Raw genomic sequence first — 57,671 nt, 5'->3', positions numbered from 1 at the left:
TGTTTCATGATCTTGCCTTAGTTATTAGTCAAGTAGCCAATGTAATGCAATTGCAGCTGTCCACGAGAAATCTTTACCACCACAGCCTGCACCTGTTTCTGGGTTAAAATATTCGTAGTAGCCTGACTTAACAACTAGGTTGCGAGTGTCATCTTGAATTTTGTCAGCCGTTGTTGCAAAGCCTGCTTCTTTAAGGCCTATGGCTATCATCCAGTTGATGTGTAACCAAATCGGGCCACGCCAGTAGCGTTGTGGCTCGTATTTTTCCTCTTTAGGGTGAGTAGAAGCCACACTAAACTGGCTTGACTCAATAAAATCTTCGGTGGCTGTATTAATTATTTTAGTTTGCTCATCGCTTGTTAAACCTGCATATACAGTTAATAGCGCGGCTGATGTTTTAACTTTAGCCAAGCTGTTAGTTAATACATCTCTGCAGTAAAAGTACTGGCTTTGTTCACACCATAAAGTATTTATGGCTTGCTCTGTTATTTGTAAACGCTGTGCTAAGTAATCAGTGCGAGCATCGTTTAAGCCAAGCTGTTCACCCATTTTGAGTAAATCTTTGGTTGCACGGTGCAAAATAGCAATAATACCTAGGTCATTCATTTTGTACGGACAGGTTTCGTAGATTACTTTGCTGTCAAAGTTGTTACGTTTGAAAAAGTCTACAAGGTATAAAAATCGGTCGTATTCACTTTTATGTGGACGCTGAGAAGAATCTACATGACTTGTATCACGGCGCGTATATTCCCAATCTACACATGGCACAGCATGAAGAGCGTCATCCCACGATGGGCTGTTATCCATGCCCGATTCCCACGGGTGGTAGGTTACTACTAAACCTGTTTTTTCAGGATCTCGGTCGTTGTACCACCATAAATGATAATCAACTACTTGTGAAAATAACGCTTTAACTTTTTGTTCTGCAAGTGCTTTATCTTTCGCGCTGGCAAGCATTTCTTTCATTACGGTGGCGACTACTGGCGGCTGTGAAATAGATGTACTTTTAATTTTTTTATCCGAACCCCATACGTCAGGACCAGGAAAATAAGTATTAGAATCTTTATGAAACAAGATGTGCGGCACCATGCCATCATCCCATTGGCCTGAAAATAACACATCAATTTCTTGCCATGCGCGGCTTTCGTCTGATTTCATCCAGCCTAGCGCTGTAATGGCTGAATCCCAGTTCCACTGAAACGGGTATAGGCCATGTGTTGGTACTGTATAGCCACCTAAGTCGTTTGCTATAAGTGTTTTAGTAGCAAGGTCTGCAAGCGATGAAGCCGTTGCTGAGTCAATTTTACCGCTGTTTATAGTAGTCATATTGGGTGCTCTTTGTGTGTTATTTCCGATTTGGATAATATTAAAGCACTCATTATGGGTTGTAAATGTTTTTTTTCTGTGCTTAAATCCTGTTCGAAGTAACAAAAAACTAACATGTTTACTTGATTATTTCGGCTTTGCTTAGCCACACTCTAAGTAAATACACACAGACAACTAGCACAATTGGAGAATACCCGTGAATAAAACAACGATCGCCTCTATTGTATCTTTATGCCTCGCACAGGGCGCTTATGCAGCAGAAGAAGCTGCACCAGATACAGCAAAAAAAGCTAACAACGTTGAGCGTATTATCGTCTCTGGTACCAGTAAAGGGCGTGTTATTTCAGACACTCCACAATCAGTAACATCTATTAGTGAAGACGAGCTGGTAAAGCTGTCTTCAAGTAGCCAAGCGGATGTGCTTCGCTATATTCCGGGTATTAAAGTAGAAGGCGGTGGCGGTGAAGTCGCTACTAACCTACAAGTAAGAGGCTTACCTTCATCGGGTCAGTTTCAGTTTACGCCACTGTCGTACGACGGTTCACCTAGTTTGAGTGTTTTTGGTTTAAACTCATCGGCGTTTGATGTGTATTACCGTAATGATTTGGGTATTGAGCGCGTAGAGTTTGTGCGTGGTGGTGTATCTAATTTATTTGGCCAAGGTTCTGTGGCCGGCATTATTAACTATATTTCTAAAACGGGCAGTGATGATCCGCAAAGTACCGTACAAATGGAGCTTTCTGACCAAGGGCGTACTCGCTTAGATTTTGCAACGAGCGGTCCACTTAACGAAGACGGCTTATATTATGCGCTTTCTGGTTTTTACCGTTACGACGAGGGCCCTTTAGATACAGGCCTTGAGACTAAAGGTACACAGTTGCGTGGTAATATTCGTAAAGAATTTAATGATGGCTCTGGCTCATTTACTGTTTACGGACAGTACATTGACGACCAAGCTCAGTTTTACTTACCTATTCCACTTGATGGCGACAGCCGCGAGCGCTTAATTGGTAACGATGGTCGTGAAGTCGAATCACTGCAAACGGCGCAAGTATCTAACTTAACGTACGATACAGCAAATGGTCGTTATGAATCGCCAATCAGCGATGGTGTAGTTACTAAAGGTGGCTCTATTTCAGTAGTGTTTGAAAAAGAACTCGCTAACGATTTTGCCATTAATATGCGCAGTAAATACGCTAAATACCAACACGAATTTAATTTATTTTTAGACGGCGACGGTATTATTAATGTACCTGAAAGCCAAGACGACTTCTTAGCTAACAGAGGGCTAGGTGATGCAAGCGGTGCTGAGTTTTCTTATGTTAATTCAGGTGTCGCACTTGCAAGTGATGACTTACTATTTGCTAACCGTATTTTAGACCGCGACCGCCCAGCTGAAGATTTTTCTGCAGAATTTAATATCATCAAAAGTATTTTTGTAGGTGATTTTAGCCACGATATTACAGTCGGTACATTTTTCTCGCACAGTGAAGCCGACGACGATAACGTTATTACAACTTACTTAGGTGAGTTTAATAACAACCCTCGCTTAATCGACTTAACGTATACCGATGTTAATGGCGATGAGGTTCAGTACACTCAAAATGGTATTAGTGGCCCAGGCATTTCTTATACTAACCAAACCATTAGCGCTACCCGCAGAGCATTGTACGTAGCGGATCAAATGGAAAGTGACGATTGGATTTTTGACTTTGGTGTTCGCTACGAAGAAATTGAAGGAAAAATTAGTCGTGAAGGCAGCCAAGTAGTTCAAATTTCTGATGATCCAACGCTTGCACCTAACTTACAAGTTAACACTACGGGCAGTGGTGTAATGACTTACGGCGAAGTCGACACGTCTGAATTTGCTGTATCAGGAGCGGCGTTATATCGCTTAACTGATAATTTAAATGTATATGCCAATGCATCTCGCGGGTTTTTCTTCCCAGAAATTAGAGGTATTCAGTTTAATGATTTAGGCGAGCCTGCCAGCTACGAAGCTGAAATTGTTGAGCAAGGCGAGCTAGGTGTTAAGTTTTTTGATAACGACTTTAGCGGCAGCATTGCGTTATTTAGAACTGACTTAAAAGACAGACGCAGCGTAGACTTTGTAAATGATGGTAATGGGGGCGTATTAGAGCTGCCAGTTATGCAATCAACTAAAGCAACGGGTGTTGAGCTTACCGGTCGTTACGATATTACCGATGAGTGGGCTGTTGATGCCAACATGACCTATACCGATCACGAATTTACTGAATTTGACTCAGACCCTTCTATTATTGGTAACGAATTACGTCGTAAACCAAAAATACTATTTAACTCATCTATTAGCTACACCGCAGATAACTGGGATGCATCGATTTACCATAACTTTACCGGTAAAAACTTTGCAAATGACTCAAACTCGGTAGAACTTGATTCATTCCACTTATTTAGATTTGATGCAGGCTATAACTGGCAAGTTGCACCAGAGCAAACAGTACGCTTAAGCGTTGGGGTATTTAACCTGTTTGATTCTGACGGTGTTACTGAAGGTTCGCCTCGTCTAGGTAACAGCCAAACGGCAGATAACCCATACTTTGTAGGTCGCCCAATTCTCCCACGACGCGTTACTTTAAGAGTTAAATACGACTTTTAAATAAATGCTTTATGCCTATTAACTCACTTTGGGGTTAATAGGCTTTTTGCATTGTGATGCATTTTTCAGCTAAGTTAGCTACAGGTTTATCTTTTTGACTAGGCTCGTTTATTCAAAAAGGTAAGGGCAGGTAGCCGTTTGGTATTTTAATTTTGAAAAGGCGCAGTGTTTTCATATTGTGAATACGCGAATAAATTATGAATATATTAGATTTTTCAATAGTTGCTCTTTATCTTGGTGCCTTATTGGTAATGGGATTTATGCTACGCGAACAAACCAATAAAAGTGATTACTTTTTAGGGGGTAAAAGCTTAGGTTGGAAACCTTTGGCTTTGTCGGTAATGGCCACTCAGCTTTCGGCTATTAGCTTTATTTCGGCTCCTGCATTTGTTGGTTTGCGTGAAGGCGGTGGTATGCAATGGCTCTCGTATGAGTTGGGTGTTCCGCTGGCGATGATTTTAATTTTAGCGACTATTTTACCCAAGCTTTATAAAAGCGGCATTGTCAGTATTTACGATTATTTAGAAATGCGCTTTGGCCGCTCAACCCGTGTGCTTATTAGTGTGGTGTTTCAATTTAGCCGTGCGTTTGCCACCGGCATTATGATTTACGCGGTATCGCTTATTTTACAAGGCACCATGGGAATAGAAGCATGGCAAGCTATTGTATTAACTGGTGTTATAACCGTTTTGTATTCACTGCAAGGTGGGATGAAAGCTGTAGTGTACGGTGATGCAATTCAAATGATCATCATTGTACTGGGTACTATTGCTTGTATTGGATTTGGACTATATCACTTAGGTGGGGTTGATACCTTTATTGCCAATGTTGATTCGAGCCGATTAGAAGCGATTAAGTTTGATTCATTTGGTTTTAGTGGTGATGGCTTTGGCTTTTTACCGATGATTTTTGGTGGTGTGGTACTTTACGCTTCTTACTATGGGTGTGACCAAACGCAAGCGCAACGTGCGCTCAGTGCAAAAGATCCTAAAAACCTACGCTACATGATTTTAGCAAATGGTGTAGTGCGCTTCCCTATTACTATTTTATATTGCGTGTCGGGTTTAATTGTTGGCACTCTGGCAATGAGTAACCCTGAATTTTTAGCAAAAATTCCAGCAGATAACCCTGATTGGATGATGCCTATATTTATTTTAGATTACCTACCGCATGGCTTAATTGGTTTATTGGTTGTCGCTATTTTGTCGGCAGCGATGTCGTCACTTAGCTCTGCAATTAATTCACTTTCGGCGGTAAGTATTGAAGATTACAGCCGTATATCTAATAAAGAGCTAGACCAACCATCTTACTTAAAGTTAGCTAAATACTTAGGTTTAGCATGGGGCGCAATTACCTTAGTACTATCACTTTTTGCCGGTGACATTGCGCCGACCATTATTGAAGCTATTAACAAAGTCGGCTCGTTATTTTATGGCCCAATACTGGCGGTATTTTTAGTTGCTGTATTAAGTAAACGCAGTGCTGCATTGCATGCCAATATTGGCTTAATTAGTGGTGTATTAATTAATTTGTTGGTGTCGGTATTTGCGCCAGATATTTTTTGGTTTTGGTGGAACTTTATTGGTTTTGTAAGCGCTGCGGTGATTATTTATGTTACGAGTCGTTTAATTCCAAGAGAAGTAAACGAAGTCACAAAAGTACAAAATGCCGAGACCGTATCAAACTCAATTTTAACTGGCAAAGATATCGTTATGCTACTTAGCATGTTTATTGTGATGATATTAATTTGTTTAGCTATTCCTTCAATTTTTTCGTGAGCTGTGACTAATGGATTCTAAAAAGTCGTTTTTAATTGATTTATTTACCACTGCGGTAAATGCCTGTAAACCAAGTGCTTGCATGAGTAAGTATTTAGAAAATATAGATGCAAGCAAAGGTTTGTGTGTAGTAGGGGCGGGTAAAGCCGCCGCTGAAATGGCCGCCGAAGTTAATCGCTTTTATGGTGATAAATGTTTTGGCGCAGTGGTAACGCGTTATGGCTACGAAAGTAGCGGCGATACTGGGCGAATTAAAGTGCTTAGTGCAAACCACCCAACACCAGACGATAACAGCTTAGCAGCTGGCAAAGAGTTATTGGAGCTTGTAAAAAATAATCCGGCTGATATTCCTATTTTGTTTATTATTTCGGGAGGCGGCTCGTCGTTGATGTGCCTACCTGTTGATGATGTGCCTTTTTCACAAAAGCAAAAGCTTAATCAGTTTTTACTTAGAAGTGGTGCAAGCGTTGATGAAATAAATGTAGTGCGTAAGCAGTTGTCACTTGTTAAAGGCGGTAAGTTAGCGCAGGCCGCTAAGTCGGATTACGTTACGCTCATTATTTCAGATGTAGTAGGGGACAAACCAAGTGATATAGCATCAGGCCCTACTATTAGCGATGGCAGTACCAAAGCCGATGCACTGGCTATTTTACAAAAGTACAATTGGCCGGTAATAGCAGAGGTTGAAGCGCATTTATTAAAACCAGAGCAAGAACGAGTTGCTGACACCGTGGGGGAGTACTTTATTGTTGCAAATGCGCAGCATGCTATTGATAGCGCAATAGGTGTTGCACAGCATCAAGGCTGGGAAACTCAGGTACTAGGGTATGATATTCAAGGCGAGGCTAAAGAGGTTGCAAAGCAACATGCGGCTATCGCTCTTGATCAAAAAGCCCAAGGCAAGCGCGTTATGTTGTTCTCTGGTGGCGAGCTTACCGTAACCGTTGCTGATATTTATGGCGATGGCGGGCCGAATCAAGAATACTTAATGGCGTTGGCTGAGGCACTTAATGGCGAAGCGGGTATTTACGCACTTGCTTGTGATACCGATGGTGTAGATGGTAGTAAAGATGTAGCGGGTGCGTATATAAATAGCAGTACAATTGCTCGCGCACAAGACGCTGGCGAAAACTTACACGCACAGTTAGAAGGTCATAATAGCCATCAGTTTTTTAAAGCCATTGATGATTTAATTATTACTGGGCCAACTAACACAAATGTGAATGATTTTAGAGTGATAGTGATTAAGTAGGCGCAGTTTGCCCACTTGTTCTTTATAATGGTTTCACGTAATCTTGTGCTCCAATTTTGTTAGGGTTAATACCTATGTTTTCGTTAAACAACAGTAACTTATTACGCTCTGGTTTTGAGCTTGGAAAAGGCGAAAAGCTATTTCAAGATATTGAGCGCGATATTATAAAAGTGGTGTTTTGGGAAAAGTGCGTAACCCAAAGTCATATTGTGAGCGCAACTCGTATTCCACAGCAAACTGTGTCGCGTTTACTTAAGTCGTTAACCCAACACGGTGTAATTGTACAAACTGATACGCTAATTCCTAATAAAAAAGGTAAGCCTGGGTTTGGCATTGCCCTTAATCCCGATTACGGATTTACCTTTGGCTTAGCTATTTTGCTTGATGCTATTTCGCTTGCTGTAATGGATTTTACGGGAAAGGTGGTTTACACCCATATGCAGCTAATGTCGGATATGAGCATTAATAATGTGCTTAAATGTGCACAAAAGCTGGTAGAAGATATAAGCGCTGAGCGTGACATTCCAAGTGAAAAAGTACTGGGAATGGGCGTGGGTATCTCTGGCTTTTTTAGCTCAATGGATGGGAAAATGAATACCCACCATATGCTAGAAGAGTGGTCGCAGGTTGATATTATCGATATTGTGTCGCAGCATTTTCAACTCCCTACTTGGGTTGTTAACGATGCTACAGGTGCAGCCGCAGGTGAAGGTGTTGCTGGTATTGGACGCGAGTATAAAAACTTTGTTTATATGTTTGTGTCGGCCGCATTTGGTGGTGGTATTGTAAATAATGGCGACGTACTGCGCGGTACATACGGAAACGCAGGTGAGCTTGGCGACATGCTACCGCCTAAATTATATGCCCACCCCAATCTTGAATTACTAAAACGTATTTTGAAAAAAAATGGCGTAGCGGTTACTTCTATTTACGACCTGCATGACAACTTTGACCCCGATTGGCCTGGCGTTGAAGAGTGGTTGTTTAAAGTTCAAGACTCATTTGATTTAGTGGCAACCTGTTGCTCTGCATTATTAGATGCTGAAGCGATTATTATTGGTGGCCATATTCCAAAAGAGTTGGCTGAAAAAGTTATTGCACGAACTGAGGTTTATGCACAATTTAGACGTGGCGCTAAACGCCCTATGCCAAAGCTGGTGGTATCTAATATTGATAATTTTCCAGTATCAATTGGCGCAGCCACATTACCATTTAGAGAGTTGTGTTTGTAGCTTAATACCAATCCGCAATAATACTTAATCATTTTGCGGGGCTAAACGTGTCGTTACCTGCGTTAAAAAATTCTCATTTACGACTGCATGGATGCAGAAGGTAGAGCAATGCAGGAGCAATTGCCGAGAACAACTAAATATCGAATTTTTTGCCTAGCTATCAACACGTTTTTCCAGCCTCAAAATAGCTTATTTAATTAAGCGAATTGGTATAAGAAATACAAATTTTAAAAACAAAAAAGCCGATATTGTTTTATGCAATATCGGCTTTTTTGTGTGGGTTATTTACTCTTCAACGAATGCTTCGCCTTGTGTCATCCACTTTGCAGCAGGTTTGCCTTTTAAGTAATGATCAAAGTACTGCATCATACGTACTGAAAAATCGACCTGATTAGGAAACTTTTTCAAGTGGTGTGGTTCACCTTCGTATTGTAAAAAGGTTGCATCTTTACCTGCGCGACGAAGCGCTAAGTAGTACTGCACGCCTTCGTGCCAAGGCACTGCATCGTCTTTATCGCCAAACATAATTAAAATAGGGGTATTTACTTTATCTGCAAAAAACACCGGTGAGTTTTCTATGTACAGCTCTGGTGCTTCAAATAAGTTTTTACCTATACGGCTTTGCCCTGTTTCGTATTGAAACTGACGAGCAAGACCTGATTTCAAACGTATGCCACTGTAAGCACTGGTCATGTTTGATACTGGCGCGCCAGATACAACCGCTTTAAACATATCTGTTTGGGTTATCATAAACGCACTTTGATAGCCTGCCCAAGAGTGACCTTGTAAGCCTATTTTATCTGGGTCGGCTATGCCTAAATCTATTAATTTTTGGGTGGCGTTGATCATGGTTTGCGTTGACGATTTACCCGGGTGACCTATTTCAAAACGAATGTCAGGTAAAAATACCGCATAACCGTTTGAGGTAAACATAGGGAAATTAGGGCGATGGTTTAATTCCATTTTAGGAAAATCAAACATGCGTTGACTCATGTAACGATAAAAATACACAACCACAGGTACTTTATCGCCTTTTTTATATCCCGCTGGTTTTATTAATACACCTTGTAAATCTTCACCGTCAAAGCCTTTATAGCTTATTAGTTCTGGCTTTTCGCTCCAGGCAAAATTACTAATTTGTGGGTTTAGCGTGGTCACTTGTTTTGGTGAACTAAAGCTAAAATCTGTTTGGTAGTAATCAGGAAATTGGCTATAAGTTTGCGAGGTAAATAAGTACTTGTCAGCCTTTTTGGCTTTTTTAACCATATCAAAGCGTTTATCACCGCTAAGCACCTTAGTTAGTGTGTTAGTGGTTAAGTCGAGCTTTGCAACTTCGCTTTGTTTAGTTTGTAAGTTAATAGCAGAGACAAGTAATGTATCGCCTTTTTTAAAGCCCACTTGGGTTTTATCAAGCTTAATAACACGGTACTGCGTATTGTTTTGCTTACCATTAGTTAGGCGTTTAGCTTGCTGCGTTTTTACATCAAACGCCCAAATATCGTATTTACTATAAGCAAGCACTTGGCTGCTATCGGTCATCCAACCAGCAAAACCATAACCAGGTTGAGTAGATGGGTAGTCGTGTTTATCATCAGCAAAGGTTGCCTGAATCGCTTTTGTAAGCGGTGTTACTTTATTATTTTTTAAATCTTTTAACTGTATTTGGCTATCGCTAAAATAAGCTGCAAACTCACCATTAGGGGCAAGGCTCGGTCTAAACGGGTAGTTACTTATAATTGGAGTTTGTTTACCGGTGTGTATATTTACTGCAAAGTAATCAGCAAAAAAACCGCCGTACATAATTTTTTTTAGGTAGGGGATGTTAGATGAGCCAAGTAAAGATATATCTCGCTGAGGGTTTAGTGCAACCTCAGGCATGTTTGGTGTACTAAGTTGCGCAACTTTTTGCGAGTTAACGTGATACACCGCACTGTAATGGCGATTTTTATTAACTTCGTTCCATTGTTGCTCTTCACGTGGTTTTATTTGCGCATCGTTGTTGTGCCATACATTAAGACCTTTATGCTCACGTATGGTATCAAAGTCATACAGTGAGGCTTCGTCGGTATATTCTTTAGTTTTTACTTTAGCTGCTAATTTAGGATGGTTTTCAAAATATAACCGCTCGCCATTTTCTGACCATTCAAGGGTGGCTGTTTTCCCTAACGTCCATGCTTTATTAGGTGAATCTATAGTTGAGAGCTTCTCGTTTTTATATAGCTGTAAAGTGTAGCTTCGGCGGCGCGTGTCATCATTTACATAGTTACCCAATGTAAACGCTGCAATATTGTCAGTGGGGTGCCACGCTATTTTATTTGCGATTACGCCCGGTTCATCAATTAATACGCTGCTATTAAAGTCACTGAGCTCAATTAACGCTATTTGGTTGTTATTACCATCGCTGTAACTTTGACTCACTAATAGCTGGCTGTTAGCTGAGTTAATAGCGTAGCTAAATACGTTTTCTATTGTATGAGTGCGTTTATCAGATAAATTTACGATAACAAGCGCATAGCTCTTATCTTTTTTATCGGGCGTGATAGCGTTGTCTTCTTCGTTTTTAGTGCTATCGGTTTTATCTTCTACTTTTGCGTCATCGTCTTTTTTATTTAAACGATAAGCAAGCCACATACCGTCATCAGATAACGTGTAATCTTTTACATTAGCAAAGCTTTGTTGGGCACCTGATTGTGTGTTTACGAGTACCAGATTGTTTTTAAGTGTGTCTTTTTTTTTGGTTGTTTCTTTTTCAAGTAAGGTAGGTACTTGTGTAAAGGCGACCCAGTTAGCGGCTTTATTAATATGAGGCTTAGTGCCGCGTTCTACTTCTGCGATGAGTGTATTGCTTTGTAGTGAGTAAACTTGACCAGTTGCATTTCCACGATACGGCGTTGCACTAAAAGTGAGTACTTGACCATTGTCAGATAGTTGTGTGCTTTTAGCTGATTTAAAACTAAATACGTCTTTAAATTGTAGCGATTCTTTGGCGTGTATGCCGGTGCTAGTTAAGCTGGCAACGAGTGCCGTGCTTAATAAGGTGAGTTTTGTTTTCATTATTGATTCTCGTATTATGACATTGTTTCATTGTAACGAGTTTGGTTCATAATTCGAGCGGATCAGATAAATGGCAGCTACATACGACAAAACGACCCGCAGGTCGTTTTTTAGTATTCAATTTATTAATTTAGCAAACATTACAGCCAAATTTTTTGTAGCTCAAGCCATTGTTTTTCAAATTGAACACTAGGTTTTGCTTTAAAGTCGCTACGTACAAACTGATTCATTTTGCCTTCAACGTAGGCAAGTAAAAAGTTTGCAAGTGTAAGCTCATCACTTTGAAAGTTTTTACCTTCACGTAATTTGCGCTCACGAAGCACTTGTTTAAACTGAGTTTCTAGTTTTTCAAACAAGGTTTGTACACGTTCGCGTAAACGTTCTTGCTCACCTTGCAGAGCATCGCCCGTTAAAATACGAGTAATACCTGGGTTTTTTTCAGCAAAGGTTAGAAGTAATAATAGAATGTTATAAATGCGCGTTTGGCTTTCTTTTTCGTTTTCAATAATAATATTTATACGAGATAAAAGGGTATCTTCAATAAACTCAATTAAGCCCTCAAACATACGCGCCTTGCTCGGAAAATGACGGTATAGCGCGGCTTCAGACACACCCACCTCAGCAGCTAGTTTTGCTGTGGTGATGCGTTGTCCTAAATTAGTTTCTAACATTTGTGCGAGTGCTTGCAGTATTTGCTCTTTGCGATTACTTCTTTTTGTCGCAGGCATGAACATTCCTTTTTATTAGTTATTCTTAGTGGCGCAGTTAAGAACCCTAGTCATTTTTTGTTCAAATGATTGGCGTATGTTAATGTTTTATTCAGTTTGTTTCCAGCCTTTTTATAGATGTTTAGCCAGCTGTTCGATCACCTTGCGAGCTATTTCTATTTTACTTGTTGTTGGTAATTCTAGTTGTTCATTGTGCCAGTACAGTGTTAAAGCATTATGATCGGAATTAAACCCTAAGCCACTTTTTGATACGTCATTAGCGCAAATCATATCTAGATTTTTATTTTGTAGTTTACCTTTAGCATAGCTTTCTACATTTTGAGTTTCGGCGGCAAATCCAACCGTATAGGGGCGGTTTTGTGTAAGGTTTGCAATAGCTGCAATTACGTCAGGGTTTTTAGTTAAAGTAAGGGTGAGTTCGTCGCCTTGCTTTTTCATTTTTTGAGTCGCAATGTTTGCAGCTCGATAATCCGCAACAGCAGCGCAACCTATAAAAGCATCTGATAGTGGTGCATAGGTAAGTGACTTAGTTAATAGCTCCTCAGCGCTTTCTATATTAATAAGGTTTACGCCAGTAGGGGCTTTTATAGTGACAGGACCCGAAATTAAATTAACCTTAGCACCGAATTGCAAAGCGGCTTCTGCCAGTGCATAACCCATTTTTCCAGAGCTGTGATTTGATATAAAACGTACCGGGTCGAGAGGCTCACGCGTTGGGCCTGCCGTTATTGTAATTGTTTTTCCTGCAAGTAATTGCGGTTGCTCTTTTGCTGTACATAGTGCAACTAGCTCATGTGGCTCTAACATGCGCCCAGCGCCGATATCGCCACAGGCTTGCTCACCTTTACCTGGGCCCCAAATAAGTACGTTACGTGCTTTTAATGTGGCTAAATTTGCTTGTGTAGCTGCGTGTCCATACATTTGCTGGTTCATGGCTGGCGCAACTGCGACTTTTGCTGGCGTTGCTAGCAGTAACGTCGTTAGTAGGTCGTCAGCAATGCCAGCTGCCATTTTTGCAATAATATTGCAGGTAGCTGGGGCAACTAAAATTAAGTCAGCCCATTTTGCAAATTCAATATGCCCCATTGAAGCTTCAGCAGAAGGGTCTAGTAATGAGTCAGAGACTGTTTCTCCACTAACGGCTTGCATGGTCAGTGGTGTAATAAAGTGTTTAGCTGATTCAGTCATAACTACTTTTACTTCACAACCAGCGTCTTTTAATCGCCTAACGAGTTCTGCGCATTTATAAGCTGCAATACCGCCGGTAATACCTAGTACAATTTTTTTGTTTGTTAAGTTAGTCATGAATGTTCATCAGTTTTTATTAAATATTGGGCTTAAAATAACAAATCTTTACCCGTACAGCGAAGTTTTTTAATTCGAAATAACAGGCTAAATTTTAAATTTGCATTACATTTATAAGACACTTTCGCCTCTCAAGGATGAACAATGCAACTTACTTCACTTCCAAACTCACTTCGACCTCGTGAAAAACTCATCGCGAAAGGAGCTAAAGCACTTACTGATGCTGAGCTCCTTGCCATATTTTTACGAACAGGGTTACCAGGAATGAATGTAATTGAGTTGGCTCAGCATCTATTAAATGAAAATAAAACCCTACATAATTTGTTTAATGCCAGTATTGAGGAGTTTTGCTCTCAAAAGGGGTTAGGGACCGCTAAGTATGTGCAGCTACAAGCTGTATTAGAGCTAAGCCAACGTTATATGCAGGAGCGTTGCCAACGAGATGCAGTGTTTAATTCGCCTAACTCAGTTTATGACTATCTAACAATTCAAATGCGAGGCTTGCAACAAGAAGTATTTATGGTGTTATACCTAGATAGCCAAAATAGATTAGTAAAAGACGAAATACTTTTTTATGGCACAATTAATTCTGCCAGTGTTTATCCGCGTGAAGTGGTAAAGGCTGCCCTTAAAAATAATGCAGCCGCTGTTATTTTTGCGCATAATCACCCAAGTGGTATTGCAGAACCGAGCCAAGCAGACAAACTTATTACTAATAAATTGCATCAAGCACTGCAATTGGTCGACATAAGTGTGCTCGATCACATCATTGTTGGTGGAGAAACCTGTGTTTCGTTTGCCGAGCGAGGCCTGATTTAGCTTTGTTAGACACATAAGTGTGTTAAAAATGAGCTGTTTAACGTGTTTTGGCAAATTAGTTTAATTTAAATGCAGTTTTTACTTTCCCTAAGGGCATTCGATCTTTATAATTAGCCGCTATCAAATTTACATATATGAGCTGATTGGATAGATCAGTGTTTGATCTTTGCCTGTAAAAGCTGTATAAAGAGCGCCCTTCGATTTATCTCTAGGGCGGAAATACACGGCCTTAGATTAAATTAAGCTCGAGCGAAGTTATTGGAGATATATAGACATGTCTAAAGTATGTCAAGTTACAGGTAAGCGTCCAGCGGTTGGTAATCACCGTTCACACGCGAGAAACGCGACTAGACGTCGTTTCCTACCTAACCTACAAACACACCGTTTTTGGGTTGAAAGTGAAAAACGTTTTGTAACATTACGCACTACTACTAAAGGTATGCGTATTATCGATAAAAAAGGCATCGACACGGTTCTTACAGAAATCCGTGCTCGCGGCGTTAAAGTTTAAGGATCTGAATCATGCGCGATAAAATCCGTTTAGTTTCAACTGCCGGTACTGGTTTTTTCTACACTACTGACAAAAACAAACGTAACATGCCTGAGAAGATGGAAATCAAAAAGTTTGATCCAAAGATTCGTAAACATGTTCTTTTTAAAGAAGCTAAAATTAAGTAATTTTAGTTCTTCTTTTAGAATTTAAAAACCCAGCTTAGGCTGGGTTTTTTGTTTTTAAACTATGATTAGCGAATTGACATAAAAAAACCTCGTTGGCATAACCAACAAGGCTTTTAAATCAAAAAACGTTATACCAATAGCATTAAATTAGTGATTTATTTAATGCGATAAAATAATCATGTTTTTAATAAAATTGGTATCATTAGATTTTTGTGAATGCATCTTGTAGTGGTGGTACTACTTGCTTTTTACGGCTCAGTACACCATCTAACCATACTTTATCATTCTCTGGTTTTACACCGTAAGCCTGCTCAACTAAGTTTGCATCGTCAGATACAATTAGCATTTCTGAGCCTTCTTTCATTATATCGGTAAGCAGTAAAAATACAGAGTGGCGGTTGCCCTCAACTTTTAGCTTAGCAATATCGGCTGCAAGGTCTGCTTTAATATCGTCAAAAACAGCAAGGTCGATTACTTCTAGCTGGCCAATGCCTACTAGGTTACCGTTCATGTTGAAATCTTTAAAGTCACGCATTACTAAATCACGTGCTGGTGTGTCTTCTACCGCAGATTTAACGCGGAACATATCCATACCAAGTTCTTTAAAGTCTTCGATGCCTGCAATTTCAGCTAGCGCTTCAACACATTTAATATCGGCTGTGGTACATGTTGGCGATTTAAATATAACTGTGTCGCTTAAAATTGCACACATCATGATACCAGCGATGTCTTTAGGGATTTCTACGTTGTAGAAGTCATACATCATTTTAATAATGGTGTTTGAACAACCAACAGGACGAATCCAACATTCAAGCGGAGTCGATGATGTTAAGTCACCTAATTTATGGTGATCTACCACACCAACAACGCGAGCTTGGTCGATATCATCAGGTGCTTGTGTTTTTTCTGTGTGATCTACAATATACACATCTTCACCAGCGTAGCTTAACTTAAGCTCTGGTGCTTCAAAACCAAATCTATCAAGGATAAATTGAGTTTCAGGTGAAACTTCACCAAGACGAGTTGGAATTGCTGGCTCATCAATTTGGTTTTTTAAATAAGCCAGTGCAATTGCACCACAAATAGAATCTGAATCTGGGATTTTATGGCCCACTACATACATAGACATTGACGGAACTCCTTTAAATTTGCCGATATTCTAACAAAGTCTGCGGCCTTTAACATATAGACAGTGCAATTAAGTTTTAGTTACACTTTAAAATCTTGAATTTATTAGGTGTATTTATATGCGACTGGGCCGTAAAGGTTGGAACAACGTTATAATATTTTCGATGTTGATTATGATCTTCTTTTTAAATGGCTGGCATAAGCAATTTTTAGGAGGGGAGGATAAACCAGCGTTACAAGCTGTACTCCCCCAGCAAAGTTTTGTACTTACACTGCAATTTGTTGATCAAAAAATTGAGCGAATAGGAACAAGTTGGCGTACAACACCACTACAAAAAGATATACCGCTCGTGTGGAAAGCTTCTGAGCAGCAGCTTAGTGATTTAGTTAACCAATGGCAAAGCGCGGCGCTAATGGGGGTTAATGAGTCTGTTGTTTTTAATCCTAATGCACCTTTATACGTTGCTACATTTGAGTTGGCTGGCGAAAGTATGCCGTGGGTTTATTTGCTCTACAAAGGCGATGGACAATATTATTTACTCGAAAAGAGAAGCCAGCGAATACTTGCACTCGATTTAAAAACTGCTCAGCAGTTATTTCCTAGTTTTGATTTTTCACAAAGTGAGTCTAATTAATGCCTGAATTACCAGAGGTAGAAGTGAGCCGAATGGGTATCACTCCCCACGTACAAAACCAAGTTGTTACAAAGGTAAATATTTACAATGCCAGTATGCGCTGGCCAGTGCCCGATGATGTGTATCAACTTGAAGGGCTAATTGTTACAAGTATTGAGCGACGAGCTAAATATTTACTTTTACATTGTGAGCTTGGGAGCACTATTTTACATTTGGGTATGTCAGGTAATTTGCGTGTAGTAGATAAAAGTGAGCCGCTTAAAAAGCATGACCATGTAGAGTTTATTTTTGGCAACGGTAAAGCGCTGCGCTTAAACGATCCTCGTCGTTTTGGTTGTTGCTTATGGCAAGAGCCCGGTGAAGTGCATAAGCTACTCTCTAAGCTTGGTCCTGAGCCGCTTACCGATGATTTTTTTGCTAAACGCGTGTACGAACAATCGCGCAATAAAAAAGTACCCCTAAAGCAATTTATTATGGATAACGCAGTGGTGGTTGGTGTTGGTAATATTTACGCGAATGAATCGTTATTTAAAGCGGGTATACATCCAAAGCGAGAAGCGGGAAAAGTATCGCTCAAACGTTATCAAGCACTTATCCCTATTATAAAAGACACACTTGCAGCGGCTATTACACAAGGTGGTACAACGCTTAAAGACTTTGCACAAAGTGATGGTAAGCCTGGGTATTTTGCTCAAGAGTTATTAGTATATGGGCGCAAAGGCAAGCCATGTATGACGTGCGAAAACGAATTAGAAGAAATTAGATTAGGGCAACGCAGTACTATTTTTTGCTCAAATTGCCAAAAGTAGTTATTTGAATTTTACCGACTCTAAATTTAATGAGATTTAAGGGCCAGCTTTAAAGCGGGCCCTTTATTTTAAAGCTCGAACGGTGCTACACCGACCGCTTTCATTTTATATCCTACCTGCGCTATTTCGCCCGACCATGTTTCTGTGCTTATTATTCCGGTTACAACGATTGCGTCGTACAGACTATCTATAGGCACACCACCTTTAATCGTTACATGGACTATTTGATTTGGCGGTGGTGGTGGTACGTGTATACAGGCGCCAAAATAAGGCACGAGTAAAAACTCAGTAATGACTTCGCTATCGCCCTCAAGTGGCACAACAAAACCAGGCAAACTTACCGATTGACCATCAAGCGCTTTTACCACTGGAGCATCTAAATCGGGTTGCACCCAGTTTTGATCGCTGCTTTCGTGATTAGCTTGTGCTTGAGTGTCTATTTGCATATGACCTTTGGGAATTAAGTCTTCCCAAAAAATTTCTTTTGGTGGATTGGCACAGCTCGCTACGCTTATAAATAATAAGCTAATAGCAGCAATGTATTGAAAAGCTGTTTTAAAAAATGTCATAAAATACCTAAAAATTATGCTTTTATACTCATGCCATCGCTGAGTGAATAAAAATAAGCGCGAGTAGCGGGTATTAAGCCAATAACAAAACCTGCGGCCATAATAACCCCGATTAAGCCCAGTTCATAGTAAGAGAGCATTGTGATATTTACGCTTATACCGGCATGGCTTTGTAAGTAACCGCTGGCTGAAAAAATCATTAAGTAATAAAGCGCACTACCTACTAGGCAACCAAGCAAAGTGGTAAGTAGTGACTCAATACTTATAAGTGTAAATAAATGCCAAGGGCGAGCGCCCACCGAACGTAATATAGCAAGTTCGCGGCGACGCTGACTTAAATTTGCAAGCAATGTCGTTAACATGCCAAGTAGGCTTACTAACACGACAACAGCTGAGAATAGCAAAAGTATTTTTTCTACTATGGCGAGCATTTCCCATAACTCTTTAAGTGTTACGGTTGGCATAATCCCAAGCAAGGCTTCTGGCTTATATTGATTTATATTGCGTCTAATTTGTAGTGTGTATAAAGGCGATTTGAATCCCATTAAAAAAGCTGTGATTTGTTTTGGGTGCCCAACTAGGTTGTTATGTTCGCCATGCCCATGCCCATGCCCATGCCCATGCTCATGCTCATGCTCATGCTCAAGGCTAGCTTTACCGCCGTGAATTAAATCGATTGCAGCCAAAGGAATATGCAGCGTTTTATCAACAGGCGTGCCTGTAGGGTTTAAAATACCAACGACTTTAAATGGGTTATCGTCATGATGATGAAAACTGGTGTTCCCCATACCGTGCGATATAACAATAGAGTCGTTAAGTTTATAACCTAATTTATTTGCAACTTCACTACCTAGCACCACTTCGTTAATTGCAGCAAAAGGGTGGCCTTTGTTAAAGGTTAAATTTTGTTTTTTCGCAAAGCGATAATGGCTAAAGTAATCAAGTGTTGTGCCTAGTACCGCTTGGCCTTTATGGCTGTCGCCTAGGCTTATAGGTATACTCCATTTTACGCCTCGCTGACTTGTTATGTATTCGTAACTTTTCCAACTTACGCCGTTATTAGTATGGCCAATTCTAAATACGGACGAAAGCAGCAACTGTATATCGCCGGTACGCGCACCGACGATTAAATCAGTGCCCGAAATAGTATTACTAAAACTACTTTTAGCATCAATTCGTACACGCTCAATACTTAAAAGTAGCATTACACTAATTGCGATAGTGAATAATGTAAGCAGTACACTTGCGCGGCGATTTAATAAGCTTTTGTAAGCAAGTTTAGCGATGATCATACCTGCTCCTGCAAATTTATAAGGTCAATGGAGCGGTCAAATAAAGGCTTTAGTGTTTCATCGTGGCTCACAAACACCAATGTACTATTAGATAGCTTTGCTTGCTCAAACAGTAACTTTATAAAGTTCTCACGATTGTTAATGTCCAGTGCGGATGTGGGTTCATCAGCAACTATTAGTTCAGGGCTGCCTATGAATGCGCGAGCGGCTGCAACTCGCTGTTGTTGTCCAATACTAAGCTCTGCTACATTTTTATTGTGGTACTGCGCAGTAAGCCCTAAAGCATTTAATAACCGTATCGCTTCATTTTGTAAGGCAGCGCTTTTATTTGATGATTGCTTTAATATTTTTTGTTTTCGGATTTTTGAAAACTCACACCCAAGCGTTATATTTTCAATAGGTGATAAATAAGGGAGTAAGTTAAAGTTTTGAAAAATGTAGCCAATGTGATCCGCTCTAAAAATATCACGGGTAGTATTGCTTAATGTAGTTAGGTTTTGGTCTAAAATTGATACCTCACCGCTGGTGGCTGTATTAATACCTGCAAGAATCGCTAACAATGTCGATTTACCTGAGCCACTAGGACCGTGTAAAAAAATATGCTCACCTTTTTCGATAACTAACTCTTTTATGTTGAGCGTGGGTGAGCTATCGCTTTTATGCCACTTAAAAGTTACGTTTTTTAGGTTGATCATTACTTTATTTTACCATTTCCAATAATTAAGCTTTTTACGCATTTTAAAGTTTCTTATTACATTAAGTGGTTTTGGTTTTAGTTTTTCGTTACTTTGCAAAAATTCATTAGCTGCATTTAATACGCGCTGGCTAGATTGACCATCGGTATACGGATGAAGTTCTTGGCAATAGCTTTCAATATTTTGCATTAAATCACTAGGTTTAGTAAGCGCATGTTCAATGGCCGCTTCTACTTCATCGGCCTGAGTAACATCAAGAAGGTGAGGGAAGGGCTGTCTTGTGCAAAAGGTTACAACGGGTTTGTGTTGTACTAAAAACATTTGCATAACCGATGAGGTATCACAAAGCATTACATCAGCGACTTGGAGTAATGGGAGTACATTATCAGTTTCCACAAAAGTTAAATTTTGATTACTTAACGCTTTATATTTAGTAACCCACTCGGTTTGCATCTTTGGATGAAATTGAACTAATATCCTCCACTTTCCTTGTGTACTAAAGCTTTTAATTTTTTCATAGAGTCTAGGCGCAAGTGTTAGTCTATGTGAGAAAGTAGAACATATTAATAATGTAGGTCGGGGATCGTCACTTTTGTAAGGGTTATCAGTTGTTTTGCTAAATAATGGATCTAGGGTAGGCCAGCCTGTTTGAGCTACCTTGAAATGACCATGTTTTTGCGCCGATTTTGCAAACCGCTTTGTTGTATTAGGCCCTTGCGTACAATATAAATCGAAACACCCTCTAATCGCAAAGTGACCTTTTTCTCCATCTGTATCTCTTTTGTGGGCATCAAAGCCATGAAAAACGGCTACTTTTATTCCTGGAAAAAATGTAGGTATTAAATTAGCTGGAGCGAAGGTAGCATCGGGAGACCATTCGTGAATCTCTTCAATCGAATTAAGTTGTTTCTCGTGGCTTTGTAAAAAGCTTGGGTTTACGTCTGTGCCTTGTAAAAACCAGCGCACTTCGCCACCATTAGCTAGTACTGCAGCCTGAATAGGCCTCAAGATAGCGTACGAATAATTTTGAGAGATATACATCAAGTATTTTTTATTTTTAGTGGCAGTTAAGTAGTTCAAGCTATCTCCTCAGGCTGGTTGGCACATTAAGTTTACCCCATTGCGACTCGCTTATAAATATATGCCTTTATTTGTTTTAAGCATCCGATTGAGCTTTGAGGTTGGCTAGATTATTATACAGCCCATATAACCCCATACCATACTTTGCTCAAAGAGCATCCCTAACCCCGGAGATAGCATGACTAGCTATAAAGTTTTAGACGTAAACGATGATTTACCCATTCGTACCAAAGGTGAAGTACACAGCGGTAAAGTTCGTTCAGTTTATTGGTTAACTGATGAAGACAGCGCACGATTAATTAAAGATAAAGGCTACCAAGTACCGACAGGTACTGAGCTTGCTATTATGGTTATTTCAGACCGAATTTCTGCATTTGATTGCATTTGGCAAGGCGAAAACGGTTTAAATGGCGTACCAGGTAAAGGTATAGCGCTAAACTCAGTGGCAGCCCATTGGTTTAAGTTATTTGATAAAGCGGGTCTTGCGGGCAATCATATTGTAGATATTCCGCATCCGTATGTGTGGATTGTACGTAAAGCCAGTACAGTAAAGGTAGAGGCAATTGCTCGCCAATATATTACGGGTAGCATGTGGCGCGATTACGCTAAAGGCATACGTAACTTTTGTGGTATTGAATTACCAGAGGGTTTAAAAGCGAACCAAAAGCTTGATGACGTGTTAATTACGCCGTCAACAAAAGGTATTATTGAAGGCGTTGCTGATATTCCACCTGTTGATGATGTAAATATTACTCGCGTTAATATTACTAATAACTTAGATGTATTTAACTTTAAATCGACAGATGATGTAACCAAATACGAAAAACTGTTAGTTGAAGGTTTTAAATTAATTAGTGATGAACTAGCGAAGCTTGACCAAATTTTTGTAGATACTAAATTTGAGTTTGGTTATGTAGAGGGTTTAAATGGCGCGCAACAGCTTATATATATTGATGAAGTAGGCACGCCTGATTCGTCACGTATTTGGGATGAAGCCGCTTACAAAGACGGTAAAATTGTTGAAAATTCTAAAGAAGGCTTTCGTCAATTACTGATTAATAACGTGCCAGAGAGCGACGTATTATTAAATAAAGATCGCATGAGTGAGCGTGAGCAGTTAGCTAAAGATTATATTTTACCAGAATCAGTAATGCTTGAAGTGTCAAATACCTATGTTGGCATAGCGAGTAAAATTGTTGGCAGAGATATCGTGATCCCTGAAGATCCTCGCCAAGAAGTTATTACTATTTTAGATAACGATTACGGATTAATTGTTAAATAACAGCACTTAAGTGCTAATAAAGCCAGTAAATAAATCTTTATTTTTAGTTACTGGGCTATAATTCTTGCAATTAGTGCTCGTCTCTAATTAACTTAACCTAACATTAATGTTTAGGTGTTGTTATGTTTGAACGGGCATTGCAAAAGTTTGCTAAAAGTCATTACTTTTTAGCTATAGGTTTGTTTTTTAGTCAGTTTGCTTTAAGTGCGAATATTGAATTAGTAATAGAAGATCAACACGGCCAAAAGTTATCAGGTGCTGTGGTTGAGCTTAATATTGCTGGTAAACAAGCCACACCATCAAATTTGCCCATTGCTATAATGGATCAAGTCCATAAGCAGTTTTTACCCGAATTATTAGTTGTACAACAGGGTCAAAAAGTTAACTTTCCTAACAGCGATAATATTCGCCATCATGTTTATTCTTTTTCACAAGCTAAGCCTTTTCAACTAAGATTATATTCAGGCCAACCAAAAGAGCCCATTACGTTTGAGCAACAAGGGGTTGTTGTTTTGGGGTGTAATATACATGACTCTATGGTTGGCTATATTTATGTAGCTAACAGCGAATTCGTATATAAAACAGATAAAAAAGGCTATGTAAATTTGCCTATTAATACACTGCCTGCACAAGTGAGTGTGTGGCATCCATTACAAACAGCACCATTGGAGAATAAAAAAATGATAACAATTAATTCTCAAAAACAGTTACAGATAACAGTAAACACATCAACTCCAGCACCCAGAAATACCTTTGGTAGTAAGTTTAAGGCTGGTAATGACTAATAGTTTACGAAATCGCATAACCATTTTATGTGTTGGCTTAGTGTTATTAACCACTATGGTCAGCTTGTTTAGTTTTTGGTGGTCTACGAGTAAATTTCAAGAAGAAAAAGTAAATCAAGATATTACCGTAGCGCAAAATGTTTATAAGCAATATTTAAAGTCAAAAGAAAGCCTACTGTTAACCGCTGCAAAAGTACTCACCTCCGATTTTGGTTTTAAGCAAGCTGTAGCAACGCGAGATGCAGGTACAATCAGCAGCGTGTTGTTTAATCACAGTCAGCGTATTGATGCCGAATTAATGTTGTTACTTGATTTATCGGGTAAGCTAATTTCCGCCAATACTGACGAAGACGTTTTTGCACACAACTTAAAGCCCTTGATGGAAGAGCTTTTAAGTGCGCCAGAAGAGTCTAGTTTTGTGGTGCTTAATAACGAGCTGTATCAAATTATTTTATTACCTGTAAAAGCGCCACGTACAGTAGCCTATAGTTTGGTGGGCTTTAAAATTGACGACAATGTAGCCCATGAACTAAAAAGCTTAACAGGCATGGATGTAAGTTTTATAGGCAGTGCTGACGATATTGTTATTAGCTCATTAGCTAATCGTCCTGAGCAATTTGAACCTGTTAGCTATTTTAGTACCGTAACCACATCGCGGTTTTTTGGTGAGTATTTAGTGTTTCGTAACCGAGAAATAGATTTACCATCGTTGTTGACCCATCCCATAATTATTTTGCTGAGTGCCGATTTAACACAAAGTTATAGTGATTTCGAAAAACTGCTTTTTACACTTATTATTTTAGCTATTTTAACTATGTTTGTAGGTGTTATTACAAGCAGCATATTTGCAAATAATTTAACTACGCCACTTACTCAACTAGCTGTAATAGCAAGGCAATTTGCACAAGGGAATTATGCTTTTGAATTTAAAGGCCAAAGGCAAAGTACCGAAATAGACACGCTAGTCGCAGCGTTTGATAGCATGGGTAATGATATTAATCAGCGCGAGCAACAAATTAGCTTTCAAGCCCGTCACGACTCCCTAACAGGCTTTTATAACCGCTCAGCAATGCTTGAGGTGCTTGATGATGAGTTAGATTCATCAGCCGAGTACACGCTCGTTGCAATAGACATAAAAGGTCTTCGCCATATAAACGATAAGCTCGGTCCGCGCATTGGTGATGACTGCCTAAAGGCCGTTGCTTGCAGAATAAGTGAGTTTTCGGATGAGTTAGGGGGCTTTCATGCCCGTATTGGCGGCGATGAGTTTTTAACTGTGTTTCCGACTGCGGCAGCGCGTGAACACAAAAGCGGTATTGTTGGCTTAATGGCACAATTACAAGCGTGCTACACCATTCAAAAACTAAAAATTAACTTACGCTTTAGTGCAGGCATTGTGCAGTATCCTACACAAGGTATTGCAAGTGATGACTTAATGCGCCGTGTGCTAATTGCAGTTGAAAGTGCTGCAAACACACAAGAGAGCATACATTACTATCAAAATGGCGAAGACGAAGCGCACTTAGAGCGCTTAATAATGCTTGATGAACTAAAGCAGGCTATTAGTGATGACGATGGTCAATTGTTTATGACTTATCAGCCAAAATTACATTTGAAATCGCAAAAAATAGATAAAGTTGAGTCGCTTATTCGCTGGCAGCGAAAAGATGGTAGCTGGGTTAATCCTGAACTGTTTATTGACTTAGCCGAGCAGTCGGGGCTTATTGTTGAGCTTACTGGGTGGGTTGTTAATACGGTTGTAGCACAAGTAGCTGATTGGCAGTCTAAAAATATAAACTTACAGGCTGCAATAAATGTATCTGCGCAAGATATAGCATTTCCGGGCTTTCACGCTGCATTAGTTCGCACGCTTAAAAAGTACAAATTAGATTCTAAGCTGATCACTATTGAGCTTACTGAGCGCGATATGATCGAAAACGAAGAAAAAGGTATTAAAGCGCTCGAAAACCTAAAGGCAATTGGCGTTAAAATATCATTAGATGATTATGGTGTAGGGCAAACATCACTTGGTAGATTAAAAATGCTGCCTATTGATGAGCTTAAGCTAGATAAGTGCTTTATCCTAAAACTTGATGAATCGCAAAAAGATCAATTTATAGTGCAATCATCAATTACGTTGGGACATCAGCTAGGTTTCTCGGTTGTAGCTGAAGGGGTTGAAACGCTTGGCTCATTAAATTTACTTAGAGGCATGCAGTGCGACCATGCACAAGGCTATTACTTAAGTCGGCCTTTAAAAGCAGAACTATTAGAAGAATGGCTGGAGGAATACTATGCAAAAAATTAAATACTTATTAGCAAGTTTGTTTTTAATAGTTAGTGTGCCGAGCATTGCAAGCAATGGAAAACTGCTAGCTACGCCGGGAGTTTCTCAAATTGAAGGCAGTGGCGGCGGCGGTATTGTACCGTGGGCACAACTTGCTGGGTACGCAAGTGATGATGAATTTTCGGTAAATGGCTTTTGTAGTCGCGCAGATGTAACCGACTACACACTTGACGTATGTGGTGCACAACTTAATTTATTTAATCGTGTTGAGCTTAGTTATGCCCAACATCGCTTTGATGTACCAGCACTTGATGCTGAAATAGAGCAATCAATTACAGGTGCTAAAATACGTTTGTACGGCGATATTGTTTACAGTGATTGGCCACAGCTTAGCTTAGGGATTCAGCATAAATCACTAGATGATGGCAGTATAGCAACACTTGTAGGCGCAGAAGAGACTAGCGGTACTGACTACTACCTCGCTGCTAGTAAATTACATTTAGGGGCTATTGCTGGCTATAACTGGTTTTGGAACGTAACTACACGATACAGTGAAGCTAATCAACTTGGTCTACTTGGTTACGGTGGAGAAAATACTAGCGGAAAAGTATTATTTGAAGGCAGCACAGCACTATTTTTTAGTCGCGAAATAGCCGTAGGTGTTGAGTATCGTCAAAAATCAAATAACTTAAACTTAGGCGAACAAGATTGGAAAGACTTATTTGTAGCGTGGATGCCTAACAAGCATGTGAGTGTGACTGCGGCTTACCTTGATTTAGGAAGCATTGCAGGGGCTGACGATCAAACAGGTTGGTATTTATCGGTAACAGGGTATTGGTAATGAAAAGCGTTGGTATTTTTTTGATTTTTTTAGGGTTGCTTAGTGGGTGTGCAAATTCTACTAAGCTCTCACTTTATCAAAAGCTGGATGGTAAAGCGGGGATAGGCAGAATTGTTGATAGCTTTATCTATCAAATAGGCAATGACGAGCAGATAATTCATTACTTTGAACACAGTAATATAGCGCATTTCCGCCAAGGATTTATTAATCATATGTGCATGTTAGTAGAGGGCCCGTGTACATACGATGGCGACTCTATGGTGGCAATTCATACTGGTATGCATATTACAGAGAAAGATTTTAATCATGTTGTTGATTTGCTTATAAATGCAATGAATGAGCAAGATGTTAGCCATAGCTTACAAAACGATATTCTTTCTAGAATGGCGCCACTTCGTGATGAAATCATAAAAATGTAATCACTTTGTTTTTGTTATGCTCCTTTCAAGGTAGAATATAAAGAAAAAATAATAGTGATCCTATATGAATATAATTTTTGATACACAAAGCCTTTACTATCTCCCTCAGTATATCCCTGTATATAAAGAATTATGTAGAAATGGCATCAAAAGTAAATTTGTATTTTATAAAAATAGCCATGAACATTTAATTCAGCGTGTTATAGATGACTATGACTTAGAGCACATCTGGGTTAACGAACAACAACAATCAATTGCTTATTACGAAAATGAAAAAGCTGATTGGATTTTTTTTGCTAACTCTTTTTGTTACCTAGACCGCTTACATAAAGTATCTAAAAGCGCTCAGCTTGGACACGGAATAGGCCCTAAATCAAGTTACTATACTAAGTCTAGTCAAGCAATGACGGTTAGGTTTGTTGAAGGTCAGTACAGGCTAAACCGTTTAAAATCAATGTATCCAAATGATGAATTTGTTGATGTAGGCTTTTGCAAATTAGACCCTATTTTCAATAAGGAAAAAATTGATGGCACGTTAGAATTAACTAACTTTGATAATAAAAAACAAACTATTTTATACGCTCCTACATTTTATCCAAGCAGCTTAGAGTTATTTCCTGAAAATTGGCCGGAACATTTTGGCGATTATAACATCTTAATAAAACCTCATTACTTTTCTATTAGTAAAGAGCGTTATAAAAAACACTTGAAATTGCTAGATCATTGGTCAACGTATCCCAATGTATATTTAGCAAAAGTAGAAGATTATTCGCTAGTGCCTTTTTTAGATAAAGCAGATTTATTGATTAGTGATGCATCTTCAGCTTTATTTGAATTTGCTCTGTTAAACAAGCCGGTCATTTGGTGCGATTTTTTGAAGTTGCGGTGGGGATACAAAGGAATATTTTCATATCGTTTTAAAAAGCGAATGGATCAAGATTATGGTGAGTATGCGAATGTTGCTATACACGCCAAAAAATATAAAAACCTTAAAAAGTTAGTTGAACAACAACTGGCTGAACCAGAAAGCTTAGCTAATATTAGATTGTCTTTGTCAGAAAAGTTAGCGGGTAAAATGGACGGTAAGGCAAGTAATAGAATTGTTCAATATTTAATGAAAAATAAGTAACTATTACAAAAGTATTTGGATGTAATCGAACTACTAAAAGGATTTATAAACTCTAAATTATAATTAGGCTTTAGAAATGAAAAAAATTGGATATACAACGGGTGTTTTTGACTTATTCCACATAGGTCATTTAAATATTCTGAAAAGAGCCAAATTAGAGTGTGATTACTTAATTGTGGGTATTACTACCGATGAGTTAAGCAAGTCAGCTAAAAATAAAGAGCCAGTGATTCCTTTTCAGGAGCGTATGGAAATAGTTGAAGCAATAAAATTTGTTGATGAAGTTGTTCCTCAGGTTAATTATGACAAAGAAGAAGCCTGGAACAACTTAAAATTTGATAAAATGTTCGTGGGTGATGATTGGAAGGGCACCGATAAGTGGAACCAAATAGAAGCTGACTTTAAAAAGTTTAATGTTGAGATATGTTATTTCTCTTATACCTCTCATACATCTAGTACAAAATTAAGAAACGTCTTAGACAAAATATGTAGTGCTAAATAGTTAATGAAAAACCTAATTAGCTGTCAGCAATTACACGAGCAAATTAATAATCCTGCATTAGTGATATTTGATGCAGGTATGCTGCGCCCAGGTGTTTTGGGTACTTATTCGCCACAAGCAATGCTGCCCAACGCTAAACGTTTTGACATAAAAAATGAGTTGGCCGATAGATCAAATCCCTTACCAAGTACGGTATGCAGCGAGCAGCAGTTTACCCACGTGATGCAAAATGCAGGAGTAAATAACGATTCGTTTATAGTTGTATACGAAGATGGCGGTTTATTTAGCGCAGCAAGGGCGTGGTGGATGTTTAAAGCTATGGGGCATCACAACGTAAAAGTACTCAGTGGTGGCCTTAAAAAGTGGTTAGAGAGCGGTTACGCCACACAGCAAGGTTATAGCAAATCGTTAGGTAAAAGTGATTTTACGGCAAGCTATAATTCTGAGTATTTTATCAATAGCCAACAAGTGGTTGACGCAATTGATGAGCCCAGCACTGTATTGCTAGATGCACGTGCTTATAAGCGTTTTACAGGCGAAGAAACTGAACCCCGAAAAGGCATGCGTAGCGGGCATATCCCAAATAGTCGCTCGTTGCCTTTTATGGATTTACTTAATAAAGGTGAAGCTAAACCACTTGCCGAAATTAAAGCGATATTTAGTGACGTGGTTGATGATGCGCGGCAGTTACAGTTTAGCTGTGGGTCAGGTATTACAGCCTGTGTTTTAGCGTTATTTGCTACTGAATGTGGTTACAGTAATTTAAGCGTTTATGATGGTTCGTGGAGTGAGTGGGGTGCAAGTGATTCATTACCCATCGCCACAGGAGAAAAGTAGATGTGTTGTGGGTTTAGAGCTTGCTCACGTTAAAGCCGCAGCGCCTCTAAACCTCTTTGTGAATAACAGTATTTAAAAATATTACTCACAAGGAGAAGTGAAAGAGAAGAAAATGAGAAGATAAAAATCAATGTTTGCTCGTAGTTGTATTAAATAGCTTTTACTTTTTAAAACCATAAGGGCAGTTTTTACAACCATTTTTGCAGCACGAACCACGCTTTAAAAAGAACCACTTACTAAATACCATGTAACCACTTTGCATGGTGTAGTCGAGCCCTTCAATTAAATTGTCGTTACCTCTATATTGCTTTGCAAAGTCTATTTGGGTTTTAATAGGTTGTGTATAAACACCCTCTAAAAAAGTATTTATTTTATTAAGCGTGCACTTGCGGCATAAACAACTTGTTGCTGTGATATCAAGCGGTAAAATAGCCGGCAGCTCATTGCACCAACACGCTGATATATCGTCTACATTACACGTTAGAGTACTGTGGCATTGAGTACAGTTAAGTTGAGTCATTATAATTCTTTTTAGTAACAGTGAGCCAAGAATAACAAATATTATGAATACACAAAAAGCATTAGCTGAATTTATTACATTTGGAGAGCAAAGGGACGAAGCTATATCGGTTATCGTTTCAAGCCCTGCTGATAGCAATAAAGCTCACTATACTCTCTCAACCGAGGTTTTAATTGATGTGCTTAAACGCTGTTTAAGTAACGAAATAGACTTAGATGATTTGGAGCTTTGGGCAAACGTAATTGAATCGCGAGATGACATTGATTGTACTGAGCATGAAGGTTTTATTTATGCGCTCAGTAATAGCGAGCAAATGGGAGAGCTTAATCATCAAAAGCTTGCTCAAATAGTTGCGTTAGTAAAAGTTTGATTTGTTTAAAAAGCGAGGTGTAAAACCTCACCTAAAAAAAACCGCACTTCAATTGAATGCGGTTTTTTAAATTGAGGACAACCGTTTTAAGCGATTATTTATGATATCCCAAGCACGTTTCTACTTCGTTTTTAGAACCTAAAATAACGGCTACTCGCTGGTGGATTGCATCAGGCTGAATATCCATAATACGCTCGGTACCGGTTGATGCGATACCGCCAGCTTGCTCTACTAACATAGCCATTGGGTTTGCTTCATAAAGTAGGCGTAATTTATTTGGCTTTTTAGGATCTTTGGTGTCGGTAGGGTAAGTAAATAAACCGCCACGGCTAAGCACGCGATGTACATCGCCCACCATTGCTGCAATCCAGCGCATATTAAAGTTTTTAGCGCGCGGGCCTGTATCGCCTGCTAGCAAATCATTGATATAGTTTTGCATAGCTGGCTGCCAATGGCGTTGGTTAGACGTATTAATGGCAAATTCGTTTGTATCAGCAGGGATTTCGGCAAAATCTTGTGTAAGTAAAAAGCTGCCTTGTGTTTTATCAAGAGTAAACAGGCGCGTGCCTTTACCTGTAGTCAGCGCAAGCATTGTTGATGGCCCGTAAAGTACGTAACCTGCAGCAACTTGCTTATGGCCGGGCTGCATAAATATGCTTTGATCAGCAGCGTCAGAGCCTTCAGGCGCTTCCATAATAGAAAATATAGTACCCACAAGTGAGTTAATATCCGTATTTGACGAGCCATCGAGTGGATCAAATGCCACTATAAATTTAGCGTCTGGGTTACCTGCTACTGTGTAGTCTTCTTCTTCAGAGGCGATTGCTTTAACCGTACCTGATTCCAGTAAAATATCTTTTAACAGCTGATTAGATAATACATCGAGCTTTTTTTGAGTTTCACCTTGAATGTTTTCATCAAGGGTTGAGCCTAATACGCCAGAAAGCGCGCCTTGACCAACGCGAAACGAAATTTCTTTACATGCCGCTAAAACTGTTCGAATTAATGATAAAAGTTCTCTTGAACAACCATCTTCAAGTAATACTGGAGGGAGTCTACGCATTCTATTTTCCTGATAACGTGTTAAAACCAATCATAATGTGAGAGAGATTAGCTTAGAGCGCTGAAATTCGTCTTAAATAACTGTATTGTTTAAATAGCACCCTATAATGGGACCACCTAATCGTACTTAAAACACAAATAACAAAGATAAGATTATGAAAAAAATACCACTACTAAGTTACATATTCTTTACTGTGCTGTGCTCTATCATAACTCAAGCGCACGCAGCAATTAAGTCAATTGATGAATTTACTACGCAAATGAATCATTTTCCGGGCTATTATTCGTTTTTTTACGATACCCAAAAGGGAAAAGTATATTTAAAAGTTGATAAGTTTGAACAACAATTTTTACTGCAACAAAGCTTGCCTTACGGTATTGGCTCTAACGATATAGGCCTTGATAGAGGTCAGCTTGGTAATACTCACCTTGTGCAGTTTGAGCGTTTTGGCGACAAAGTAATGCTGCGGGCTGTAAATACTTACTATCGTGCTAATACAAGTAACAAGGCTGAACAGCAAAGTATTAAAGAAGCGTTTGCATCAAGTATACTTGCTGGTTTTAAAGTAGTCGCAGAAGATAAAGCCACAGCACTTATTGATTATACGCCTTATTTATTAAGTGATGTACATGGCGTAAGTCGCAAGCTTGCTGCACGTAAGCAAGGGAGCTTTAGCCTTGATGAATCACGTAGCGCCGTTTATATGAATCGCTCAAAAGCATTTGTAAAAAACACCGAGCTTGAAGCTGTACTTACATTTAAAGGCACAAAACCAGGTGAATTTGTTCGCCAAGTAAGTGCCGATCCTTATGCGCTTACTGTTCATATGCATCATTCACTTATTCAATTACCAGATGATAACTACACGCCTCGTAAGTTTAATCCGCAATCAGGTTTTTGGAGTATAGAACATAAAGATTACGCAGCGCCGCTTGGTGAGTCTATGTATGTGCGTTATATACCGCGTCATCGTCTAACTAAAAAGGACTCAAGTTTACCTATTAGTGAACCTGTTAAACCAATTGTTTATTACCTTGATCCTGGCGTTCCAGAGCCCGTTAAAAGCGCTTTGCTTGAAGGTGGGAAATGGTGGAACGACGCATTTACTGCTGCAGGATATAAAAATGCATTTATAGTAAAAGTGCTGCCAAGTAGCGCCGACCCTATGGATATTCGTTACAACGTCATTCAATGGGTACACCGTGCAACGCGTGGTTGGTCATACGGTAGTTCTGTAATTGACCCGCGTACAGGTGAAATACTTAAAGGGCATGTAACACTTGGCTCATTGCGTGTTCGCCAAGATATTTTAATAGCTGAAGCACTCGCTGCTCCTTATTTAAAAGGCAATGAAGTTGCTAAAAACTTGCAAGCAATGGCGCTTGATCGCATCCGCCAATTAAGCGCGCATGAAATTGGCCACACGTTAGGTATTGCTCATAACTTTGCGGCATCGGTAGGTGATAGAGCTTCTGTAATGGATTACCCACATCCGCTACTTAGTTTTAATGAACAAGGTAAGCTTGATGTAACGCGCGGCTATGCAACAGGCATGGGCGTGTGGGATACCCAGGTAATTAAATATGGCTATAGCGATTTTACTAACCAAGATGAAAGCGCAGAACTTGCTGCTATTTTAAAGGAGAACAAAACTAAAGGCCTTGAGTTTATATCAGATAGCGACGCTCGTGCTAAAGGTGGCGCACATCCAACAGCTCATCTATGGGATAACGGCACTAATCCTTCTCAGGAGCTTTTACGAGTACTCGACGTACGTAAAAAAGCGCTTTCGCAGTTTGGTATTAATAATATTAAAACGGGCGATTCATTATCGCAATTAGAGGAAAAATTAGTTCCGCTTTATCTGTTTCACCGTTTTCAGGTTGAGGCTGCGGTTAAGCTTATAGCCGGTGTTGATTACGAATACGAAACACGTGGTGATTCACCCGTAAAAGGCGCACAAGTCGTTAATAAAAAAACACAGCAAGAAGCGGTAAACGCTATTTTTGCAACGCTTAAGCCAAGTAACTTATTACTTCCTGAATCGGTACTATCGCTAATTCCGCCAAAAGCGTATGGCGAGTCTAAGTCGCGCGAGAGCATAGTAGGGCGCACAGGGTTAACGCTCGATGCAATGGCATTACCCGAGGTTGCAGTGCAGCACAGCTTGTCGCTTTTATTAAACGCACAACGTTTAAACCGCCTAGCGCAGCAGCAAGCGCGTAGTAATGACTTTTATAGTTTAGATGAGTTGCTTGAGGAGCTATATAGCCAAGTGTTTAACGCGTCATCACCTAATACAATGACAGGTAAAATAACTCAGCGCGTGCAATTTTTAACTGCAAAAGCCATGGCTGATTTAGTAGCAAGCGATAGTGTAAGCCCTGAAGTGCAAGCGCAGTTACGTTACTACTTAGTTAAGTTAAGTGAAGACTTTAACCAAAACTCAATGCTGAGCCATACAAGTACTGGCGAGAGTGCGTTTAAGCAATATTTAGCTGAGCAAGTAAATCAGTTTTTAATTAAAGGGCAATGGCCAAACAACTTTAAAGTGCTGCCAATCCCACCGGGCTCACCAATTTAGAATAAAAAGTAGAAGCGCTTATTTTAAATCAATCATTTAATCAATTACAAAGCAAAACACCGAGTATATTTATACTCGGTGTTATTTTATTCTAAAAACGAATACGTACTCTAAGACTTTATTTGCACTAAATCGTAATCGGCCATACCAGGTACTATTGCCTGTAAGCGAGATTCGGTTACATCGAGTGCATTTAAACATTCGCAATACTCAGAAGCCTTAAGCTCTAATTGATGTGCCTTTTTTTGTAGCGATTTATCAATTTCTCTTGAGATAATATCCATGCGTTGCCCCATGTCGTTAATGCGATCTTCTATATTACCTTCACGCGATTTAAACGCATCGCCAAGTGATACCAAAATAGCACCTAACGATCCATGAACAGCAGAGTGAATTTGCTGGCTGATCTCTTTAGTAAAAAAATCATCTATTTGCGAAAGTGATTGAGGGGCTATAAAAAAGAAGTCATCTCCGCGCTTAAACTTATCCATTAGCGCGCGCTCTACATACTGTAATTGTGTTTTAAGTACTTCAGGTTCTTTGTCTGACATACCTTCAACTACGTGTTCAATAGCGCTTAAGCCTAAGTTAACACCATCGGTAGCAAGGTTTACTAATTCGGGGACTGTATGGCGAATACCATTACTAAACTGTTCGAGTACTTTGCTTTCGTCATCGCTTAAATCAACCCAATAACCGCGAATAAACAGTTGGTTATTGTTATTAATTTGGACACGAGTTTGGCCTTTATCTAATATGCGAATTGCATCGTCAGTAATAATTAAACCATGACGTAATTCAACATCGCATTGGGCTTGAGCAAAGACACTAGTGCTTGAGAGCGCCATGGATAACGCCAATATCGAACGAGATAGAAACGCCATAAACACCTCAAAAAGACTAAAATGGAAGGCGAGTAGGTTAACAAAAAAACAACTTTATGCAAGGGAAAATAAACCTATCAACTATCTCACAGAATAGTTGTATAGAGTGCAGCTTGAGTTTTTAGATACGGTTATGTTGGGCAAAATCAACAGTTCAACAAAGGGCTTAATATATAGCTAGAGAGGGTAGAAGTGGCTCATAGTAAAATAAGAACACGTGGTTTTTAAATGAAATTTAAAAAGGTACAGCTATTTATATCAATTAAGCTTAATGGCCGACTCTAAATTTACTCTGGAGTCGGCTCAAAAGACTAAAAACTAAATATTTAGTGTGAAACCACTATTAAGCGAATTGCATCAAGTTGTAACTGCGTTTTTTCAATATACGTAGTTAGGTCGTTACGTTGCTTATCGTAGAAGGTAATTTCTTCTTGGCGAATATTCGGATTAATTTGCTTCAGGGCAACAAGTCGCTCTTGCTCTTCACTGAGTGATGTTTGCATTTTAGCAAGTGACGCTGCGCGAATAACTTCAAGTTTTTCTTGTGCCATATCTTTAGCGGTAGTGATCATCGGGTGAACAGCGCTTTGCAATGCACCGGCAAGCTTACTTGCTGTTTGGCGGCCAACGGCTGATAACTGCTGATTAAAGCCTTCAAATGCCACGTTTTCACCTAGGTTATTACCTGCTTTATCGAGCAATATACGAATTGGTGTAGGCGGTAAAAAGCGACCAACTTGTAATACTTTTGGTGCCATTGCTTCTGCAACAAAAATAAGCTCAACAAAAAAGGTACCAGGCGGTAACTTTTTGTTTTTAAGTAATGCTACCGATGCGCTACCAAAGTCGTCGTCACAAATCATATCCATGGTGCCTTGCACCATAGGGTGATCCCAGCTGATAAAGTGTACGTCTTCTTGCGAAAGTGCCGTGTCGCGATCAAAGGTAACCGTCATACCGTCTTCTTTAAGCGATGGGAACGATGCATTTAACATATGTTCCGTTGGCTTTAAGATAATGGTGTTTTCGCCTTTATCTTCTTGGCTTACGCCAAATGTGTCAAACACGTTGATCATGTAGCTTGGCAATTCAAACTGGTTATCGAGTTTTTCGATATCAGTCACAAGCGAGTCGGCAGCACCTTGACCCGATGAATGTAGCTCTAGTAAACGATCTCGTCCGCTTTCCATTTTTTTACGCAGTACCGCATTTTGTTGTGCTACTTGCTCAAGTAATGGATCGAGTTCGTCTTCATCGCAGTTATGCGCAGAAATATATTCAAGTAGGTCATCACGGAACTCTTTATAAAGCATTTGCCCAGTTGTTGATGTAGATTCGAATGCATCTAGACCTTCGTTATACCAACGTAGCAGTACTTCTTGAGCGGTGTTTTCAAAATATGGCACATGAATGTTCACATCTTGTGTTTGGCCTATACGGTCTAATCGACCAATACGTTGCTCGAGCAAATCTGGGTTTAGTGGTAAATCAAACAACACTAAGTGATGCGAGAACTGGAAGTTACGACCTTCTGAGCCAATTTCTGAACACAGTAATATTTGTGCATTATCGTACTCGTCTGCAAAAAATGCAGCAGCGCGGTCACGCTCAATAATCGACATGCCTTCGTGAAATACCGACGCTTTAATTGCTTCACGTTCACGCAGTATTTGCTCAAGGCTGATAGCTGTTTCAGCTTTGGCACATATAAGCAGTACTTTTTCGCGCTTAAGTGTTTTAAGGGTGTCGATTAACCAATCTACGCGTGGATCGAATAAACCCCAGCTTGCGCTTTCGCCTTCAAATTCTTGAAATATTTTTTCAGGAAACAGAGCACGGTGTGCACTTAGTTCAGGGTTTTGAATGCCGCCCATGTTACCAAGAACCGACATAGCCGTTTTATACTGCTTTGGTAATGCCATTGGGTAGGCGTGTAATTTACGGCTTGGGTAGCCGTCAATGCCGCTGCGGCTGTTTCTAAATAATATACGACCTGTGCCGTGGCGATCGAGTAGCATGTTAAGTATTTCTTTACGCGCTGGTAAATCACCTTGCTGTGCTTTTTCAAGAATATCAGTAATGTCGGTTTCTTTTAATAGCTCAATTAGCGTGGCTTTGGCTGCGTCGTCCAGAGCTTGCTCTTGCAGTAATTGATTTGCAGCTTGCGCTACGTCTTTATAATTTGCTTCTTCTTCTTTAAACACGTCGTAGTCGTAAAAACGATCCGGATCGAGTAATTGTAAACGCGCAAAGTGACTGCTGTGACCAAGTTGATCAGGCGTTGCTGTAAGCAAAATAAGGCCCGGAATATCTTGGCTAAGCTCTGCCATACGTTGGTATTCTGAGCTTGGCTTGCCGTTATTGATACTTAGGTGATGGGCTTCATCTATTACTAAAAGGTCCCAATCAGCAAGCGTTGCTTGTTCAAACCAACGTTTTTTCTTGGTTAAAAACTCAAGGCTGGTAAGTACTAGTTGCTCTGTATCAAATACGTTTGGAGAATCTGCAAACGCTTCATCGCAGCGCTCTTCATCAAAAATAGAAAAACGTAAGTTAAAGCGGCGTAGCATTTCTACTAACCATTGGTGTTGTAGATTTTCAGGCACCACAATAAGTACGCGGCTTGCACGGCCACTAATAATTTGTTGATGTAGTATCATGCCCGCTTCAATTGTTTTACCAAGGCCTACTTCATCTGATAAAAGTACGCGTGGGGCAAAACGTTTACCCACTTCTTGTGCAATATAAAGCTGGTGCGGAATAAGATTAGCACGCTGACCAATTAAACCTTTAATAGGCGATTGTTCACGTTCAAATTTATGTAACCACGTTTGGTAGCGAAGTGTGTAGCGATCAAAACGATCTACTTGGCCTGCAAATAAACGATCTTGTGGTTTATTAAATTTAATAAAATGATCTAAAAAGGTTTCTTTAAGTTTAGCCGTTTCGCCATTATCAACACGGGTGCCGTGATAGCAAAGTAACTCGCCTTGTACTTCAATAGACTCTACTTCTAATTCCCATTCTTCAACGCTTTTGATCACATCGCCAGGATTAAATGCCACACGGGTAACAGGTGCTTCTGCACTAGAATAAACACGGTTTTCACCACTGGCAGGAAATAATATGCTGACCTGACGGCCTTCAATGGCAACAACGGTGCCTAATCCTAAATCTGACTCTGTATCACTGATCCAACGCTGACCTAAGGAAAAATTCATGTATGTCTCGTCTATGATGAAAAAGGCGGCTATGTTACCTGTAAGCTAACACCACTGCAAGGCGCTATTTGGCTCACTTTTAATTAATTTTGTAAGTGTTAATTATTACTATTAAAACAGCTTGTTTATGACTCTTTTTTAGGTAAATCAAAACTAATTACAGTTTGTAATAAAACGGACTTTTATGACAAATAGACTAAACTTACATTATGCCTTAGCAATTAAGTATTGCAGGTTTAAGTTTTGCCCGTTTTACTTAGTTATTTTGGTATAGCATAAAAATCATAAAACGTAAGGAAAGTGCTATGGAAAAAGCTTCGAACCTTGAAAGTAAAATGTATGTGCTAGATACCAACGTACTACTTCACGAACCCCTCGCTTATTTGTCTTTTCAAGAGCATGACGTTGTAATTCCGATGACGGTGCTTGAAGAGCTTGACCATATAAAAGACAGAAAACACGACGTAAGCCGTGATGCGCGCGTCGCTATTCGTGGATTAGATGAAGTTCTTAAAAATGCAACGCCCGAACAAATGCTACAAGGCGTGGCGCTGCCGAGTAACAAAAAGGCAAAAGCGAGCTCTGCAGGTACCCTCATTATTGTAAACGACCATTTATTTGCCGACTCTATTTCTGGTTTGCCTGGTAACGAAAACGACCATCGTATTATCAATTGCGCCGTGTACTTACAAAAGCAGCACAGTGATTCAAAAGTAATACTTGTTACAAAAGACATAAACATGCGTTTAAAAGCCAAAGGCGCCGGACTTAAATATGTTGAGGATTACCGCACCGACCAACTTATTGACGATATAAGCTTACTCACTAGTGGTTATAAAAAAATTGAAGGTGATTTTTGGGATCATGTAGGGGAGTGTAATACGCAGCAACACGGACGCGATACGTTTCATCATGTGCCTAAAAACTTAATCCCTGATGTATTTTGTAATGAATATTTACTTGATGGAGGGGATCAGTTTGCGGCGCGTGTTAAATCGTACGATGACGAGCACATAATGCTCAAAGATATTGGTGTTGAGCGTTTAATGCATCAACAAGCATGGGGCGTTAAGCCCAAAAATATTTATCAAGGGATGGCATTAGATGCACTACTGGATACAAGTATTGAGCTTGTTATTTTAACAGGACCAGCAGGGTGTGGTAAAACCTTGTTAGCACTTGCCAGCGCCCTTGAAATGGTCATCGAAAAAGGTATTTACGATAAAGTAATAGTTACCCGTAATACGCCCGAAATAGCAGAGTCTATTGGGTTTTTACCAGGCACGGAGGAGGAAAAAATGGCGCCATGGCTTGCAGCCATTACCGATACGCTGGAGGTATTGCACAAAGGCGACGAAAATCCAATATCGAGTCGAAATTACATAATGGAGAAGGCTAATGTACAGTTTAAATCGGTTAACTTTATGCGCGGGCGTAGCATTCAAAATGCAGTGGTAATTTTAGATGAGAGCCAAAATTTAACGGCATCTCAGCTTAAAACGATTATTACTCGCTGCGGCGAAGGTACTAAATTAATTTGTACAGGTAACTTGGCGCAAATAGATAGTAACTATTTAACGCCAGTAACATCGGGCTTAACCTACATAGTAGAGCGCTTTAAAAACTTTGAAGGCAGCGCAACAATAAACCTCAACGGTGTTGTGCGTAGTCGCTTAGCGTCATTTGCAGAAGAAAATTTATAACTTGCGCTTAACAAATTGGCTCGATAGTCTATCGATTGATTTTCGAGCCAAATGGCAGGCAGTACATTGAATTTTTTACCTCTGAAGCATTATTATCGTTCATTATTTATTGCGCTGTTAGTGCCATTGATTGTCGCTTTTTTACTGTGCTTGCACTTATATAATATAAAGCTTGAGCGGACGGTTGAAAAACGCCAAGCTGATTTTACAAATGTTTCAGCACAGGTTACTCACGGGATGGACTCGGTGAGTAATCTACTTACCACCATGTTTAACTTATACGAGCAAGCGACTTATCCCAAAATAAATCAAGATTTGCTCGAAGGCATAAATCAATATGATGGTTACTATTATCGTCATTTTATTGATCAAAGTACTGAAATAGTGGGTAAAGGTGAGTTTGCGTTATCTGCTAAGGCATTAATACAGTGGCAGCAGGCTATTACATTAGGGCCTTCGTTTAATACAACGCTTGCGTTAATGCAGTCGTTATCTGCTGTAGCGTATGTTGATGATAATGGTTTTGCTTATGTAAGCAGGCACAACAAAAGCCAAAGTTTTATGCTTACTGAAATTTTAAATGGAAAATTTAAGCCAAAATTTGCGCAAAACAAACTTACTTCAAGTCCTATTGTTAAAGTGAATGACAATTCGTATTTTGCTATTGGTCGACAACGAAGCACAGGCTCAGCCGATTACATTATTTTAATTTATGATGTTCAAGCAATTTCTGGATGGTTAAAAAAGGTGTCACCGAACAGTGGTGAATACGTTTTTATGAACCAATCGCATCAAATTATCGCCAGCTCTAAACAGATAATAGAGCAAGCGACTGCGTTAAAAAATTATTGGCCAGACTTGGCCGATCATCAGAGTCAAAAAACAGTATTAACTAGTGATAGTAATTACTTTATGCAGCCTATGGATGCGTTACCTATTCACGCAGCATTTTACGAGCACAAACCCCAATTAATGAGCTCAATTAAGTATGAGATATTACTAGAGTTTACTTTTTTAACGCTATTTTTAAGTATTATGTTTGGCGTGTTTTTTTGGTTAAGTCAGCGCATTTTTATAAAGCCGATGACTCACTTAATGTCATACCTTGAGAGTAACGGGACACAACAAGAAGAGCAGCTAAATTACAAAGTACCACTGAGCTGGCAACCTTGGTTTTCTAAAGTGAAGCGTGTATTTACTAAAAACAAACAGTTAGTTGATTCATTACAAAGTGCAAATAAAGCTCTGGACGACCAAGTTCAGCTGCAATCAGAAAAACTAAGCCGCAGTTACGAAGCGAAAGAGCGCCACTTAGCTTTACTCAACACTATGCTAAACAGTGTGCCAGACCTTATTTACTTTAAAAATATTGATGGATCATTCTTAGGATGCAATAAAGCATTTGAGGCATATATCGGTAAAGATCAAACTGCATTAGTTGGTAAATATGTAGATGATTTAGGTGATAACGATCAGCAAATAAATGCGCTTGAAAAACAAGTATTACAAAACAGAAATAGTGTTGAACAGCGAATAGAAACCGATACAAAATCGTATCAACTTACTATTGCACCTTTTTATAACGAGCACCAACACCTGTTAGGAACCATGGGCATTGGTCGCGATATTACCGAGCAGCAACAAACATTATTGGCCTTAAAATCATCTGAATCTAAATTTAGAAGTGCAATTGAATTTGCGGCTAACTGCGTGGTTTTACTCTCGCTTGAACACACCATATTGCAAGTAAATAAAGCAGCAAGAAAGCAGTTTTCTGATCAGCCAGTACTCGTTGGGGAGCAGTTGAAAGCATTATTTGATGACTCACAATGGAAGCAAATAAAAAGCACTTTAGCGCAATTGCTAGATGACAAAAAACGCGTATACCATTTAACGCTTGCTCAAGGGGGCTTAACAAGCTGGTTGCAACTAAGTGTATCGCTTGTCTGGGATGAAAACCGCGATCCAGCTTATTATGTTATACACATTCAGGATGTGAGTGCATTAACTAAATCAAAACTAGATGCCGAACGAGCAACCCTAGCTAAAAGCCGCTTTATAGCCAATTTAAGCCATGAAATACGTACCCCTTTGAACGCTGTTTTAGGGTTGCTTGACATGTTAATTGAGCAAGGCTTAACGCAAAAGCAATTACAACAAACAGATCAAGCTAAGCATGCAGCACAAAGCTTGTTATTAATGCTTAATAGAATGCTTGATTTTGCACGTATTGAAGGTTCGCAAACCGATTTAAAACAAGCGTCTTTTAGCATGGTTGAGCTGGTGGATATTTGTGAAAGCTTAACGGCTCCATTGTGCGAAGGAAAAGGTATTGAATTTGTTATTGATATTGACCCGCTAATAGCACCTGATTTGATATGCGACAGTATACGTTTGCAGCAAATATTAGGTAACTTATTAACTAATGCCGTTAAGTTTACAAAAACAGGTTCCATTACTTTAAAAATGGAACTTATTGAAAGCGATAGCCTAGAGCAACAGCATATTTGCTTTAAAGTAATCGATACTGGCATGGGTATAGATGAAGCTGATCAAAGTCGCTTATTCGATGCTTTTACTCAAGGTGATGAATCTTCAACCCGAATACACCAAGGGGTTGGGCTAGGTTTAGCTATTGTTAAACATGCAGTATCGTTAATGGGTGGGGAGATTGCTTTAAAGAGTAAAAAAGGCCACGGCAGCGAATTTTATTTCAGTATTAGCTTTTTAGTTGATACCACTAAAAACACAGTGTTACCGACTAATACATTGGCTATTTTATCTGATCAAAGTAAAGAGCTTAAGCAGGTGACAAATGCATATAACGAACTTGCTAATATTAATTTAGATGAGGTACTAAAATACCCAATTAAGCTCTCTAATACTCAAAAAATAATAATTGATGCAGCTGACTTACCTGCACTTTTAAATGTTGAAGCGATTAATGATTCGTTATCAGCTAAAGAAACATCGGTAATTATTATTAATCATCAGCACACACTTAATTTACCGACAAGCGAGCACTTAGCTGCGCATCACGTTAAAGCATCGGCATTAGGGCAAAGGCTATTTAGTTTGAACTCTCAGCAAAAGCCTATAGTTAATACAAGTGCCGCAGTACACAGTGCAACTGAAAGTAAAGCTGATATATCGGGTCTACTTGTATTAGCAATTGATGATAATCAGCTTAACTTAGAAATAATTAGCAGTGTCCTGCGCCAAGCAAACGTAAATGTTGTCACGGCTTTAAGCGCATCAATTGGTATGGAATTATTGCAAGTTTTAAAGCCTGACTTAATATTGATGGATGTGCAAATGCCGAAAATCGATGGCTGTCAAGCAACCGCTTTGATTCGTCAACAGTTTGACGCAAAGCAACTGCCTATTTTTGCTTTAACGGCTCATTGCGAGCCTGCTGATGTAGAGCGTTCTTTAAAGTGCGGCATGAATAAACATTTAACTAAACCGGTTGTTGCTAAAGTACTTATTGATGCAATTGCTGATTTAAACTTAGTTAAACCAAGCTTTTTTGAAAAATCATTTGCATTAACGCAGTTTAGTATGGATAAAAAACTACTTAATACGATGATTGATAAGTTTGCTAGCTTGTGTGAAACCCAGCTATCGCAACTAGAAGAAACAACCAATAAGGATGATTTGGTACGTTTAGTGCATAGTATCAAGGGTGTAGCAGGTAATTTAGGTTTTAGACGATTATCACATTGTGCTTTATTGTGTGAAAGAACGCTTAAAACAACTAATAAGCCTATTGAGATTACACTACAAGAGCTTATCATACAGCTAGAACAGGTAATTGTTTTTATAAAAGGGCTAGGGGTTAGGGATGTCGAAAAGAGCTAAAGTACTTATTGTGGATGATGATCCAATCAATAGATTAGTACTTGAAAAAACACTTAAAGCAGAACACGACGTGTTCTTAGTTGAAAGTGGCGAAAAAGCACTGACCTTTGTAAAAACAGCGCAAGTTGATTTAATAATCCTTGATGTAATTATGCCTGGAATTGACGGCTATCAAGTACTTGTGGAGCTTAAAGAAAACCCAATAACTCAGTCTATTCCTATTATATTTATATCAGCCAATCGTAGCCATGATGATGAAGCAAAGGGCTTAGAGCTCGGTGCAATGGACTACATAACCAAGCCATTTAGTCCTTCTATTGTTCGCGTTAGAGTGCGCAACCAACTCCTCATAAAGCAAAAAAATGATTTGCTAGAAATGCTAGCTTCGATAGATGGCTTAACTGAAATACCAAATAGACGCTACCTTGATGAAAACTTATCTCGAGAATGGCGCCGCAGCAAGCGAAGTGGAACACCGCTATCGGTGTTACTTATGGATATAGACCACTTTAAACGTTACAACGATTGCTACGGACACCGTGCTGGCGATGAGTGTTTAAAGAATGTTGCGCAAGCACTTGCAGCTCAATGTGAACGTGGCAGTGACTTTATTGCTCGTTATGGCGGAGAAGAATTTGCTGCTGTGCTACCAGGAATTGATAAGCATGAGGCAATGGAGTTTGCTAATAAATTACGCAATGCTGTAAATGCTTTGAATATAGAACATAAAGCTTCATTAAATGCAGACCACATCACTATAAGTATAGGTATTGCCACTACACAAAGTGGTAAAGTGTATGCTGAGCAAGCATTGTTAGAAGAGGCCGATTTAGGCTTATATGCCGCTAAAGATGCAGGGCGAGATAGAATAGTCGCACGCTAAAAACTTAATATACAAAAAACGCCAATATTCATATATTGGCGTTTTTGTATCGAACTACTTTTTATTGGTTACTGCGTGATCATACCTAAAGCGGTGTCACCAATGCCCACCAACTTATCATTTTTAAATACAAGTGGCGTACATTCATCTTTTGTTGTTTTTGAATCTGAATGCTTGCTATGCGTTACATAAAAAAGTACTTGGTATACATCGTCATCTTTTTTTAATAGCTCAGTGAAATTAGGCGTTTTTAATTGCGTTAAAACAGACTGGTAGCTGCTATCCATTTTTAGCTCCGATATAACTTCACGATTATTTTTATGCTGTGCTTGCCAGCTTGATGAGTTTTTCCCTGCCCAATGAGTCTCAGCTTCGCCATCTGACACGGCAATAACACAGCCTGTTAAAAATGGAGCGATTAAAGCGGCTGCTAAAAGTGATTTTTTCATTTTTATTTACCTTAATAAGATTTTTAATTGGTTATTAACTGTATTAAAGCAAAGAGTAGACCATATTGATAAGTTGTTATGAATCAGTTTGTTAAGTGAGTTAAGCTGTTTTTATCTAATAAAATATTAAATATATTAGTAAAAACAGCCATTTTTTAGCTTATTTGATTACTACAATAAAATGATTAAACCAAGCGGTTGCGTGATTCACCTTTAGTAAATGCCGCAATATTTAAACTTACTTCATTAATTAAACGCACAATAGATTCAGTACTTGCCCATGCAATATGTGGAGTAAGTAATAAGTTATTGCCTGTGTAATTAGCAAGTGGATTTGAAGCTTCAGCAGGTTCTTTAGTTAGTACATCAACACCCGCTCCAGCAATTAGGTTTTGCTTAAGCGCTGTTGCTAAGTCGGCTTCGTTAATAATACCGCCACGTGCTGTATTAATAATTATAGCGCTTGGCTTCATCATTTTAAGCTCATTAAGTGCGATTAAATCACGTGTTTCATCTGTAAGCGGGCAGTGTACGCTGATTATATCGGCTGTTTTAATGACGTCTTCAAAAGGCGTACGACCATCGCGACATTTAACCCCTTTACGCTCTGCAACAATAACATTAGCGCCAAATGCCTCAGCCACTTTAGCAACGCCTTTGCCTAGCGTACCGCCGCCTATAATGGCAAATGTTTTACCTTGCAAGTCGTTAAAGCTGTAATCGAGTATGCAAAACATTTCACTTTTTTGCCATGCGCCTTGCTGGCAATCTGCCTGATAGCGGTGGGTGTTACCCAGTAAGTTAGTAATTAAAGAAAATGTATGTTGAACAACTGAAGGGGTTGAGTAGCCAGCTACATTAGTTACGGCAATACCAAATTCTTTAGCGGCTTCTAAATCAACATTATTAGTACCGGTTGCACTTACGCAAATTAATTTCAGCTGTGTTAGCTGACTAATTGTATCGCGATTCAAAACTGCTTTATTAGTGATTAATACATCAGCGCCTTGGCAATGCTCAATAACTTGCTCTGGGCTGGTAAGTTCATAAGTCGTTAATTTACCAAGTTGTTCTATACACGAAAGAGATGTTTTAGCTAACGTTGCGTTATCAAGAATAGTAATGTTCATTATGAGCCCTAAAATAAGTGGATCTGAAAGAGTTAAAATCGTAAAAAAGAGGCTTACGATCCATCAAAAGTCTAAAATATGGGCTTAAGGTACTACGAAAGAAAGGCTTTGTTAATGCTATTACTACCAAATGATTAGAGGGCTATGTAGTAGTGGTCTGCCCACTAGCAGATTGAGAACATGGTATTTTGCTAGACTGATCAGTTTTTTTGCACTTATAAGCAAGCCTGTGGTCATAGAAGGTAATTAAACTCGGCTTTAAAGCAAGTTGCTAAAATAAAAAATCGTTTTTTTGGTTATTTCGCATTTTAGATTGGCTGAGTTATAATCGGATATAGACATAAACGGTGCGCTTTAGCGTGCCGTTTTTTAACATTGTAGATGTAGTAATGAGTGAATTAGAAGATAAATACGCAGATATACGCCCATACAACGACGACGAAGTTGCGGCGTCGCTTACACGTTTGATTAACGATGATGCGTTTATTGATGTAATAGCAAAGTATAATTTACCGCGCTTTTTATCGGCAGTGCCTTTTATTGCACGTCCAATGGTAAGAAGTCAGTTACGCAAAAAATGGGGCAAAGTAAGCACCGTTGAAGATGTGCAAAATGAAGTGGCGCAATACTTAGATAAACTAGTGAAGCGCACCACATCAAAAGTTACCTTTTCTGGGCTAGATCAGTTAGACGCTAATCAGGCCTATTTATTTATTTCAAACCACAGAGACATAGTGCTTGATCCTGCATTAGTTAATTGGGGTTTATATCAGCATAAAATGAAAACAGTGCGTATTGCTATTGGCGATAATTTATTGCAAATACCTTACATTACTGAGCTTATGCGTTTAAATAAAAGTTTCATTGTTAAGCGCTCTGCTAAAGCACCAAAAGAAATGTTAAAAGCATTAACCCAGTTATCGTCATATATCTATGACTCTTTAATCGGTGGAAATTCTATTTGGATTGCACAAAAAGAAGGGCGTGCAAAAGACGGTTTTGATCAAACAGATCCTGCCCTTTTAAAAATGTTGCAATTAAATGGACGTAAACAAAAGAAAGAATTTGGCGATTATATTAAAGAGTTAAAAATAGTGCCTGTTTCTATTTCTTATCAATATGAACCGTGTGCAATTGCTAAGGCTAAAGAGCTTTATCATAAACAGCATCATGGTGAATATATTAAGTCAGCGGGTGAAGATATTGCCAGTATTGTTGAAGGTTTTAGTTCAGCTAAAGGGCATGTGCATTTAGCATTTGGACAGCCAATCGAATCTAAATGTGATAGTGCTGAAGAGCTTGCTAAAACAATTGATAGGCAAATTGTAGATTCGTTTTATTTGCACCCAGGTAATTACATTGCTGGTGGCTGTAAAGAGGCGGTAATAGACTCTCCAGATACAGCGACGTTTGAACAGCGTTTAGCCTGTGTACCAGAAGAGTTAAAACCGTTAGTGCTGGCCATGTACGCTAAGCCATTTCACCGTAAAACAGAGATAAATACCAATAGCTGTGAGTATTAATAATCCCAGCTCAACAAAACTAAGCAGCAATTAAATTGCTGCTTTTTTTTTGCTCAAAAATAACGCTATACTAATACCTCCTCTTCAACTGGGCGGTACTTATGCATGCAACAAATTGAAATATTTGATATTCCAAGTCCTTGCAAAAGTATTTGCTTAGTTAACAACAGAGGGTATTGCAAAGGGTGTTATCGTAGTCGGGATGAGCGCTTTTCGTGGAATACCTTATCGAACGACCAAAAAAAGAAGGTGCTTAGTTTGTGCCAGCAGCGCTACAAGCGCTACCTTCAAAAAAAGCAGCAAAATGCAGTGCCAATCACGCAGGCGCAGCAGCAAGGGTTCGACTTTTAAAAGCTTAATCCATATTTGGCTCTTAGTGCGTACACAGTGCCATTGTTAGTTAGGTTAATTAATGACATTTTAAGCTTTTCTACTAAGTTTTCATTACGTTTATTTAAATAATGATAAAGCGGATAAGTACTCAATACTTCTTTTACAAAACAGCCTTGAGGTGACGGGAGCTCATTATTTTGCATTATAAAGTTAATCATCAAAGCTCCCTGTACTTTTTTCTGAGCAAGCAAATTAAGTTGGGTATTCATGCTTTTAACTTTAATAATATTCCCTGCAAACTGTGTGCTTGCTAAATAATGTTCTTGCACAGGGTAGCCATCAACAATTGCGACGCTATCGAGCTGTTCTAAACTGTTAGGTAAACAGTTTTTATATAATACTAAGTCAAACTTAAATAGCTCATAATCGACTCTAATTAAGTTTTCGTAATTTTCTTCAACGCTTGCATCTCTTCCTAACTGCCCATCAAGTACGCCATTATTTGCAGCGAGCAAAGCATTTTGGTGACTAAAATCGATTATATGTATTTTAAAACCGATATCTGCGTATGCTAACTTTAATAGCTCTAAGGCATAATCAGCTTGAGGTGTACTTTGCGGACGATTAAAAGTGAGGTTGTATTGATGACTAAAACAAGAGGCGCTAAAAAATAAATTTACCAATAATAACAAGATACTAAAATGTCTATTCATTATCAGTTCCAATTACTACAGAAATAAATAAAATAAGACGCGTATAATAACAAGGAGATTACCTCTTGCCCAGTTTAGAGGGGGAATCAAATAATCTTAAAAGCGAATGAGGAAGTATTGTGAGTTTTAATTTATGCCTATTACCACGTGAAGAAAAATATCAAATTCAGTTAGATTATGAAGCGTCTTTTTGGGCGTATCAAATTAAGCGTAATAAAAAAACGAGAGAGCAAGTTTACAACACAATCCACAGCCGCCCAGTGGCAGAGCAAATGGTTTTGAAACAAAAATTTGAACAGTATTTAGCGCTAATGCTTAGCTAAATATCGATATAAAAATGTATAAAGTTGAAGTGTTAAATGAACTAAAAACCCCACTTGTGAATAAATTCTACAAAAAGCACAGCGTAAGAGGGCGTGCTAATAAACAAGATAAGGTATGGGTTACTTACTATAATAATGAAATAGTGGCAGCATGTAGGTTACAAGATAAAACAGAGTTTTTATTTTTATCTACCATGTTTGTTGCGCTGGAACATCGCGGTAAAGGGATTGCAAAACAATTGCTTTCAACACTCTTAAAGTCGCAAAATAGAGAGATAAAGACCTTCGCATATGAAAACGTAGCTGATTTATATTGTGCTATTGGTTTTAACCAGGTGTTAACATATACTCTTGCTTTACAAGTACTTTTTGATACTTACAAACATCGAAATATAGTCGCTCTAGAGTACCCATAATAATAAATAATAATATGGAATAAGCATGAGTAAATGCGTTAATGGGATCATTAGTTGCTTTGTAGTTTTAATAACTATTCTAAGTTGCCAAGTAGGGGCACAAGTAAAACGCTTATCTCCAAGCGAAGGCTTATCGCAAAGCTACGTTAATACAATGCTTATAGACACTAACGGTTACCTTTGGCTTTCGACAGAGGCCGGGCTTAATCGTTATGATGGCTATCAAGTTATTCCAATAAACGGCCCTAATGGTGAGTTAGAAGAGGCGATCATCGATCGTATTTACCAAGACCCTCAAGGGCACATTTGGATAGCCTCTTTACTTGCAGGCCTATTTAGATACGACCCCGTAACAGATTCATATCAGCAATTTCTAGAAAAACCCACCAGTGAAGAAGAAATTATCAATCAGTCTGTTTTTAGTATGGTGGCTGTTGATAAAAAAACACTTTGGATTGGGCGAGGCCGCGACTTTGCAAAGCTTGATATCGCAACCGGAAAAATAACAACTATTTTTGAGCTGCCTGCTAAATATAAAAATACCCTTGTGAGAAAGCTGTTTGCCTACAATGGTTATATATTTATAGGTACAAGCCATGGTGCATACGTATTTGATATTGCCACCGAGCAAGTTAGACCTCTACAGCATTTAAAAGGTGAAGCTGAACATATTTACCAAAATAATGTGAAGTCTTTCGCATTAGGTGAAAATAAACAGTTGTTAGTAGGGGCGGTACAAGGCTTATACGAAGTTGATATTAGTAACTTATCAAAAATGTTTGAACGCCCAGATTTACCTTTTAAAAGTAAAGTATTACTAAGTGACTTAAATGTTTGGAGCATAGTAAACGAACACGGAACAATAGATTTAGCTACCGACAAAGGCTTGTTTAAATTTGATTTAAACACAAAAGAGCTGATTAAAAATACTCGAATAGCCAAAAGTAAGTACACACTTGCCGATACCAGTATTATTGATATGGCTAAAGATAAATCGGGTGGTACATGGGTTGCGACTAAGACTGATGGAGCGTTTTACTTATCTCACGACAGCTATCATTTTAATAATGTCGATGGCACTTTGCTCGGGGGGGATGGTTTATCACATCACTCTATCTGGGGGATTACCGAATATAAAGACAAGCTTTGGCTTGCAACGCATAACGGTATTACCGAGGTTGATTTAAAAACAAATATTGGTAAAGCTTATTTAAAAGACTACAAAGTCGACTTACTCACCACTGAGTTTACCGTATATGAAATAACGCCCTATAAAGATAATTTATGGCTTTATACAAACCGTGGTTTATTTATTTTTGACCCTGTAACGCATCAAGTTAGCGAACCAAAAGTGCATAACCCTGCTGATCAAGAGCTGATTACTGGTAGAGTGCATGGCGTTACACTCATGCCAAATGGCGATCTATACTTTGTGCACTCAGATCATGGGGTATTTATATACAATATAGATTCTCAAGTAATAACGCGTCTGGGTGGCCAGTTTGACCAGTTTGAACCCTTTTTAGCTCATGGCTTTTTACCCGCGTTGAGCAATAAGCCAGACTCGCCACTATTTTTTAATGCTGGAATTTTATATCAAGTAAACCCAAGTGATTTAGCACTTAAAATGATTTACAAAGTGCCAAAGCAGCACGAAAACGTAGCCATTAGCGTGCTTTCTTATTTAATTGATAACAACAATATATTGTGGATATCACTTTCTAATTTTGGCTTGATAGGCCTTGACGCATCTACTTATCAATTAGTACATACAATCGATTTAGAGAAGAATAAATTAGGCACATTGCTTTACGATATGGTGCTAGATGATGATGGCATGATCTGGATGAGTAGCCATAAAGGCATTTGGCGATTAAACCCAGAAACACTTCATTTTCAACAATTTTCTACGTCAGAAGGGCTACTCTCTGCTGAGTTTAATAGTAACGCCATGGCACAGCTCAAAGATGGCCATATTGCGTATGGTAGCTTAAAAGGTTTTACTTATTTTCACCCAATGGAAAACCAAAATTACCAATCACTTATTGATCACGTAAATATTACGCGAGTTGATTTAATGTCACGAGATCTATCGCTTGATTTAAAACAGCCGCTCAACGAGGTTGTGTTAAACCATGATGATATTGGGCTTGAAGTGGCATTTTCGGCCATGGCATTTAGTAATCAAGAACGCATCATTTATGAGTATCAACTCGATAACGGACAAAAAAGTTATACTCGAAATAACAACCGCGTATTGTTTCCAAAATTGAATCCAGGTAATTACCAATTAAAAGTTTGGGCTAAAGACCCCCTGACTGGCGAATATACCTCGCCCGCTATTTTAAAAATAAAAGTAAAGTATCCGCTTTGGCGTGCACCTTATTTTATGGTGCTTTACGCCATGCTGTTTATTGGTTTTGTTGCTATGTGGGTTATGCGCCGTAATAAAATTCAGCGTATTTTATTGGCAGCAAATAAAGAAAGTAAAGAAAGCGAAGCGCGTTTAAAATTAGCACTTGAAGGCAGCGAATCGGGTGTCTGGGATTGGGAGTCGAGCAACCCAAGCATTTACCAACCCCGCTTAGCGAGTGAGTTAAGCTACGAAAATGAAACCGTAAGCCTTGATGAATATTTATCTAAAATTCATCCGCAGGACAAACAGCTATTTCGCTTAGAGTGGCTTGAATTTTTATCTACCGATAAAGGCTACTTTAATTGTACCTACCGCCTGCGCCATGCAAAAGGCTATTGGCGCTGGTATAAGGACTTTGGAAAAGTAGTTGAGTGGGATGATAAAACTCCACAAAAAGTAGCGGGTACTTATACAAATATGACCCGTGAGATGGTGTTTGAAGAACACGCTTTACTATTTACGGCAGCATTTGAGCAAACACGTGATTGGGTGTTTATACTCGATAAAAACTTAAATATTCGGGCTTCTAATAAATCACTGCAAACCGCCTTTAACTTCTCCGCTGAGTCGTTATCTAGCCGGACTTTAAATTTAGGTATATCGCGCAGCAATCGTTTTGATTATTTACGCATTATGCAAAAGCTATCTGTTGGGGAGCATTTTTCGTGCGAAGACAGTGTGGTTTTAGCTAATGGTGAATCGCGTCATGTACTTGTGAAAATAAGTGCAGTGGCCGATAACGAGCAGCGCCTTAATAGTTATGTCATTATTTTAACCGATATAAACGCACAAAAATCAGCTGAAAACGAGCTGCACCTATTGGCCAACTACGATGCCTTAACTGGGCTGCCAAATCGTACATTATTTAATGACCGCGTTGAACACGCCCTTGAACAAGCAAAACTGCATGGATGCAAAGTGGCTTTGTTACATATCAATATTAAACGTTTTAAATACTTTAATGACTCATTAGGGCACGAAGCGGCTGATGAGCTAATTAAAGAAGTTGCTGAGCGCTTAAAGTGCTCTTTGCGACCATCGGATAGTGTTGCGCGATTTGGTGGCGATGAGTTTGTCGTGTTAGTAGAAGATATTCATCAGATAGAGCAAGTACTTATAATATGTACTAAGTTGATGGATTGCGTGAATCAAAATATTGCGATTAATGGTCAAGTTGTAAACGTTAATTTAAGTATTGGTGTGTCGATATCGCCAGATGACGCAGAGCAAGGCCCCGCACTTTTAAAAGCTGCGAGCATAGCGTTATATCATGCAAAAGACTCTTTAGAAGGGCGCTACCAGTTTTATAAGCAAGAGATGAACCAGCATGTTCAAAGAGCGCTGCATCTTGAATCTCAGCTTACTAGAGCGTATCGAGAAGAAGAGTTTTGTAATTACTATCAGCCTATTATTAATGCTAAGAGCCAAAAAACAGAAGGCTTTGAAGTGCTGCTGCGTTGGCCCGAAAATAAACTAGTACAAACTCAAGAGTTTTCGCTGGCTGCAGAGGGGATAGGCTTAATTACAAAAATTATGCTGCAGACCTTTGCGCGCGCTTTATTGGAGTTAAAAGAGTGGCGAAAAGCCTCATCTAACCTGTATTTATCTATTAACTTATCAGCACTAGATTTTGAGTTTAAAGAACTCGTACCTGAAATTAAAAAAGCGTTAAATAATTCAGGTGTATCATCTGAGGCAATTGTTTTTGAAATAACCGAATCAATATTAATGCGTGATTCAAAAGAAGCGCTGCACAGCATGGAACAACTTAAAAAGTTGGGTTGTAGATTGTACATGGATGATTTTGGTACAGGTTACGCATCACTTACTTATTTAAAGCGTTTTCCTATTGATGTATTAAAAATAGATAGAAGCTTTGTACAAGACATAGGCATAGATTCTGACGATGAAGCTATTATTCAATCAATACTCGCGCTTGCAGATAGTTTAGGTAAAGAATGTGTAGCTGAAGGCGTAGAAAGCTCGCACCAACTCGCCTTTTTAAAGGCGAGAGGGTGCAAGCATTTCCAAGGGTATCTATTTAGTAAACCGGTACCTAATACCGAAGTACTCGCGCTTATTAATCGCGATTGGAGTGATATATTTAATTAATCATAGCAGTACTTGTTTAAGGCCTTTTACCGCAGTGTCTGCAAAACAAATGGCTGTTATGCTCATTTAACTGCGTTTTAATGGCCTTATTAGCTTCTAGTTTACTCAAGCCTAACTTATGGCGTAGCTCTTCTAGGTGTACTTGTTGGGTATCATTAAGTGTGCCATCTTGAATTGACTCGTGCACTGCGTCTTCAAAAAACTGACGCCGTTTACGTATCTGTTCTGAAAAACTAGACGCCAGTAATCCGGTAGGAATAGCGACCATACCCATGCTCAGTAGTGTGATAACGCCACCGAAAAACTTACCCAATGGCGTTATAGGTACTACATCGCCATAACCAACGGTCGTTAGTGTTGCCATTGCCCACCACATAGCCGCAGGAATAGAGCCAAATTTATCGGGTTGTATATCGTGCTCAATTAAATAAATTCCGCATGAAGCTAAAATAAGCACAACGGCCATTATAAAAAAAGCAGCCATTAATGAACTACCTTCATCGTTAAAGGCTTTTAAAAGTAGCTGCATGGCGCGTGAGTAGCGAGTGAGTTTAAATACTCTTAATAATCTGAGTATGCGTAAAAAACGTAAATCGAGAGGAAATAAAAACATCATTAAGCTTGGCAAAATCGCTATTAAGTCGATTAACGCAAGTGGTGATAAAAAATACTTTAATCTGCGTTTACTGTTTGAGCCTTCCATTGCTTCATATTGTGTTTTATCTACACAGGCCCAAAGCCTGGCTAAGTATTCAATAGCAAAAATAGCGACCGATACAATTTCTAAAACTAAGAATTCGTAGTAATACTGCTCTGCCACACTTGGGATTGACTCAATAACAATGGCTACAACGTTAATAATTATTATGCTAATGAGCGCAATATCAAGAATATGCCCTGAACGTTGATATTGACCTGTACCTTCAAACAGGCAAGCCATTTTTTGGCGTAAAGTTTGCGGTTCATTCATTATTTAAGTTTAAGTACCATGTTAATACTGCCTTCTTCAAAGTCGCGACTAATTTTAAAACCTAGCTTACGGGCAAGTTCAATCATCCCTGTATTCTCTGGTAAGGTTATGCCTTCAATCGACTCTACACCTTGGCGTTTGCAGTGATTAATTGCAGCGCTCATTAGTATACGACCAAGCCCTAAGCCTTGGCAGTCTGAGCGTACTACAATAGCAAACTCAGCATGTAGGTTATCGGGGTCCATAATGACGCGAGACACACCCAGTGTACGGGTTTTACCTTCAAAGCGTTGGCACACAATAAACGCCATTTCACGGTCGTAATCAATTTGCGTCATTTTAGCGAGTTGATCGTGGTTAAACTGTGGAAGCTCGCCAAAAAAGCGTTTATATCTGTCTTCTTTGTTAAGTGACTCGTCAAATACTTTATGAGCTTGTTCATCTTCCGGTTTTATCGGTCTGAGCGTAGCTTGAGTGTTATTTTTAAGTGTTACCACTTCAACAAGTTCAATAGGGTAGGGACGAATAGATAAGCGCTTACGATTGCTCTGAGCTTGATAGCGGTTAAGTGTCATAGTGGCATCGAGCACTAAAAACTGCCCATTGCTGGCAAGTATAGGATTTAGTTCCATTGAGCTTATATCGGGTTGATCAATAACTAACTGAGAAATACGCGTTAGCAGTGCACATAAACGATACTTATCAACTTTTTCGGGGAGTATGCGCTCCTTTAATACGCCTTTGTCGTGCGCTGCAGCAATTAAATACTTTGCCAAGTTCATATTCAGTGGAGGCAGAGCAACGGCGGCTTGTGCATATTCAAGGCCAGTGCCTGCTTCACCTAATAATATAACTGGGCCAAAATTAGGCTCGGTTTTAATCGCAATTCGCAGCTCATTTGCCCCTGCTCGCGGCGCCATTTTTTGTAATGAAAACCCTTCAATAACAGCATCCGGATAAGTGTTTTTAATACGGATAAGCATTGCAAAAGCGGTTTGTTCAACCTCGTTGGCATCGTTTAAGTTAAGCACCACACCACCTACTTCAGACTTTGAAGCAATGCTTGGGCTAATAAGTTTTAACGCGACCGGAAAACCAAGTTCTATGGCTTGCTCTCTGGCTTCTGTTGGGGTGTAAGCCACCTCAGTTTGAATGCATGTAATACCATAGTGATTTAATACTTGGCTTGCCTGATGGGTAGGTAAGTAGCTTTGTCCGTCATCTAAAAACTCATTAATAAGCGCTTTAGCTGCTACTTTATTTATTTTTGCGTCATCTGTATTCGACTCAGGTGTTTGCGTTAAATGCTTTTGGTTACGGCGATACGTTACCAAGTGCATAAACGCGCCAACAGCGCCCTCTGGTGTTCTATAAGTTGGTATTGCGTTGTTTGAGCACACTTTTCTGGCGGCGTAAGATGCGTCTTCACCCATAAAATTAGTTATAACGTAAGGGCGCGCCATTTTAGGTAATGTTTGTAAGGTTTCTACAATAATGTTGGCGTAGTCTTCGCTGGGCGCAAGCGCTGAGGGAGTATGGATAATCAGTAAGTTTTTAACTTCTTTTGCGTGCAGTAAAATTTCTAATGCTTGCTTATAACGCGCAGGTGCTGAATCGCCAAAAATATCCACAGGGTTTGAGGTGGTTTCTGATTGCGGAATGACTTTATTTAGCGCATTTCGGGTTTCAATGCTTAGTTCTGCTAATTTACCGGAGCTTTGAATTAGCTCATCAACGGCCATAACACCTGGGCCGCCACCATTAGTTAAAATTGTCAGTTGCTCTACTTTTAATAATTTTGGATGCATGGCGAGTGTTTGTGTCGCTGCAAATAGCTCTCGTAAATCATTTACGCGCAGCATACCCGCTCGTTGAAATAACGCATCGTAAACAGCATCAGAGCTTTGCTTTCCGCCGGTGTGAATTTCGGCTGCAAGTGCGCCTGCACTTGTTTTACCTGTTTTAATTGCAATTACAGGTTTACTAAAGGCCGCAGCTCTTGCTGCTGATATAAAGCCACGAATATCTTCAATGTTATCTATGTAGAGTAAAATAGCTTTTGTTTTAGCATCACGACCTAAAAAGTCGAGTAGTTCATTAAAGTTAATATCAAGGCAGTCACCTACCGATACAAAATATGAAAAGCCAATTTCTTTGTTTTTAGCCCAATCTAAAATGGTTGAGCATACTGCTGCTGATTGCGATACAAATGCTATTTTACCTGGGCTTGCCACAGTATGTGAAAAGCTCGCATTTAACCCAATATGAGGGATCAGCAAGCCTAAACAGTTGGGTCCAAGCAAAGTAACTTGCTTGGCTTGAGCGCATGCTTTAAGCGCGCTTTTTTGCTCCCCAGACAGCCCATCGGCAATAACAATAGCGGTTTTACAGCCAAGCTCTCCAAGCTGCTCAATAATATCAATTAAGGTGTTTTTGTTAGTACAAATAACAGCAAGGTCGGGTACTTTTGGTAAGTCAGCAATAGAAGGGTAAGCAAGTACGCCATGTACTGCGCTATGGCTTGGAGTAACAGGCATTATCGGCCCTTTAAAGCCACCTTGAAGTAAGTTGCGCATAACCACAAAACCAGCCCGAGTTGATATGTTAGAGGCGCCAATAACGGCCACTGAGCTTGGGTTAAAAAATTGGGTTATACGCTTAAGGCTCATGGTTTTTCCTAGGTTGATTAAATTTTGCGTTATTTATAGTCTCAATGTACCCTGTTTACTGTGTTATTTCGAGCGTCTCGATGCTTATTATTGATATCAATCAAGGAGGTTATTGTGAATAAAAACCCCGGTTTTTACATTGTTATAGCGGCTATTTGTTTAAGTATAGGCTTAATTAGCTTAGGGTTTATTTTAAAAAGTACCGCTTTGAGTGTGAAAGGGATGGAACGTACTGTGCAGGTTAAGGGATTGGCCGAGCGAGAAGTAATAGCCGATACGGTAATTTGGCCTCTGCAATTTAGTGATGCCGACAATAACCTTGAAAAATTAGTAAGCCGAGTTGAGAAAAAAAATGATGCGGTAACTGCTTTTTTAAAACTCCATGGTTTTGACAACGATGAAATAACAATAGGTAGCCAGTCAGTTAT

47 protein-coding genes (2 of these 47 cut by a window edge) are annotated in these 57,671 nt (G+C 39.2%); 28 read left to right on the top strand and 19 right to left on the bottom strand.

The window, feature by feature from the left end:
- Both H5088_RS03575 and H5088_RS03570 read right to left on the bottom strand, forming a co-directional pair.
- Positions 1-8, bottom strand: the start of a protein-coding gene (locus H5088_RS03575) for a carbohydrate kinase (RefSeq protein ID WP_182752212.1). It extends 970 nt beyond the left edge of the window; 8 of the gene's 978 nt are visible here — the first part of the coding sequence; the start codon lies at positions 6-8; its stop codon lies beyond the left edge, outside the window.
- 16 nt (positions 9-24) lie between these two features.
- Positions 25-1,326, bottom strand: a complete 1,302-nt coding sequence (locus tag H5088_RS03570; RefSeq protein ID WP_182692784.1) for an MGH1-like glycoside hydrolase domain-containing protein — start codon at positions 1,324-1,326, stop codon at positions 25-27.
- Between the two features lie 196 nt (positions 1,327-1,522).
- On the opposite strand from H5088_RS03570, the gene H5088_RS20445 reads away from it, so the two are divergent.
- The 4 genes from H5088_RS20445 (at position 1,523) to H5088_RS03550 (ending at position 8,226) form a co-directional block, all read left to right on the top strand.
- Positions 1,523-3,964, top strand: a complete 2,442-nt coding sequence (locus tag H5088_RS20445; protein WP_182695562.1) for a TonB-dependent receptor domain-containing protein — start codon at positions 1,523-1,525, stop codon at positions 3,962-3,964.
- Between the two features lie 197 nt (positions 3,965-4,161).
- Positions 4,162-5,742 (top strand): sodium:solute symporter, encoded by a 1,581-nt coding sequence (locus tag H5088_RS03560; protein ID WP_033015476.1) that lies wholly within the window; start codon positions 4,162-4,164, stop codon positions 5,740-5,742.
- Positions 5,743-5,752: 10 nt separating this feature from the next.
- A complete protein-coding gene (locus tag H5088_RS03555) occupies positions 5,753-6,994 on the top strand; it encodes a glycerate kinase (protein ID WP_182692781.1) in 1,242 nt (413 codons plus the stop codon).
- A 74-nt stretch (positions 6,995-7,068) separates the two neighbouring features.
- Entirely contained in the window at positions 7,069-8,226 is a 1,158-nt protein-coding gene (locus H5088_RS03550) for an ROK family transcriptional regulator (RefSeq protein WP_002957728.1), read from the top strand.
- A gap of 285 nt (positions 8,227-8,511) precedes the next feature.
- Here the strand turns inward: H5088_RS03550 and H5088_RS03545 are convergent, their stop codons facing one another.
- The 3 genes from H5088_RS03545 to coaBC form a co-directional block, all read right to left on the bottom strand.
- The gene (locus tag H5088_RS03545) at positions 8,512-11,280 is read right to left on the bottom strand and encodes a prolyl oligopeptidase family serine peptidase (protein ID WP_182752211.1); all 2,769 of its coding nucleotides are present in this window, start codon (positions 11,278-11,280) and stop codon (positions 8,512-8,514) included.
- Positions 11,281-11,420: 140 nt separating this feature from the next.
- Entirely contained in the window at positions 11,421-12,008 is a 588-nt protein-coding gene (gene slmA / locus H5088_RS03540) for a nucleoid occlusion factor SlmA (protein ID WP_004335558.1), read from the bottom strand.
- A gap of 111 nt (positions 12,009-12,119) precedes the next feature.
- Complete coding sequence (gene coaBC / locus H5088_RS03535; RefSeq protein ID WP_182752210.1) at positions 12,120-13,313, bottom strand: bifunctional phosphopantothenoylcysteine decarboxylase/phosphopantothenate--cysteine ligase CoaBC; 1,194 nt, start codon at positions 13,311-13,313, stop codon at positions 12,120-12,122.
- A gap of 144 nt (positions 13,314-13,457) precedes the next feature.
- On the opposite strand from coaBC, the gene radC reads away from it, so the two are divergent.
- The 3 genes from radC (at position 13,458) to rpmG (ending at position 14,810) form a co-directional block, all read left to right on the top strand.
- Complete coding sequence (gene radC / locus H5088_RS03530) at positions 13,458-14,132, top strand: DNA repair protein RadC (protein ID WP_182752209.1); 675 nt, start codon at positions 13,458-13,460, stop codon at positions 14,130-14,132.
- 274 nt (positions 14,133-14,406) lie between these two features.
- Entirely contained in the window at positions 14,407-14,643 is a 237-nt protein-coding gene (gene rpmB, locus H5088_RS03525; protein WP_004335549.1) for a 50S ribosomal protein L28, read from the top strand.
- A gap of 11 nt (positions 14,644-14,654) precedes the next feature.
- Complete coding sequence (rpmG, locus tag H5088_RS03520) at positions 14,655-14,810, top strand: 50S ribosomal protein L33 (protein WP_004335545.1); 156 nt, start codon at positions 14,655-14,657, stop codon at positions 14,808-14,810.
- A 202-nt stretch (positions 14,811-15,012) separates the two neighbouring features.
- Here the strand turns inward: rpmG and H5088_RS03515 are convergent, their stop codons facing one another.
- Complete coding sequence (locus H5088_RS03515; protein ID WP_004335532.1) at positions 15,013-15,939, bottom strand: manganese-dependent inorganic pyrophosphatase; 927 nt, start codon at positions 15,937-15,939, stop codon at positions 15,013-15,015.
- Between the two features lie 118 nt (positions 15,940-16,057).
- Between H5088_RS03515 and H5088_RS03510 the strand changes: the two genes are divergently transcribed.
- Positions 16,058-16,573 (top strand): hypothetical protein, encoded by a 516-nt coding sequence (locus H5088_RS03510; RefSeq protein ID WP_004335529.1) that lies wholly within the window; start codon positions 16,058-16,060, stop codon positions 16,571-16,573.
- Positions 16,573-17,382 (top strand): bifunctional DNA-formamidopyrimidine glycosylase/DNA-(apurinic or apyrimidinic site) lyase, encoded by an 810-nt coding sequence (gene mutM, locus H5088_RS03505; RefSeq protein WP_182752208.1) that lies wholly within the window; start codon positions 16,573-16,575, stop codon positions 17,380-17,382. The genes H5088_RS03510 and mutM overlap by 1 nt, the downstream gene beginning before the upstream one ends.
- Positions 17,383-17,450: 68 nt before the next feature.
- On the opposite strand, the gene H5088_RS03500 is transcribed toward mutM, so the two are convergent.
- The 4 genes from H5088_RS03500 to H5088_RS03485 are packed head-to-tail and all read right to left on the bottom strand — an operon-like array spanning position 17,451 to position 21,018.
- Positions 17,451-17,951, bottom strand: coding sequence for a DUF3299 domain-containing protein (locus H5088_RS03500; RefSeq protein ID WP_182752207.1), 501 nt, complete (start codon positions 17,949-17,951; stop codon positions 17,451-17,453).
- Between the two features lie 14 nt (positions 17,952-17,965).
- A complete protein-coding gene (locus H5088_RS03495) occupies positions 17,966-19,243 on the bottom strand; it encodes an ABC transporter permease (protein WP_182752206.1) in 1,278 nt (425 codons plus the stop codon).
- Entirely contained in the window at positions 19,240-19,938 is a 699-nt protein-coding gene (locus tag H5088_RS03490; RefSeq protein WP_182752205.1) for an ABC transporter ATP-binding protein, read from the bottom strand. Before H5088_RS03490 ends, H5088_RS03495 begins: the two co-directional genes overlap by 4 nt.
- A 9-nt stretch (positions 19,939-19,947) precedes the next feature.
- A complete protein-coding gene (locus H5088_RS03485; protein WP_182752204.1) occupies positions 19,948-21,018 on the bottom strand; it encodes a CDP-glycerol glycerophosphotransferase family protein in 1,071 nt (356 codons plus the stop codon).
- Positions 21,019-21,196: 178 nt separating this feature from the next.
- On the opposite strand from H5088_RS03485, the gene H5088_RS03480 reads away from it, so the two are divergent.
- The 8 genes from H5088_RS03480 (at position 21,197) to H5088_RS03445 (ending at position 29,100) form a co-directional block, all read left to right on the top strand.
- Complete coding sequence (locus H5088_RS03480) at positions 21,197-22,300, top strand: phosphoribosylaminoimidazolesuccinocarboxamide synthase (RefSeq protein ID WP_182752203.1); 1,104 nt, start codon at positions 21,197-21,199, stop codon at positions 22,298-22,300.
- 122 nt (positions 22,301-22,422) lie between these two features.
- On the top strand, positions 22,423-23,085 hold the full coding sequence (locus H5088_RS03475; RefSeq protein WP_004335512.1) for a methylamine utilization protein: 663 nt from the start codon (positions 22,423-22,425) through the stop codon (positions 23,083-23,085).
- Positions 23,078-25,393 (top strand): EAL domain-containing protein, encoded by a 2,316-nt coding sequence (locus tag H5088_RS03470; RefSeq protein ID WP_182712864.1) that lies wholly within the window; start codon positions 23,078-23,080, stop codon positions 25,391-25,393. Before H5088_RS03475 ends, H5088_RS03470 begins: the two co-directional genes overlap by 8 nt.
- The gene (locus tag H5088_RS03465; protein WP_182752202.1) at positions 25,380-26,213 is read left to right on the top strand and encodes a DUF3034 family protein; all 834 of its coding nucleotides are present in this window, start codon (positions 25,380-25,382) and stop codon (positions 26,211-26,213) included. The genes H5088_RS03470 and H5088_RS03465 overlap by 14 nt, the downstream gene beginning before the upstream one ends.
- Entirely contained in the window at positions 26,213-26,632 is a 420-nt protein-coding gene (locus H5088_RS03460; protein ID WP_024605085.1) for a group 1 truncated hemoglobin, read from the top strand. The genes H5088_RS03465 and H5088_RS03460 overlap by 1 nt, the downstream gene beginning before the upstream one ends.
- Positions 26,633-26,696: 64 nt before the next feature.
- A complete protein-coding gene (locus tag H5088_RS03455) occupies positions 26,697-27,761 on the top strand; it encodes a CDP-glycerol glycerophosphotransferase family protein (RefSeq protein WP_182752201.1) in 1,065 nt (354 codons plus the stop codon).
- Between the two features lie 76 nt (positions 27,762-27,837).
- The gene (locus H5088_RS03450; RefSeq protein WP_004335499.1) at positions 27,838-28,263 is read left to right on the top strand and encodes an adenylyltransferase/cytidyltransferase family protein; all 426 of its coding nucleotides are present in this window, start codon (positions 27,838-27,840) and stop codon (positions 28,261-28,263) included.
- A 3-nt stretch (positions 28,264-28,266) separates the two neighbouring features.
- Positions 28,267-29,100: a sulfurtransferase gene (locus H5088_RS03445; protein WP_182752200.1), complete on the top strand. Its 834-nt coding sequence runs from the start codon at positions 28,267-28,269 to the stop codon at positions 29,098-29,100.
- 160 nt (positions 29,101-29,260) lie between these two features.
- Here H5088_RS03445 and H5088_RS03440 read toward each other — a convergent pair whose 3' ends face one another.
- A complete protein-coding gene (locus H5088_RS03440; protein ID WP_024596018.1) occupies positions 29,261-29,620 on the bottom strand; it encodes a DUF5522 domain-containing protein in 360 nt (119 codons plus the stop codon).
- A 43-nt stretch (positions 29,621-29,663) separates the two neighbouring features.
- Between H5088_RS03440 and H5088_RS03435 the strand changes: the two genes are divergently transcribed.
- Positions 29,664-29,990: a hypothetical protein gene (locus H5088_RS03435; RefSeq protein WP_024596017.1), complete on the top strand. Its 327-nt coding sequence runs from the start codon at positions 29,664-29,666 to the stop codon at positions 29,988-29,990.
- 94 nt (positions 29,991-30,084) lie between these two features.
- Here H5088_RS03435 and H5088_RS03430 read toward each other — a convergent pair whose 3' ends face one another.
- On the bottom strand, positions 30,085-31,053 hold the full coding sequence (locus H5088_RS03430; protein ID WP_182752199.1) for a class 1 fructose-bisphosphatase: 969 nt from the start codon (positions 31,051-31,053) through the stop codon (positions 30,085-30,087).
- A gap of 154 nt (positions 31,054-31,207) precedes the next feature.
- Between H5088_RS03430 and H5088_RS03425 the strand changes: the two genes are divergently transcribed.
- Positions 31,208-33,637 (top strand): zinc-dependent metalloprotease, encoded by a 2,430-nt coding sequence (locus tag H5088_RS03425; RefSeq protein ID WP_182752198.1) that lies wholly within the window; start codon positions 31,208-31,210, stop codon positions 33,635-33,637.
- Between the two features lie 110 nt (positions 33,638-33,747).
- Here the strand turns inward: H5088_RS03425 and H5088_RS03420 are convergent, their stop codons facing one another.
- The gene (locus H5088_RS03420; RefSeq protein WP_024595182.1) at positions 33,748-34,521 is read right to left on the bottom strand and encodes a YggN family protein; all 774 of its coding nucleotides are present in this window, start codon (positions 34,519-34,521) and stop codon (positions 33,748-33,750) included.
- Between the two features lie 326 nt (positions 34,522-34,847).
- Entirely contained in the window at positions 34,848-37,742 is a 2,895-nt protein-coding gene (rapA, locus tag H5088_RS03415; RefSeq protein ID WP_024595181.1) for an RNA polymerase-associated protein RapA, read from the bottom strand.
- Positions 37,743-38,047: 305 nt separating this feature from the next.
- Between rapA and H5088_RS03410 the strand changes: the two genes are divergently transcribed.
- The 3 genes from H5088_RS03410 to H5088_RS03400 are packed head-to-tail and all read left to right on the top strand — an operon-like array spanning position 38,048 to position 44,189.
- Positions 38,048-39,445, top strand: coding sequence for a PhoH family protein (locus tag H5088_RS03410; RefSeq protein ID WP_182716620.1), 1,398 nt, complete (start codon positions 38,048-38,050; stop codon positions 39,443-39,445).
- 51 nt (positions 39,446-39,496) lie between these two features.
- Entirely contained in the window at positions 39,497-43,306 is a 3,810-nt protein-coding gene (locus H5088_RS03405) for a PAS domain-containing hybrid sensor histidine kinase/response regulator (protein WP_182752197.1), read from the top strand.
- Complete coding sequence (locus H5088_RS03400; RefSeq protein WP_024605076.1) at positions 43,290-44,189, top strand: diguanylate cyclase; 900 nt, start codon at positions 43,290-43,292, stop codon at positions 44,187-44,189. The genes H5088_RS03405 and H5088_RS03400 overlap by 17 nt, the downstream gene beginning before the upstream one ends.
- Before the next feature lie 68 nt (positions 44,190-44,257).
- Here the strand turns inward: H5088_RS03400 and H5088_RS03395 are convergent, their stop codons facing one another.
- Together H5088_RS03395 and H5088_RS03390 are read right to left on the bottom strand one after the other, a co-directional pair.
- A complete protein-coding gene (locus tag H5088_RS03395; RefSeq protein ID WP_024596200.1) occupies positions 44,258-44,638 on the bottom strand; it encodes a DUF3192 domain-containing protein in 381 nt (126 codons plus the stop codon).
- 185 nt (positions 44,639-44,823) lie between these two features.
- Complete coding sequence (locus tag H5088_RS03390; protein WP_182675692.1) at positions 44,824-45,768, bottom strand: D-2-hydroxyacid dehydrogenase; 945 nt, start codon at positions 45,766-45,768, stop codon at positions 44,824-44,826.
- 389 nt (positions 45,769-46,157) lie between these two features.
- On the opposite strand from H5088_RS03390, the gene H5088_RS03385 reads away from it, so the two are divergent.
- A complete protein-coding gene (locus H5088_RS03385; protein WP_154903727.1) occupies positions 46,158-47,291 on the top strand; it encodes a 1-acyl-sn-glycerol-3-phosphate acyltransferase in 1,134 nt (377 codons plus the stop codon).
- Positions 47,292-47,396: 105 nt separating this feature from the next.
- Positions 47,397-47,642, top strand: a complete 246-nt coding sequence (locus H5088_RS03380) for a DUF1289 domain-containing protein (protein WP_182196853.1) — start codon at positions 47,397-47,399, stop codon at positions 47,640-47,642.
- Here H5088_RS03380 and H5088_RS03375 read toward each other — a convergent pair.
- Positions 47,639-48,337, bottom strand: coding sequence for an ABC transporter substrate-binding protein (locus tag H5088_RS03375; RefSeq protein WP_182196852.1), 699 nt, complete (start codon positions 48,335-48,337; stop codon positions 47,639-47,641). The genes H5088_RS03380 and H5088_RS03375 overlap by 4 nt on opposite strands.
- Before the next feature lie 119 nt (positions 48,338-48,456).
- Here H5088_RS03375 and H5088_RS03370 point away from each other — a divergent pair, with 119 nt between their 5' ends.
- The 3 genes from H5088_RS03370 to H5088_RS03360 are packed head-to-tail and all read left to right on the top strand — an operon-like array spanning position 48,457 to position 53,604.
- On the top strand, positions 48,457-48,660 hold the full coding sequence (locus H5088_RS03370) for a DUF3283 family protein (RefSeq protein WP_024596204.1): 204 nt from the start codon (positions 48,457-48,459) through the stop codon (positions 48,658-48,660).
- Positions 48,661-48,674: 14 nt separating this feature from the next.
- On the top strand, positions 48,675-49,076 hold the full coding sequence (locus H5088_RS03365) for a GNAT family N-acetyltransferase (RefSeq protein ID WP_024596205.1): 402 nt from the start codon (positions 48,675-48,677) through the stop codon (positions 49,074-49,076).
- Between the two features lie 25 nt (positions 49,077-49,101).
- Positions 49,102-53,604 (top strand): EAL domain-containing protein, encoded by a 4,503-nt coding sequence (locus tag H5088_RS03360; RefSeq protein WP_182752196.1) that lies wholly within the window; start codon positions 49,102-49,104, stop codon positions 53,602-53,604.
- A gap of 16 nt (positions 53,605-53,620) precedes the next feature.
- Here the strand turns inward: H5088_RS03360 and H5088_RS03355 are convergent, their stop codons facing one another.
- Positions 53,621-54,574, bottom strand: a complete 954-nt coding sequence (locus H5088_RS03355) for an ion transporter (RefSeq protein WP_182752195.1) — start codon at positions 54,572-54,574, stop codon at positions 53,621-53,623.
- Positions 54,574-57,243, bottom strand: a complete 2,670-nt coding sequence (locus H5088_RS03350) for a bifunctional acetate--CoA ligase family protein/GNAT family N-acetyltransferase (protein WP_182752194.1) — start codon at positions 57,241-57,243, stop codon at positions 54,574-54,576. Before H5088_RS03350 ends, H5088_RS03355 begins: the two co-directional genes overlap by 1 nt.
- A gap of 114 nt (positions 57,244-57,357) precedes the next feature.
- On the opposite strand from H5088_RS03350, the gene H5088_RS03345 reads away from it, so the two are divergent.
- Positions 57,358-57,671, top strand: the beginning of a protein-coding gene (locus tag H5088_RS03345) for an SIMPL domain-containing protein (RefSeq protein ID WP_165744511.1). The gene runs 403 nt beyond the window's last position; 314 of the gene's 717 nt are visible here — the first part of the coding sequence; it begins with the start codon at positions 57,358-57,360; its stop codon lies off the right edge, out of view.

The sequence above is a fragment of the Pseudoalteromonas sp. SR43-3 genome (genome assembly GCF_014163875.1).
GTDB classification, from domain to species: domain Bacteria; phylum Pseudomonadota; class Gammaproteobacteria; order Enterobacterales; family Alteromonadaceae; genus Pseudoalteromonas; species Pseudoalteromonas distincta.
The sequence above is the reverse complement of the archived record's forward strand: the minus strand, read 5'-3'. Positions and strand labels throughout refer to the sequence as shown.

Coding starts and splice junctions, on each gene's coding strand:
- H5088_RS03395 (WP_024596200.1), bottom strand. CDS start 44,638: ATGAAAAAATCACTTTTAGCAGCCGCTTTAATCGCTCCATTTTTAACA.
- H5088_RS03435 (WP_024596017.1), top strand. CDS start 29,664: ATGAATACACAAAAAGCATTAGCTGAATTTATTACATTTGGAGAGCAA.
- H5088_RS03455 (WP_182752201.1), top strand. CDS start 26,697: ATGAATATAATTTTTGATACACAAAGCCTTTACTATCTCCCTCAGTAT.
- H5088_RS03570 (WP_182692784.1), bottom strand. CDS start 1,326: ATGACTACTATAAACAGCGGTAAAATTGACTCAGCAACGGCTTCATCG.
- H5088_RS03475 (WP_004335512.1), top strand. CDS start 22,423: ATGTTTGAACGGGCATTGCAAAAGTTTGCTAAAAGTCATTACTTTTTA.
- H5088_RS03495 (WP_182752206.1), bottom strand. CDS start 19,243: ATGATCATCGCTAAACTTGCTTACAAAAGCTTATTAAATCGCCGCGCA.
- H5088_RS03440 (WP_024596018.1), bottom strand. CDS start 29,620: ATGACTCAACTTAACTGTACTCAATGCCACAGTACTCTAACGTGTAAT.
- rpmG (WP_004335545.1), top strand. CDS start 14,655: ATGCGCGATAAAATCCGTTTAGTTTCAACTGCCGGTACTGGTTTTTTC.
- rpmB (WP_004335549.1), top strand. CDS start 14,407: ATGTCTAAAGTATGTCAAGTTACAGGTAAGCGTCCAGCGGTTGGTAAT.
- H5088_RS03360 (WP_182752196.1), top strand. CDS start 49,102: ATGAGTAAATGCGTTAATGGGATCATTAGTTGCTTTGTAGTTTTAATA.
- coaBC (WP_182752210.1), bottom strand. CDS start 13,313: ATGACTAACTTAACAAACAAAAAAATTGTACTAGGTATTACCGGCGGT.
- H5088_RS03470 (WP_182712864.1), top strand. CDS start 23,078: ATGACTAATAGTTTACGAAATCGCATAACCATTTTATGTGTTGGCTTA.
- H5088_RS03400 (WP_024605076.1), top strand. CDS start 43,290: ATGTCGAAAAGAGCTAAAGTACTTATTGTGGATGATGATCCAATCAAT.
- H5088_RS03465 (WP_182752202.1), top strand. CDS start 25,380: ATGCAAAAAATTAAATACTTATTAGCAAGTTTGTTTTTAATAGTTAGT.
- H5088_RS03490 (WP_182752205.1), bottom strand. CDS start 19,938: ATGATCAACCTAAAAAACGTAACTTTTAAGTGGCATAAAAGCGATAGC.
- radC (WP_182752209.1), top strand. CDS start 13,458: ATGCAACTTACTTCACTTCCAAACTCACTTCGACCTCGTGAAAAACTC.
- H5088_RS03410 (WP_182716620.1), top strand. CDS start 38,048: ATGGAAAAAGCTTCGAACCTTGAAAGTAAAATGTATGTGCTAGATACC.
- H5088_RS03450 (WP_004335499.1), top strand. CDS start 27,838: ATGAAAAAAATTGGATATACAACGGGTGTTTTTGACTTATTCCACATA.
- mutM (WP_182752208.1), top strand. CDS start 16,573: ATGCCTGAATTACCAGAGGTAGAAGTGAGCCGAATGGGTATCACTCCC.
- H5088_RS03420 (WP_024595182.1), bottom strand. CDS start 34,521: ATGGCGTTTCTATCTCGTTCGATATTGGCGTTATCCATGGCGCTCTCA.
- H5088_RS03385 (WP_154903727.1), top strand. CDS start 46,158: ATGAGTGAATTAGAAGATAAATACGCAGATATACGCCCATACAACGAC.
- H5088_RS03500 (WP_182752207.1), bottom strand. CDS start 17,951: ATGACATTTTTTAAAACAGCTTTTCAATACATTGCTGCTATTAGCTTA.
- H5088_RS03460 (WP_024605085.1), top strand. CDS start 26,213: ATGAAAAGCGTTGGTATTTTTTTGATTTTTTTAGGGTTGCTTAGTGGG.
- rapA (WP_024595181.1), bottom strand. CDS start 37,742: ATGAATTTTTCCTTAGGTCAGCGTTGGATCAGTGATACAGAGTCAGAT.
- H5088_RS03355 (WP_182752195.1), bottom strand. CDS start 54,574: ATGAATGAACCGCAAACTTTACGCCAAAAAATGGCTTGCCTGTTTGAA.
- H5088_RS03405 (WP_182752197.1), top strand. CDS start 39,497: ATGGCAGGCAGTACATTGAATTTTTTACCTCTGAAGCATTATTATCGT.
- H5088_RS03515 (WP_004335532.1), bottom strand. CDS start 15,939: ATGTCTATGTATGTAGTGGGCCATAAAATCCCAGATTCAGATTCTATT.
- H5088_RS03365 (WP_024596205.1), top strand. CDS start 48,675: ATGTATAAAGTTGAAGTGTTAAATGAACTAAAAACCCCACTTGTGAAT.
- H5088_RS03555 (WP_182692781.1), top strand. CDS start 5,753: ATGGATTCTAAAAAGTCGTTTTTAATTGATTTATTTACCACTGCGGTA.
- H5088_RS03545 (WP_182752211.1), bottom strand. CDS start 11,280: ATGAAAACAAAACTCACCTTATTAAGCACGGCACTCGTTGCCAGCTTA.
- H5088_RS03430 (WP_182752199.1), bottom strand. CDS start 31,053: ATGCGTAGACTCCCTCCAGTATTACTTGAAGATGGTTGTTCAAGAGAA.
- H5088_RS03375 (WP_182196852.1), bottom strand. CDS start 48,337: ATGAATAGACATTTTAGTATCTTGTTATTATTGGTAAATTTATTTTTT.
- H5088_RS03390 (WP_182675692.1), bottom strand. CDS start 45,768: ATGAACATTACTATTCTTGATAACGCAACGTTAGCTAAAACATCTCTT.
- H5088_RS03560 (WP_033015476.1), top strand. CDS start 4,162: ATGAATATATTAGATTTTTCAATAGTTGCTCTTTATCTTGGTGCCTTA.
- H5088_RS03350 (WP_182752194.1), bottom strand. CDS start 57,243: ATGAGCCTTAAGCGTATAACCCAATTTTTTAACCCAAGCTCAGTGGCC.
- slmA (WP_004335558.1), bottom strand. CDS start 12,008: ATGCCTGCGACAAAAAGAAGTAATCGCAAAGAGCAAATACTGCAAGCA.
- H5088_RS03445 (WP_182752200.1), top strand. CDS start 28,267: ATGAAAAACCTAATTAGCTGTCAGCAATTACACGAGCAAATTAATAAT.
- H5088_RS03510 (WP_004335529.1), top strand. CDS start 16,058: ATGCGACTGGGCCGTAAAGGTTGGAACAACGTTATAATATTTTCGATG.
- H5088_RS03550 (WP_002957728.1), top strand. CDS start 7,069: ATGTTTTCGTTAAACAACAGTAACTTATTACGCTCTGGTTTTGAGCTT.
- H5088_RS03480 (WP_182752203.1), top strand. CDS start 21,197: ATGACTAGCTATAAAGTTTTAGACGTAAACGATGATTTACCCATTCGT.
- H5088_RS03380 (WP_182196853.1), top strand. CDS start 47,397: ATGCAACAAATTGAAATATTTGATATTCCAAGTCCTTGCAAAAGTATT.
- H5088_RS03425 (WP_182752198.1), top strand. CDS start 31,208: ATGAAAAAAATACCACTACTAAGTTACATATTCTTTACTGTGCTGTGC.